60 protein-coding genes (1 of these 60 only partly in view) are annotated in these 50083 nt (G+C 66.8%); 14 read left to right on the top strand and 46 right to left on the bottom strand.

Annotation, left to right across the window (positions count from 1 at the left end):
* Positions 1–206 (top strand): hypothetical protein (locus FOS14_RS24740; protein WP_185981742.1); only part of this gene is annotated, 206 nt, incomplete at its 5' end.
* Positions 207–527: 321 nt separating this feature from the next.
* Here the strand turns inward: FOS14_RS24740 and FOS14_RS12445 are convergent.
* Complete coding sequence (locus FOS14_RS12445) at positions 528–866, bottom strand: hypothetical protein (RefSeq protein WP_143770946.1); 339 nt, start codon at positions 864–866, stop codon at positions 528–530.
* Positions 867–1107: 241 nt separating this feature from the next.
* Here FOS14_RS12445 and FOS14_RS12440 point away from each other — a divergent pair, with 241 nt between their 5' ends.
* The gene (locus tag FOS14_RS12440; protein ID WP_143770945.1) at positions 1108–1560 is read left to right on the top strand and encodes a helix-turn-helix domain-containing protein; all 453 of its coding nucleotides are present in this window, start codon (positions 1108–1110) and stop codon (positions 1558–1560) included.
* Positions 1561–1663: 103 nt separating this feature from the next.
* Here the strand turns inward: FOS14_RS12440 and ccsB are convergent, their stop codons facing one another.
* The 6 genes from ccsB to hemL are packed head-to-tail and all read right to left on the bottom strand — an operon-like array spanning position 1664 to position 7668.
* On the bottom strand, positions 1664–2617 hold the full coding sequence (ccsB, locus tag FOS14_RS12435) for a c-type cytochrome biogenesis protein CcsB (protein ID WP_143770943.1): 954 nt from the start codon (positions 2615–2617) through the stop codon (positions 1664–1666).
* The gene (locus FOS14_RS12430) at positions 2617–4266 is read right to left on the bottom strand and encodes a cytochrome c biogenesis protein ResB (RefSeq protein ID WP_143770941.1); all 1650 of its coding nucleotides are present in this window, start codon (positions 4264–4266) and stop codon (positions 2617–2619) included. Before FOS14_RS12430 ends, ccsB begins: the two co-directional genes overlap by 1 nt.
* Positions 4263–5066: a cytochrome c biogenesis CcdA family protein gene (locus tag FOS14_RS12425; protein WP_143770939.1), complete on the bottom strand. Its 804-nt coding sequence runs from the start codon at positions 5064–5066 to the stop codon at positions 4263–4265. The genes FOS14_RS12430 and FOS14_RS12425 overlap by 4 nt, the downstream gene beginning before the upstream one ends.
* Entirely contained in the window at positions 5063–5665 is a 603-nt protein-coding gene (locus tag FOS14_RS12420; protein WP_143771013.1) for a TlpA disulfide reductase family protein, read from the bottom strand. The genes FOS14_RS12425 and FOS14_RS12420 overlap by 4 nt, the downstream gene beginning before the upstream one ends.
* A gap of 8 nt (positions 5666–5673) precedes the next feature.
* Positions 5674–6327 (bottom strand): histidine phosphatase family protein, encoded by a 654-nt coding sequence (locus tag FOS14_RS12415; RefSeq protein WP_143770937.1) that lies wholly within the window; start codon positions 6325–6327, stop codon positions 5674–5676.
* 15 nt (positions 6328–6342) lie between these two features.
* Positions 6343–7668 carry a glutamate-1-semialdehyde 2,1-aminomutase gene (gene hemL, locus FOS14_RS12410; RefSeq protein ID WP_255450282.1) on the bottom strand — a complete coding sequence of 442 codons (1326 nt, stop codon included), beginning with the start codon at positions 7666–7668 and terminating at the stop codon, positions 6343–6345.
* A gap of 76 nt (positions 7669–7744) precedes the next feature.
* Here hemL and FOS14_RS12405 point away from each other — a divergent pair, with 76 nt between their 5' ends.
* A complete protein-coding gene (locus tag FOS14_RS12405; RefSeq protein WP_143770934.1) occupies positions 7745–9676 on the top strand; it encodes an acyl-CoA dehydrogenase in 1932 nt (643 codons plus the stop codon).
* On the opposite strand, the gene FOS14_RS12400 is transcribed toward FOS14_RS12405, so the two are convergent.
* The 11 genes from FOS14_RS12400 to FOS14_RS12355 all read right to left on the bottom strand — a co-directional run bounded on the left by FOS14_RS12400 (position 9626) and on the right by FOS14_RS12355 (position 17870).
* A complete protein-coding gene (locus tag FOS14_RS12400; RefSeq protein WP_185981740.1) occupies positions 9626–9916 on the bottom strand; it encodes a hypothetical protein in 291 nt (96 codons plus the stop codon). The two genes, FOS14_RS12405 and FOS14_RS12400, sit on opposite strands and share 51 nt — an antisense overlap.
* Positions 9913–10407 carry a hypothetical protein gene (locus tag FOS14_RS12395; RefSeq protein WP_143770932.1) on the bottom strand — a complete coding sequence of 165 codons (495 nt, stop codon included), beginning with the start codon at positions 10405–10407 and terminating at the stop codon, positions 9913–9915. The genes FOS14_RS12400 and FOS14_RS12395 overlap by 4 nt, the downstream gene beginning before the upstream one ends.
* Entirely contained in the window at positions 10404–10802 is a 399-nt protein-coding gene (locus FOS14_RS12390) for a hypothetical protein (protein WP_143770930.1), read from the bottom strand. The genes FOS14_RS12395 and FOS14_RS12390 overlap by 4 nt, the downstream gene beginning before the upstream one ends.
* A 66-nt stretch (positions 10803–10868) precedes the next feature.
* Complete coding sequence (locus tag FOS14_RS25220; RefSeq protein ID WP_255450281.1) at positions 10869–10991, bottom strand: hypothetical protein; 123 nt, start codon at positions 10989–10991, stop codon at positions 10869–10871.
* 66 nt (positions 10992–11057) lie between these two features.
* Positions 11058–11648: a hypothetical protein gene (locus FOS14_RS12385; RefSeq protein WP_255450280.1), complete on the bottom strand. Its 591-nt coding sequence runs from the start codon at positions 11646–11648 to the stop codon at positions 11058–11060.
* Positions 11636–12586, bottom strand: a complete 951-nt coding sequence (gene hemB / locus FOS14_RS12380; RefSeq protein WP_255450289.1) for a porphobilinogen synthase — start codon at positions 12584–12586, stop codon at positions 11636–11638. Before hemB ends, FOS14_RS12385 begins: the two co-directional genes overlap by 13 nt.
* 74 nt (positions 12587–12660) lie before the next feature.
* The gene (locus tag FOS14_RS12375) at positions 12661–14208 is read right to left on the bottom strand and encodes a bifunctional uroporphyrinogen-III C-methyltransferase/uroporphyrinogen-III synthase (protein WP_143770925.1); all 1548 of its coding nucleotides are present in this window, start codon (positions 14206–14208) and stop codon (positions 12661–12663) included.
* A gap of 96 nt (positions 14209–14304) precedes the next feature.
* Entirely contained in the window at positions 14305–15261 is a 957-nt protein-coding gene (hemC, locus tag FOS14_RS12370) for a hydroxymethylbilane synthase (RefSeq protein WP_143770924.1), read from the bottom strand.
* Positions 15254–16648 (bottom strand): glutamyl-tRNA reductase, encoded by a 1395-nt coding sequence (locus FOS14_RS12365; protein WP_143770922.1) that lies wholly within the window; start codon positions 16646–16648, stop codon positions 15254–15256. Before FOS14_RS12365 ends, hemC begins: the two co-directional genes overlap by 8 nt.
* On the bottom strand, positions 16645–17496 hold the full coding sequence (locus FOS14_RS12360; protein ID WP_143770920.1) for a redox-sensing transcriptional repressor Rex: 852 nt from the start codon (positions 17494–17496) through the stop codon (positions 16645–16647). The genes FOS14_RS12365 and FOS14_RS12360 overlap by 4 nt, the downstream gene beginning before the upstream one ends.
* A 122-nt stretch (positions 17497–17618) precedes the next feature.
* Positions 17619–17870, bottom strand: a complete 252-nt coding sequence (locus FOS14_RS12355) for a glutaredoxin family protein (protein ID WP_143770918.1) — start codon at positions 17868–17870, stop codon at positions 17619–17621.
* A 116-nt stretch (positions 17871–17986) separates the two neighbouring features.
* Between FOS14_RS12355 and FOS14_RS12350 the strand changes: the two genes are divergently transcribed.
* Positions 17987–18979 carry an HAD family hydrolase gene (locus FOS14_RS12350; RefSeq protein WP_370512220.1) on the top strand — a complete coding sequence of 331 codons (993 nt, stop codon included), beginning with the start codon at positions 17987–17989 and terminating at the stop codon, positions 18977–18979.
* A gap of 87 nt (positions 18980–19066) precedes the next feature.
* On the opposite strand, the gene FOS14_RS12345 is transcribed toward FOS14_RS12350, so the two are convergent.
* The 10 genes from FOS14_RS12345 to FOS14_RS12300 form a co-directional block, all read right to left on the bottom strand.
* Positions 19067–19606, bottom strand: a complete 540-nt coding sequence (locus tag FOS14_RS12345) for a hypothetical protein (RefSeq protein WP_143770915.1) — start codon at positions 19604–19606, stop codon at positions 19067–19069.
* Positions 19607–19698: 92 nt separating this feature from the next.
* Positions 19699–20718: a lysophospholipid acyltransferase family protein gene (locus FOS14_RS12340; RefSeq protein WP_143770913.1), complete on the bottom strand. Its 1020-nt coding sequence runs from the start codon at positions 20716–20718 to the stop codon at positions 19699–19701.
* Positions 20715–21761 (bottom strand): NAD-dependent epimerase/dehydratase family protein, encoded by a 1047-nt coding sequence (locus tag FOS14_RS12335; protein ID WP_143771006.1) that lies wholly within the window; start codon positions 21759–21761, stop codon positions 20715–20717. The genes FOS14_RS12340 and FOS14_RS12335 overlap by 4 nt, the downstream gene beginning before the upstream one ends.
* 270 nt (positions 21762–22031) lie before the next feature.
* Complete coding sequence (locus FOS14_RS12330; protein ID WP_003402602.1) at positions 22032–22133, bottom strand: 30S ribosomal protein bS22; 102 nt, start codon at positions 22131–22133, stop codon at positions 22032–22034.
* 164 nt (positions 22134–22297) lie between these two features.
* Positions 22298–22540, bottom strand: coding sequence for a helix-turn-helix domain-containing protein (locus FOS14_RS12325; protein WP_143770911.1), 243 nt, complete (start codon positions 22538–22540; stop codon positions 22298–22300).
* A 123-nt stretch (positions 22541–22663) separates the two neighbouring features.
* A complete protein-coding gene (proC, locus tag FOS14_RS12320) occupies positions 22664–23482 on the bottom strand; it encodes a pyrroline-5-carboxylate reductase (protein ID WP_143770909.1) in 819 nt (272 codons plus the stop codon).
* A gap of 26 nt (positions 23483–23508) precedes the next feature.
* Entirely contained in the window at positions 23509–24357 is an 849-nt protein-coding gene (locus tag FOS14_RS12315) for a thioesterase family protein (RefSeq protein WP_370512223.1), read from the bottom strand.
* A gap of 7 nt (positions 24358–24364) precedes the next feature.
* Positions 24365–25285 (bottom strand): sugar phosphate isomerase/epimerase, encoded by a 921-nt coding sequence (locus FOS14_RS12310; protein WP_143770905.1) that lies wholly within the window; start codon positions 25283–25285, stop codon positions 24365–24367.
* Between the two features lie 8 nt (positions 25286–25293).
* Positions 25294–26001, bottom strand: a complete 708-nt coding sequence (locus FOS14_RS12305) for a hypothetical protein (protein WP_143770903.1) — start codon at positions 25999–26001, stop codon at positions 25294–25296.
* On the bottom strand, positions 25998–26951 hold the full coding sequence (locus tag FOS14_RS12300; protein ID WP_143770901.1) for a Ppx/GppA phosphatase family protein: 954 nt from the start codon (positions 26949–26951) through the stop codon (positions 25998–26000). The genes FOS14_RS12305 and FOS14_RS12300 overlap by 4 nt, the downstream gene beginning before the upstream one ends.
* Before the next feature lie 77 nt (positions 26952–27028).
* Here FOS14_RS12300 and FOS14_RS12295 point away from each other — a divergent pair, with 77 nt between their 5' ends.
* Both FOS14_RS12295 and FOS14_RS12290 read left to right on the top strand, forming a co-directional pair.
* Entirely contained in the window at positions 27029–27808 is a 780-nt protein-coding gene (locus tag FOS14_RS12295) for a hypothetical protein (protein WP_143771004.1), read from the top strand.
* A gap of 60 nt (positions 27809–27868) precedes the next feature.
* On the top strand, positions 27869–28213 hold the full coding sequence (locus tag FOS14_RS12290) for a hypothetical protein (RefSeq protein ID WP_255450277.1): 345 nt from the start codon (positions 27869–27871) through the stop codon (positions 28211–28213).
* A 1-nt stretch (position 28214) separates the two neighbouring features.
* Here the strand turns inward: FOS14_RS12290 and FOS14_RS12285 are convergent, their stop codons facing one another.
* From FOS14_RS12285 to FOS14_RS12255, 7 genes are all read right to left on the bottom strand, one after another.
* Complete coding sequence (locus tag FOS14_RS12285) at positions 28215–28901, bottom strand: response regulator transcription factor (RefSeq protein ID WP_143770899.1); 687 nt, start codon at positions 28899–28901, stop codon at positions 28215–28217.
* Positions 28879–30105: a cell wall metabolism sensor histidine kinase WalK gene (locus tag FOS14_RS12280; protein ID WP_143770897.1), complete on the bottom strand. Its 1227-nt coding sequence runs from the start codon at positions 30103–30105 to the stop codon at positions 28879–28881. The genes FOS14_RS12285 and FOS14_RS12280 overlap by 23 nt, the downstream gene beginning before the upstream one ends.
* Positions 30106–30228: 123 nt before the next feature.
* Entirely contained in the window at positions 30229–30972 is a 744-nt protein-coding gene (locus tag FOS14_RS12275) for a phosphoglyceromutase (protein WP_143770895.1), read from the bottom strand.
* 29 nt (positions 30973–31001) lie between these two features.
* Positions 31002–31562 carry a YbjN domain-containing protein gene (locus tag FOS14_RS12270; RefSeq protein WP_143770893.1) on the bottom strand — a complete coding sequence of 187 codons (561 nt, stop codon included), beginning with the start codon at positions 31560–31562 and terminating at the stop codon, positions 31002–31004.
* Entirely contained in the window at positions 31508–32869 is a 1362-nt protein-coding gene (gene mshA, locus FOS14_RS12265; protein ID WP_143770891.1) for a D-inositol-3-phosphate glycosyltransferase, read from the bottom strand. The genes FOS14_RS12270 and mshA overlap by 55 nt, the downstream gene beginning before the upstream one ends.
* Positions 32870–32899: 30 nt before the next feature.
* The gene (locus FOS14_RS12260; protein WP_143770889.1) at positions 32900–33721 is read right to left on the bottom strand and encodes an alpha/beta fold hydrolase; all 822 of its coding nucleotides are present in this window, start codon (positions 33719–33721) and stop codon (positions 32900–32902) included.
* On the bottom strand, positions 33721–34575 hold the full coding sequence (locus FOS14_RS12255; protein WP_143770887.1) for an SDR family oxidoreductase: 855 nt from the start codon (positions 34573–34575) through the stop codon (positions 33721–33723). Before FOS14_RS12255 ends, FOS14_RS12260 begins: the two co-directional genes overlap by 1 nt.
* Positions 34576–34605: 30 nt before the next feature.
* Between FOS14_RS12255 and FOS14_RS12250 the strand changes: the two genes are divergently transcribed.
* Together FOS14_RS12250 and FOS14_RS12245 are read left to right on the top strand one after the other, a co-directional pair.
* Positions 34606–35637 (top strand): tocopherol cyclase family protein, encoded by a 1032-nt coding sequence (locus FOS14_RS12250; RefSeq protein WP_143770886.1) that lies wholly within the window; start codon positions 34606–34608, stop codon positions 35635–35637.
* A gap of 24 nt (positions 35638–35661) precedes the next feature.
* Positions 35662–36399, top strand: a complete 738-nt coding sequence (locus FOS14_RS12245) for an SDR family NAD(P)-dependent oxidoreductase (RefSeq protein ID WP_143770884.1) — start codon at positions 35662–35664, stop codon at positions 36397–36399.
* Positions 36400–36658: 259 nt separating this feature from the next.
* On the opposite strand, the gene FOS14_RS12240 is transcribed toward FOS14_RS12245, so the two are convergent.
* The 3 genes from FOS14_RS12240 to FOS14_RS12230 form a co-directional block, all read right to left on the bottom strand.
* Complete coding sequence (locus FOS14_RS12240) at positions 36659–37348, bottom strand: PhzF family phenazine biosynthesis protein (protein ID WP_143770882.1); 690 nt, start codon at positions 37346–37348, stop codon at positions 36659–36661.
* A gap of 2 nt (positions 37349–37350) precedes the next feature.
* Entirely contained in the window at positions 37351–38517 is a 1167-nt protein-coding gene (locus tag FOS14_RS12235) for an Ig-like domain-containing protein (protein WP_143770880.1), read from the bottom strand.
* A gap of 76 nt (positions 38518–38593) precedes the next feature.
* Positions 38594–39622 carry a UDP-N-acetylmuramate dehydrogenase gene (locus tag FOS14_RS12230; RefSeq protein WP_143771001.1) on the bottom strand — a complete coding sequence of 343 codons (1029 nt, stop codon included), beginning with the start codon at positions 39620–39622 and terminating at the stop codon, positions 38594–38596.
* Between the two features lie 73 nt (positions 39623–39695).
* Here FOS14_RS12230 and FOS14_RS12225 point away from each other — a divergent pair, with 73 nt between their 5' ends.
* From FOS14_RS12225 to FOS14_RS12215, 3 genes are read left to right on the top strand one after another with little or no spacing between them, the layout of a single operon-like run.
* Entirely contained in the window at positions 39696–40196 is a 501-nt protein-coding gene (locus tag FOS14_RS12225) for a DUF2505 domain-containing protein (protein WP_143770868.1), read from the top strand.
* A gap of 15 nt (positions 40197–40211) precedes the next feature.
* Positions 40212–40724 carry a DUF2505 domain-containing protein gene (locus FOS14_RS12220; RefSeq protein ID WP_143770866.1) on the top strand — a complete coding sequence of 171 codons (513 nt, stop codon included), beginning with the start codon at positions 40212–40214 and terminating at the stop codon, positions 40722–40724.
* A gap of 9 nt (positions 40725–40733) precedes the next feature.
* Positions 40734–41498 (top strand): class I SAM-dependent methyltransferase, encoded by a 765-nt coding sequence (locus FOS14_RS12215; protein WP_143770864.1) that lies wholly within the window; start codon positions 40734–40736, stop codon positions 41496–41498.
* Between the two features lie 93 nt (positions 41499–41591).
* On the opposite strand, the gene FOS14_RS12210 is transcribed toward FOS14_RS12215, so the two are convergent.
* Together FOS14_RS12210 and FOS14_RS12205 are read right to left on the bottom strand one after the other, a co-directional pair.
* On the bottom strand, positions 41592–43064 hold the full coding sequence (locus FOS14_RS12210; RefSeq protein ID WP_143770862.1) for a hypothetical protein: 1473 nt from the start codon (positions 43062–43064) through the stop codon (positions 41592–41594).
* A 44-nt stretch (positions 43065–43108) separates the two neighbouring features.
* Positions 43109–43711, bottom strand: a complete 603-nt coding sequence (locus tag FOS14_RS12205) for a type IV toxin-antitoxin system AbiEi family antitoxin domain-containing protein (RefSeq protein WP_143770860.1) — start codon at positions 43709–43711, stop codon at positions 43109–43111.
* Between the two features lie 117 nt (positions 43712–43828).
* Between FOS14_RS12205 and FOS14_RS12200 the strand changes: the two genes are divergently transcribed.
* Together FOS14_RS12200 and FOS14_RS12195 are read left to right on the top strand one after the other, a co-directional pair.
* Entirely contained in the window at positions 43829–44605 is a 777-nt protein-coding gene (locus FOS14_RS12200; protein WP_143770858.1) for a DUF2993 domain-containing protein, read from the top strand.
* Positions 44602–44958: a nitroreductase/quinone reductase family protein gene (locus FOS14_RS12195; RefSeq protein ID WP_143770856.1), complete on the top strand. Its 357-nt coding sequence runs from the start codon at positions 44602–44604 to the stop codon at positions 44956–44958. The genes FOS14_RS12200 and FOS14_RS12195 overlap by 4 nt, the downstream gene beginning before the upstream one ends.
* A 4-nt stretch (positions 44959–44962) precedes the next feature.
* On the opposite strand, the gene deoC is transcribed toward FOS14_RS12195, so the two are convergent.
* Positions 44963–45625, bottom strand: a complete 663-nt coding sequence (deoC, locus tag FOS14_RS12190; protein WP_255450274.1) for a deoxyribose-phosphate aldolase — start codon at positions 45623–45625, stop codon at positions 44963–44965.
* A gap of 29 nt (positions 45626–45654) precedes the next feature.
* Here deoC and purU point away from each other — a divergent pair, with 29 nt between their 5' ends.
* The gene (purU, locus tag FOS14_RS12185; RefSeq protein ID WP_143770852.1) at positions 45655–46539 is read left to right on the top strand and encodes a formyltetrahydrofolate deformylase; all 885 of its coding nucleotides are present in this window, start codon (positions 45655–45657) and stop codon (positions 46537–46539) included.
* On the opposite strand, the gene FOS14_RS12180 is transcribed toward purU, so the two are convergent.
* The 5 genes from FOS14_RS12180 to FOS14_RS12160 all read right to left on the bottom strand — a co-directional run.
* Complete coding sequence (locus tag FOS14_RS12180) at positions 46536–47600, bottom strand: alpha/beta fold hydrolase (RefSeq protein WP_255450273.1); 1065 nt, start codon at positions 47598–47600, stop codon at positions 46536–46538. The two genes, purU and FOS14_RS12180, sit on opposite strands and share 4 nt — an antisense overlap.
* A gap of 58 nt (positions 47601–47658) precedes the next feature.
* Positions 47659–48633: a MerR family transcriptional regulator gene (locus FOS14_RS12175; RefSeq protein ID WP_255450272.1), complete on the bottom strand. Its 975-nt coding sequence runs from the start codon at positions 48631–48633 to the stop codon at positions 47659–47661.
* Positions 48634–48724: 91 nt separating this feature from the next.
* Positions 48725–49021 carry a DUF2516 family protein gene (locus FOS14_RS12170; RefSeq protein ID WP_143770850.1) on the bottom strand — a complete coding sequence of 99 codons (297 nt, stop codon included), beginning with the start codon at positions 49019–49021 and terminating at the stop codon, positions 48725–48727.
* Positions 49022–49097: 76 nt separating this feature from the next.
* Positions 49098–49799 (bottom strand): heparin-binding hemagglutinin, encoded by a 702-nt coding sequence (locus tag FOS14_RS12165; protein WP_143770848.1) that lies wholly within the window; start codon positions 49797–49799, stop codon positions 49098–49100.
* Positions 49792–50083, bottom strand: partial view of a helix-turn-helix domain-containing protein gene (locus FOS14_RS12160; protein WP_143770846.1) — the 3' portion only. It continues 227 nt past the right edge of the window; only the last 292 of its 519 coding nucleotides appear in the window; the start codon falls outside the window, past its right edge; the stop codon is at positions 49792–49794. Before FOS14_RS12160 ends, FOS14_RS12165 begins: the two co-directional genes overlap by 8 nt.

Here is a 50083-nt window from a genome sequence, read left to right as displayed (position 1 = left end):
CGGTGGCAACAGTTGACGCCGACGTTCTACAGGCGCAGTACTTCCTCGCCGAACTCCAACGGGCCTCAGACACGCTCACACGGCAGATCGAACACATTCAAGGCGGTCACGGCGATGCCCGCAAGGAACGGCGCTGCCGCGCCGAACTGCACGAAGTACGCCGACAACTGGCAGCCATCCGGCACCGGTTCGCCGACCAAATCTAGAGCCCGGGCTACGGCCCAAGTTCCCAACACACACCCTCCAGAGGGTCACTTTTCAGAAACCCACCAGGGGTCAGTTTTCGCGAACCGTTGACACTGGTCGTCGGTCAACTCCGCATCACCCACAAACCCAGTATCGTCCCTGTGGCCGATCACGCGAGGCGTTTGGTGCCGAGCAGCGACGGCTCAGTTCAGCCCGGCGTAGGAGTGCAGTCCGCTCACCGGCGTTGAGCCCCGGGACACGCACGACGAACGGCACCAACCGACCACTTTCACCCCGACGGTCCGCTGGTGATGCCCGGCTATTACAAGAGGCCCAATGGTTCACACGGGTAGCGAATCTCCGGGGAAGCCGAGGCAGGAGTAGGTCTGATAGGTCATCATTCCTGCTTGGACGCAAGGGTCGTCGGCCATGATTTGGCGGGCATGGTTCTCGGTCGCGGGCATGACGGCCATGCCGGCGAGGGTGTCGGACAGTATCGGACACAGGATGGCGATGACGCCGTCGGCGCGCAGCGAGACCATTCGTCGCTGGTGTTCCAGTTCGATGGCCTCGGCGCCGTCTTGATGTCGCTGCGGAGTCCACGACAGCAACACCAGGCTGTAGGGCTGGGCGGTGGACGCCAGCTCACGGATCTGCTCGTCTGTCACGGTCGAGTTCATGTCCTGGTCCCTAAGGGTCGCTTCGGTGCAATCAGCCCGGGCCGACGCATTGGTCGTCGTGGTCGACCTCGCCCGACGACGCGGTCTTGGTCACGGCCGTAGCGCTGGCCGGTGTACTTCGTGGAGACCTCGTCGACCGCTGCCCATTCCGGCTGGCCGTCGAACCAGCCGACAAAGACTCACGGTCACGACGGTAACACCCTAAGTTCCTTAAGGGAACCCAGATCCGTATGCTGATTCAATGCAGCGCACGAAATTCGGTGAAATGGCGTGCTCGATCGCGCGCACACTGGAGGTGATCGGCGAGCCGTGGTCGCCGCTCGTGCTGCGCGACGTGTTCGCCGGCGTGCACCGTTTCGACCAGATCCACGCCGACCTCGGCATCTCGCGCAAGGTGCTCACCGAGCGGCTCAATCACCTCGTCGATCAGGGGATTCTCGAGCGCCGGCCATACGACGGGCGTCCACGCTTCGAGTACCACCTCACAGACAAGGGCGCCGAACTCGTGGACCTGCTGATGGTGATGGTCGGATGGGGCGACCGATGGCTCGCCGGCGATGCCGGCCCACCCGTCCTCTACCGCCACCGCACCTGCGGACAGATCAGCCGGGTCGAGCTGCGCTGCGTGCACTGCGGCAAGCCGATGCACTCCGGCGACGTGGACCTACTGCCCGGGCCTGGCTCGCTGCACTGACCACGGGCAGAGGCTGCTCCGTTCGGCGCGCACTGACACCATGTGGTGGGCGCGGGGCAACAGCCAGTCCCGCGCGACCGCGGGATCACAGGTGAGAACCAGCTCAGTTCAGCCCGGCGTAGGAGTGCAGGCCGCTCACCACAATGTTGATGACGAACAGGTTGAACAGCATCGCCACGAACCCGGCGAGGTTGATCCACGCGGCCTTCGTTTCCCGCCACCCCGACGTCGCCCGCGCATGCAGGTACGCCGCATAGATGATCCAGGCGATGAACGACACCGTCTCCTTGGGATCCCAGCCCCAGAACCGACCCCACGCGGCTTCGGCCCAGATGGCGCCGAGAATCACGCCGCAGCCGAAGATCGGGAAGCCGATGATGGTGGTTCGGTAGGCCAGCCGGTCCAGAGCCCGGGCATCCGGCAGGCGCCGGGCGATCGCGCCCAGGATGCCGTGCTCGGCGCCCTCGGGTTGATGCATGCGGATGAGGAACAGCAGGCTAGCCACCCCGGCGACCAGGAAGATCCCGCTGCCGACACTCACCACCGTGACGTGGATGGGCAGCCAGTAGGAGCGCAGCGCCGGAACCACGGGCGCCGCGTCGGCGTAGAGCACAGTGCCGGCCAGAAACATCAGGATCAGCACCGGCACGAGCACGAACACCCACATCGAGCGGTACTTCTGCCCACGCAGGAACACCGACGCAGCCAGCATCGCCGCGGTGGTGGCCATGGTGACGAACTCGTACATGTTGCCGAGCGGGAAGCGTTCGGTGGCAAAGCCGCGCAACACGATTGCGGTGACTTGCAACGCGATACCGACAACGATCACGGCCGCGCCCATGTTGCCCAACCGCTCCGCCAACGGCTTTCGCGGCTCCTCGGCTATCCGGCCCGGCTGCATCGGTGCACCGGCGCCGACGAGTTCGCGCTCCTCGACGCGACTGGTGCGCGCGGTCGCATACTGAGCGATCAGCAGCACGGCCGCCAGCAGGTACACCGCGAAGGCCGACTGAAACGCCAAATCGCTGTAGCTGGCAATGCTTTCGTGGACAGGCATCATCTCTCCCGCGTGTCACCTAGCAGCCGCTTGCGCAGCCGATCGAACTCGTCACCCCAACCGGCCTGGTCGGTACGCGCCAGCCCGCCCATCTCCACAACGGTAGTGCGTTCGCCGGTGGAATCTGCCGAAACCGAACTCGGATAGATCCGCACCCAGACCCGGCGCCGCTTGATCACGAGCGACACCAGCAGTCCGGCCATCATCGCCAGCGCCGCGATCAGCACCCAGCGCTCGGCCGGGTCGTGCGACACCTGCAGGTTCACGAATTCCTTGGCGCCGTCGAAGGAAACCTTGGTGCCGTCGCTCAGCGTCGTGCTCTGCCCCGGCCGGAGATTGACCCGGGCCTGTTTGACCAGCCGGTGCTGGGTGATCATGTCCTGGTCCAGCGAGAACAGCGACTGCGGCAGGCCGGAATCCAAGCCGGTGTCGCCGCGGTAGATGTCGATAGCGACGGCGGGATCAGTCATGGCCGGGAAGCTCGATGAGAGCAGGGTGCCGTCGAACGCGGCGGTCGGCGCGAACAGTCCCTCAATCGCGATCTGGTGCTTGCGGCGCTCGTCGGGGTCGGCGTACATGTGCGCGGGCGCGTCGACTCGGATAGCGCCGCTGCTGAGGAAGGTGTGCGCGTCGTCGGGCCGCCACTGCACTGTCTTGGTGCGCGTCTCGCCGTTGGGGAACGTGATGGTGAAGGTCGGCGCGTAACCGTGGCCCTGCAAGTACACCCTGTCCCCGACCACGCGCAGCGGATGGTTCACCTGCAGGCGGTCGTCGTGCCAGGGACCGTTGGGCACGTCGGACCCGGCTTGATAGGAGATGTCGGCCGTGAACATTTCGGCTTGGCCGTTGGGCAGGTAGTCCGCCTTGAAGTTCTTGACCCGCACACAGATCGGCGTCAGGCCGGTGCCGTTGACGATGTTGCCGGCACGGAAGGAGTCGAACGCGGCCGGCGAGGTGGAACAGATGCCGGCGTCATTGTCGGCGATGACGACCACGTTGCCCTCGTAGCCGAACAGCTTGCCGACGGCGATCGCGACGAGCAACCCCACCAGCGCCAGGTGGAACACGAGGTTGCCGAACTCGCGCAGATAGCCCTTCTCCGCCGAGATGGTGATCTCGCCCGGGTGATGCGACTTGTTCTCGTCGCCGGTGCGCACGGCGACCCGCCACCCGCGCAGTTCGGTCCGTACCCGATCGGCGAAGCTGGCCGGATCGGCGTCGACCTCCCCCGTGAAGTGGTGCGGCAGCCGGGACAGGTTGCGCGGTGTCGGCACCGGCGCCGTCCGCAGTGCCCGCGCATGATCGAGGCAGCGCGGCAGGATGCAACCGACCAACGACACGAACAGCAGCACGTAGATCGCGGTGAACCAGAAGCTGCCGAACACGTCGAAAAGCTGCAGCCGATCCATCCACGGCCCGATGGTGGGCCGGTCGGCGATGTACTGGTCGACCTTCTGCGCGTTGAGGCTGCGCTGCGGAATCAGCGCACCGGGAACGGCGGCCAATGCCAGCAGGAACAGCAGCACGAGCGCCGTGCGCATGCTGGTGAGGCCACGCCAGGTATTGCGCACCAACGCCAGCCCACGCCGGGGCATGGATTGCCGCGGCGGCAGCGCGGGAGCCTGGGGCGGCGCTTGGGTAGCTGTCATATCGGCAGATTCACCCCGCTGACGAAGACGTCGCGCACCCAGCTGATGAAGTGGTCCCACATCCCGGTGACGAGTGCGGCACCGACGGCGATGAGTAGCAAGCCGCCGAAGATCTGGATCGCGCGGGCGTGCCGGCGCAGCCACCCGACGCCGCGCAACGCCCCGGCCGAACCGAAGGCGAGCACCACGAACGGCAGGCCCAGCCCGATGCAGTAGGCGACGATCAGCGCCACTCCCCGTGCGGCCGTGGCGCCTTCGGTGCCCGCCGCCACCGACATGACGCCGGCCAGCGTCGGTCCGAGGCACGGCGTCCAGCCGAGCGCGAACACCGCGCCGAGCAGGGGGGCGCCCACCAGGCTCGACACCCGTCGTGGCTCGAAGCGGACGTCGCGCTGCAGGGCCGGAACCAGGCCGACGAACACCAGTCCCATGAGGATGGTCACCACACCGCCAACGCGCTGCAGCACGTCCCGATTGATCGACAGTGCCTGCACCGCACCGAAAACCGTGGCGGTGGCCAGCACGAAGACCACGGTAAAGCCAGTTACGAACAGCGCCGCCGCCCCGGCAACGCGCATCCGGCCGCCGCGGGATCGGGTGACCGCTTCCTTCGCCGTCACGGGCGGGGCCTCGGCTCCGACCACCCCCGCGAGGTAGGACAGGTAGCCGGGCACCAGGGGCACCACGCACGGCGAGGCGAACGACACCAGCCCGGCCAGGGCGCAGGCGCCGAGCGCCAGCAGCAGCGGGCCTGACGCCGCTGTCGACTGGAAGCTCGCGCCGATGCCGGCCAGGTTCATTGGCTTGCCTGCGGTTCTTTGGCGACGCGTTCCACCACGGGCTGCAGATCGCTCGCCAGCAGCGCCTTCAGGAACACTGCGGCCACCCGATGCTGCCGGTCGAGCACGAGCGTGGTCGGAATGACGCTGGTCGGGAAGTTTCGGCCGAGGTTCACCAGCGTGCTCATCGACGGGTCGTAGATCGACGGGAAGGTGATCTTCTCGTTGACCACGAAGTCGCGCGCCTCGTCCTTCTGGTAGTCACGCACGTTGATGCCGAGGAACGCGACCCCGAGATGCTTGGTGGCTTGGTAGACCTGTTCGAGGTCATCGGCCTCGCCGTGGCAGGGCCCACACCAGTTGCCCCACAGGTTGATCACCACGACCTGGTTCGGAAAGTCTTTCAAGCCAATGGTTTTGCCGTCGTTCATGAGGTCCGGGCCGGACAGATTGCCCACGGTGCCCCGGGACTCGGGCGGGTCGTAGTAGATGTCGGTCTTACCGCCGGGGGAAACGAAATCGAACGTACCGCCTTGCGCCACCGCGTCTTTGCCCGAGCATCCCGTTGCCGCCAGCACAGTGGCGACGGCAATCAGTAGCGCGGCCAGGCCGCGAAGCACGTTGGTGTTCACGCTCCAGTCACCCTCGGATCTGATCCGCCCGCAGGCTCCGAGTACACGATGTCGACGAGGGTGTCGCCGTCGTAGACCAACGAGGTGATCGAGGCCAACGAGCACTGCCGCCGTCGCGGGTCGTGCCACAGGCGCTCGCCTTGCAAGAACCGGCGCAGCGTCCACACCGGCAACTGGTGCGAGACGCACACCACCTCATGACCGGCAGCTTCGGCGCGGGCCTTGTTGACCGCGGCCAGCATCCGGTGCGCTATCTGCAGGTAGGGCTCGCCCCACGACGGGGTGAACGGATCACGCAGCTTCCACCAGTGCCGCGGCTTGCCGAGCGCGCCATCGCCCACGGATACGCGCAGGCCCTCGAAGGCGTTGGCCGCCTCGATGAGGTTGTCATCGGTGGCCACCTCGAGCCCGTGGGCGGCGGCGATCGGTTCGGCGGTCTCCTGGGCGCGCTGCAGCGGCGAGGCGATGACATGGGTGACGTCGTGATCGGCGAGGGCGGATGCCACCGCCCGCGCCTGTGACTGGCCGGTGACCGACAGGCGGTAGCCGGGGAGACGGCCGTAGAGGACCCCGTTGGGGTTGTGCACCTCGCCATGGCGCACGACGTGCACGATGGTGCGAAGCTTGTTGGCCGGGGTGTTCTCGTCCATCAAAATGCGGGTTCCTCAGTGCTGTCGCGGGTTTTGTTGCGGTGGGGCTGCCGCCGCCGCTGCACGCGCCGCTGCGGGAAGGGCGTCGGCGATTCGACTGAAAGCATTGTCGTCAAGCGCCGCAGACACAAACCACGCTTCGAAGGCACTGGGCGGCGCGTACACGCCACGGTCGAGCAAGGCATGGAAGAACGGCGCAAAACGCCAGGTCTGCGCGGTCTTGGCGCGCGCATAGTCGGTGACCGGCGTCTCACTGAAGAACACGCTCACCATATTGCCTGCGAACTGAACCTGATGCGCAACACCAGCCTGCGTCAGGGCCTCGCCGAGCAGGTCACCCAATTGCTTCGCATTGCGGTCCAGTGCCGCGTAGACGTCGTCGCCGGCCGCCCGCAACGTGGCCAGTCCGGCGGCCACCGCGACCGGATTTCCGGACAGCGTGCCGGCCTGGTAGACGGGGCCGGCGGGGGCGAGCCGGCCCATCACCTCGCGACGGCCGCCGAACGCGGCCGCGGGCAATCCGCCGCTCATCACCTTGCCGAAGGTGTACAGGTCGCCGGCCACACCGTCGAGGCCGAACCAGCCTGCGGAACTCACCCGGAAACCGGTCATGACTTCGTCCATGATCAACAGCGCGCCGTGTGCGGTGCACAACCGCCGCAGTCCGGCGTTGAACCCGTCGATCGGCGCCACCGCGCCCATGTTCCCGGCCGCGGCTTCGGTGATCACGCAGGCGATTTCGCCGTCGTGCGCACTGAAAGCTGCCGCGACGGCGTCAAGATCGTTGTAGGGCAAGACGATCGTGTCGGCGGCTTGCGCGCCGGTGACACCAGGCGAGGTCGGTAGACCGAGCGTGGCCACGCCCGAGCCGGCGTCGGCAAGCAGCGCATCGACGTGGCCGTGGTAACAGCCGGCGAACTTGATCACTTTCGGCCGACCGGTGAACCCGCGGGCCAGCCGCACGGCGCTCATGGTGGCCTCGGTTCCCGAGTTCACCAACCGGATCTGCTCCACCGGTTCCACCCGACGCATGATCTCTTCGGCCAGCTCGATCTCGGCCGCGGTGGGCGCTCCGAACGACAACCCCGACTGTGCCGCGCGGGTCACGGCGTCGACGACCGCCGGATGTGCGTGGCCGAGAATCATCGGGCCCCAGGAACACACCAGATCGACGTAGCGGTTGCCGTCGGCGTCAACGAGTTCGTAACCGTTGGCGCTGGCCATGAACCGGGGCGTGCCACCGACCGCCTGGAAGGCGCGGACGGGAGAGTTGACACCGCCGGGGATCACGCCGCTCGCCCGGTCGAACAGCGCCGCGGAGGTAGCGGATCCAAAACTCACGGCATCCAGTGTCGCAGCCGCGCCGATTTCTCCCAACGACAGGGTGTAGTGGACACCGTTTGCGTAACGTCGAGGTATGGCCGACACCCGCATCTCCGATCAGCTTCGTAAGACCCTCGATGGCCGCTGGCACGACGTGCGCGAGAAAGTTCGCTCGGACCTCACGCGCGACGAATTCCGGCCGCACTTCACCCCGGATCTGGAAAAGGCGCGGGCCAAGGCGCTCGAGCAGATGAAGCTCGTCGCCAAGGAGGGCTACGTCTCCGACGGTTTCCGAAAGGAGCACGGCGGCACGGGAAATCCCGGTGCGGCGGTGGTGAGCATCGAGATGCTGGCGATGTCGGATCTGTCGCTGATGGTGAAGGCGGGCGTGCAGTGGGGGTTGTTCGGCGGCGCCATCGAAAACCTCGGCACCAAACGCCACCACGACGCCTACGTCAAACCGCTGATCGACCTCGACCTGCTCGGCTGCTTCGCCATGACCGAGATGGGGCACGGCAGTGACGTGCAGGAACTCGAAACCACGGCCACCTACGACCCGGCCACCGAAGAGTTCGTCATTCACTCCCCTACACCGTCGTCGACCAAGGCCTACATCGGTGGCGCTGCCGAGCATGCCCGGATGGCGGCGGTGTTCGCTCAGCTCATCAGCAATGGGGAGGGACACGGCGTGCACTGTTTCGTCGTCCCGATCCGCGACGAGCACGGCAATGACCTACTCGGCGTGACCACCTCCGACCACGGCTACAAGGGCGGTCTTCCGGGCGTGGACAACGGCCGCATCAGCTTCAACCAGGTGCGCATACCGCGGGACAATCTGCTCAACCGCTATGCCGACGTCGCTGCGGACGGGACATACTCCTCGCCCATCGAGAACCCGAACCGGCGGTTTTTCACCATGGTCGGCACCCTCGTGCGCGGCCGGGTGACGGTCGGCGGTTCGGCGGCCGCCGCCGCCCGGGTGGCGCTGGCCATCGCCACCCGCTACGCGCTGCAACGCAGGCAGTTCGGCGCCCCCGGCAGCGACCAAGAAGTCCTGATCATGGATTACCTGGTGCACCAGCGCCGGCTGCTGCCGCTGATCGCCCGCGCGTATGCGCTGCAGTTCGCGCAGAACGAACTCGTGTCGAAGATGCACGAGTTGCAGAGCACCGACGATCCCGACGAACAAGAGCAGCGCGAACTGGAAACCCGGGCGGCGGGCCTGAAGGTCGCCAACACGACCCACGCCACCCGGGCCATCCAGGAGTGTCGCGAGGCGTGCGGCGGCGCGGGGTACATGATGGAGAACCGTCTGGTCGCGCTCAAGGCCGACACCGACGTCTTCACCACCTTCGAGGGTGACAACCACGTCCTGACCCAGCTCGTCGGCAAGGAACTGCTCACCAGCTACGCCGACGAAGTGCGCAACATGGGCACGCTGGACTGGATGTCGTTCGCGGCCGACACGGTCACCGACGTGGTCCGCAAGCGCAGCGTCACCGCGCACATCGTGCAGGCGATCTTCGATGCGCGCGAGGACAACAACGCTGACGGCAGCCTGTACAACCGCGGCACCCAGCTGCAGATGTTCGAGGATCGCGAGGAGCACATGCGCTCCACCGCGGCGCGACGAATGCAGGCCGCGCGCAATCGCGAGGACAGCCCGTTCGACGCCTTCAACTTCGTGCAGGACCACATGCTGCGGGCGGCTCGCGCGCACATCGACCGGGTGGTGCTCGAAGCGTTCATCGCGGGCATCGACGAGTGCCCGGAGGGCCCGGCCCGCGATGTGCTCAACGAGCTGTGCGACCTCTACGCGCTGACGGTGATCAACGAGGACAAGGCCTGGTATATCGAGCACCGCCACCTCTCGGTGGAGCGGGCCAAGGCCGTGACTCGGGCGATCAATGAGCGATGCCGCTCACTGCGGCCACACGCCCTGGACCTGGTCGAGGGATTCGGTATTCCCGACCAGCTACTCGACGCCGCCATGCTCGGCGGCCCCGGCACCGACGGCGGCCGGTGAGCGCCCGGCGACTACCCGGCGGGCTGCGTCCAGCACGACCAGGCCGGCCACCGTCAGCGCCACGAACGTGCCGGTGATCCACGCGCCCGAGTAGTGGGTGTCCCAGTAGCCGGGCGTCCCGGCTACTGGGGAATCGAAGTAGGTGGTCACGAGCCCGAGATTCCAGCACCACACCCCGAGCGCAACCAGCGCGAGCGCGGCGATGAATTCGATGCCGGCGACGAGTAGCTGCCTGGTCACAGGGCGTCGTCCCGGCCGTGTGCGAGCGCCGCCGTCAGTTCGGCGCGGAGCCGTCCGTGATCCTTCGCCCATGCCTGCACGACCTTCCCGTTCTCCAGCTCGAGCCCGATGCCGGTTCGTCGACGTGGCACCGCGACGAGGTCACCCAGCGCCGGCGCCGACTCCCACGGTTGCGGTTCCCAGGACTCCTCGTCGGCCGGCGGAAAAACCTGGGCGATGTCGCTCAGCGGCACCTTCTCGGTGCCCTGGCGCAGCGTCTGCGGCGTCAGCTCGACACTTAGGTAGCGCTGCGCGGCCGTCACCTGCGCGTACACAATCCCGGCGATCAGCACCGCGAAGACGATCAGCATGAGCACATGCACCCGGGACCCGGTGGCCAGTTCCACGATCGCCACCAGCAGGCACAGCGCCGGGCCATAAGCCACCGCCCGCATATGCGCGCCCGGCTCCGCGAACAGCACGGCGCCCGACGGTGGGTCAGCGTCGCTCATCGGCCGAACCATGTCGATGCGGAGTCGCGATAGGCCAGCACCACGGCGACCAACAACAGGATCGGCACCACCAGCAGCACGCCCGGGCTCAGCTCGGTCACCACTGCCGCTACCTCGAGCAGCGCGAACACCACCGACAACGCGGCGAGCGCACGGCGGATCCGGCCGTCACCACCGCGCACCGGACCGGCGAGCAATCCGACGGCAATGCCGACCAACAGGCAGATCAAACCGTTGCCGCGCAACAGATTGATCAGCGCGCCGATCTTGTCCACCCCCACACCGGACTGCGAGAGGTTGTTGCGGATCGCCTCACCCGAGGCCGTCAGCGCCAGCAAACCAAACAACACGAGAAGCACGGCAGCGACGATCCAGACCCAATAGGCCGCGGTCACGGTGGATGGACGGCGCGAGCCACTCAGGCCGCCCTCACCTTCCACGAAAATCTTGCCGACTCAGCGCTATTGGCCGAAGAGCCCGGGTACCAGCAGCAGGACGACCGTCACCGCACCGAACAGCATGATGAGACCGACGATGACCATCTCTCGTCGCATGCTGTGACGTTGCTCGATGACGACGCGCATACCAGACCTCTCCGCTTGTGATACCACTCACAATACAACCGAGCAGGTTTAGGGCAAATTCAGCTCTCACCGCACGTCCGGCGGCGGGAAGCGTAAGAAATAGCGGTTCGATTCCCGGCGGTGCATCAAAAAGATAGAACCGCCCGCCAAAACGGCTTGCAGGATGCTCGCCGCGCCGACAATCAGTGCCGCGACACCCGGAGTGGAAACGGTCAGGCCGAAGACCGCCGGGATGGCGATCACCACCAGAAACGAACCGACCAGAGTCAACAGCATTCGCGCCCAATTGCGGCCCTTGCGCATCGCGAAATCGATGAGCACGCCGAGCGCCACCACCACGACACCGACTACCGCGATCACTACGAGACCGCTGACAAGAATGTGCTCGGCGGAATCCTGCGACATCGTGGCCGACGGATCCTGCGCGAGCAGGTCGTGCCGAAACTGTTGCGCATAGTCGACGCGGTTGCGGTACATGAGCGCGAGGTTGGCGAACAGGTTGACCAACCCCAAACCGAGGACACCCCACCACAATTGGAAGGCTGTCTGCACGTCGGTCGGCACCGGGCGCGGCGGCTGCGGTGGCGGATAGGGCTGGGAGGGGTAGGGCTGCTGCGGGTACTGGTGTGCGGGATACTGCACGGCTAGCCCAGCCAATCGGCTGCCTCGGCGGCCCAGTACGTGAGCACCACGTCGGCTCCGGCCCGCCGGATACTGGTGAGCGACTCCAACACAGCGGCCCGGCGGTCGATCCAGCCGTTTGCGGCCGCCGCCTCGATCATCGAGTACTCGCCCGAAACCTGGTAGGCAGCAACCGGAATCGGGGACCGGTCGGCGGTTTCGCGGAGCACGTCGAGGTAGGACATGGCGGGTTTGACCATGACCAGATCGGCGCCCTCGGCGATGTCGAGGTCGACCTCGCGCATCGACTCGCGACGGTTCGCGCAATCCTGTTGGTACGTGCGGCGATCCCCCTCGAGCGAGGAGGCGACGGCGTCACGGAATGGCCCATAGAAGGCGGAGGCGTATTTGGCCGCGTACGCCAAAATGGCGGTGTCTATGTGCCCCGCGGCGTCCAGGCCCTGTCGAATGGCGCCCACCTGGCCGTCCATCATCCCGCTGGGACCGAGCACATGTGCCCCGGCATCGGCCTGGGCGATGGCCATCTCCACGTAGCGCGCGAGCGTGGCGTCGTTGTCCACCGAGCCGTCGGGTCTGAGCACACCGCAATGGCCGTGGTCGGTGAACTCGTCGAGGCAGGTGTCGGCCATGAGCACCGTGGCGTCGCCCACTTCATCGCGCAGCGCCCGCAGGCCTCGGTTGAGGATGCCCTCGGGATCGGTGGCGCCGCTGCCGTCGGCATCTTTGTCGCGCGGGTCCGGGACGCCGAAGAGCATCAGCCCACCGACCCCTGCGGCGACCGCATCGACCGCCGCCTTGCGCAGCGAGTCCATGGTGTGCTGATACACCCCGGGCATCGACGCTATGGGCCGCGGCTGCTCGATGCCGTCGGCGACGAACATCGGCAGCACCAATTGCCGTGGCGCCACCGTCGTTTCGGCGACGAGGCGACGCAGGGCGGGGGTAGTGCGCAGCCTTCGCGGGCGGTGGGCGGGAAAGGCTGGCTGCCGGTGGGCGGGAAAGGCTGGCTGCCGGTGGGCGGGAAACACTACCGGCGGCGGCTCTTCTTGCGCGGCGGCGGCAACGCACCCTCGGCGCGCAACCGGGCGGCGTGCGAAGCCAGCGCCTCTACCAGCGGTCCCACCTGCGCCACCTCGGGCTGCACGTCCACGCGCAGGCCGAATTCCGTTGCCGTCTCAGCGGTCTTGGGGCCGATACAGGCAACGATGGTGCGCGCGTGCGGCTTTCCGGCGATACCGACCAGATTGCGCACGGTCGAGGACGAGGTGAACAGCACGGCGTCGAAACCGCCGGTCTTGATCATCTCGCGGGTCTCGGCCGGTGGCGGCGCCGCCCGGACGGTGCGGTACGCGGTGACGTCGTCGATCTCCCAGCCCCGGTCACGCAGGCCCTCGGCGAGGGTCTCGGTGGCGATGTCCGCGCGCGGCAACAGGATCCGGTTGACCGGGTCGAAGACCTCGTCGAAGGGCGCGAACTCCTCGAGCAGTCCGAGGCTGGACTGTTCGCCGGAGGGCACCAGCTCGGGGTTGATGCCGAACGAGCGCACCTTCGCGGCCGTGGCTTCGCCCACGCAGGCGATCTTGACGCCGGAGAACGCGCGCGCGTCGAGTCCGAACTCGGCGAACTTCTCCCACACCGCACGCACCGCGTTGGTGGAGGTGAACACCACCCACTGGTAGCGACCGTCGACCAGGCCCTTGACCGCGCGCTCCATCTGCGCGGGGCTACGCGGCGGCTCGACGGCGATGGTGGGCACCTCGATCGGGATGGCGCCGTGGGTGACCAGCCGCTCACTCATCTCGCCGGCCTGGTCCTTGGTGCGCGGCACCAGCACGGTCCAGCCGTACAGGGCGCGCGATTCCCACCAGGACATCTTGGCGCGCTGGCTGACCACTTTGCCGACGGTCACGACCAGCGGCCCGAGCAGTTCCGATCCGGCGTCGTTGAGGGTGGCCAGGGTCGCCTCGACCGTGCGCTGCTGGCGGGTGGTGCCCTTGACGGTGATCGCGACCGGGGTCTGCGGCGCAAGGCCGTGCTCGACCAGCGCGCTCGCCGTCTCGGCGAGGTGACCGTTGGTCGCGTGCAGCACGAGCGGGCCCGGCGCGGCGGCCAGCGCAGCCCAGTCGACCGTGCCGCGCACGTCGGCCTCGGTGTGGCCGGAGCCCAGCGCCATGCCGGCGTAGCTCGGCACGGCCGAACCCGCAGGCAAGCCTGGCAGCACCTCGAAGTGCACATGGGTGCGCGCCACGGCGGTGACCTCGGCGATGACGGAGTCGGTGGTCAGCGGATCCCCGGAGACCACGCGCACCACGTCGTGGCCGTTGCGGGCCTCGTTGACGAGAGTCTTGGCGACCTCGCCGGGCTCGCCGAGGGCGGGCCTTGTCTCCGGGGTCACGTCCTCGGGCAGCGCGGTGCCGACCAGCGCCACTACGCCCTGGTCCACGTCTGGGTCGACGAACGCGAGCTCCGCGGTGACGAGCACCTCGCGCGCGCGGAGCGTGAGCAGCGCGGGGTCACCTGGACCGGATCCGACGAACAGGATCCGTCCGGGATTGGTCTTGCGGGCTCGGCTCATCGGTGGTTCTCCAGTGCATTCGTCAAACAGCAGGTTCGGGCGGGGATCGGCGGTCGGATCGGCACGGGTTTACCGACCCTGCCGAGACGCGGTGTCTCACGCATCGCTACCATCTCCCATCAGTTCTCGAGCGCCCAGCTCGAGCAGTTCGCGTGCCAGGTCTCGCCCGAGGTTCCCGGCACGTTCGACGGACCCGACCATCGAGGCGCGGATCACGTCGGAGCCGTCGACGGCTGCCGCGCAGCCGCGCACGGACAGTTCGTCGAAGACACGACCGTGGTCGTCGAGTGATTCCACGACCTCGGCCAAAGCCCCGACCGGCGCGGTGCACCCCGCTTCCAGCTCGGCGAGCAGGGTCCGCTCGGCTACCACGGCCGCTCGCGTGCGCGGATCGTCGAGCCGCGCGAGCGCGGCCACGAGGTCCGCGTCTTCAGCGCGGCACTCGACCGCCAACGCTCCTTGGCCCGGCGCCGGCAACATTTGCACCGGCTCCAATGCCTCGGTGACAGCGTCGAGGCGACCGATCCGCGCCAACCCTGCTCTGGCCACCACAACAGCGTCGAGCTCTCCGGTGGTTACCTTCGCCAGTCTGCTATCGAGGTTCCCACGCAACGGCACGATCTCCAAACCGAGACCGAGCGCGCGCAGCTGCGCAACGCGTCTCGGCGCGGAGGTACCGACGACCGAGCCCGGCGGAAGTTCGCCCAGTACAAGGCCATCCCGGGCGACCAGGGCATCACGGGGATCTTCGCGCGCCGGAATCGCCGCGATGGTGAACCGCGGGTCGTCGGCAGTCGGCAGGTCTTTGTAGGAATGCACGGCCACGTCGACGGCGCCGCGCGCCAACTCGTCGCGCAGCGCGGAGGTGAACACGCCGACACCGATCTGCTGCACCGGCTCCGCCGACTCGTCGCCGGCCGTACGCACGAACACCAGCTCTGCGGGGTGACCGGACGCGATCAGGGCATCGCGTACGGTGCCGGCCTGGGTGCGGGCCAGCAGGCTCGCGCGGGTGCCGATTTTGAGGACGCGCTGCTTGGTGGGGCTACTCATGTTCGCCCATCTCCCGCAGCCGCTCGTGCCCGGCGGTGAAGTCGTCGGCAAGCTCGACCGCGCGGATTTCCATCGGCGCGGCCACAGCCTGAGCGGCGCCCGGCTTGAGTTCGAACAGCTCACGCAGCGCCTCGGCGTAGGTGTCTCCACCCGGTGTCGAGGCAAGCTGCTTGACCCGCACGGTCGGCGCGTGCAGCAGCTTGTCCACCACCCGGCGCACGGTGTTGGCCACCTCGTCGCGCTGCGGCTCGGCGAGGCCGGGCAGCCGCGAATCCAGCCGCAGCAGTTCGGCTTCCACCACCTCGGCGGCCCGCTGCCGCAACGCGGTGACGGTCGGGGTGACCTCGGCCAGCCGCTGGCTGGACAGGTATGCGGCAAGTTCGCTGGCAACGATTGCGCGGGCGGCGTCGGCATCGGTCGCGGCCGGGTTGGCGGCCGGATCGGCCTGCAGGGTCTCCATGTCGATGACGCTGATCCCCGGCAGTCCCGCCACCGCGTGGTCGACATCGCGGGGCAGTCCGAGGTCGCAGATCACCAGCGGCCGGGACGGACCGTCCGCTCGCCGGGACAGTGCCCGATGCGCGTCAGCGAGAGTGACCACGGCCCCGACCGCGCCGGTACACGTAATCACCACGTCGGCTGCTGAGATCGCGTCGGTCAGGTCGCCCAAATCCAGCGCTTCCGAGGGGACGCCGTTGGCCGCGGCCGTGGCAGCGAGTCGTTCCGCCCGTTCCGGGGTGCGGTTGACCACCCGGATGCGGCCGACGCCTGCCCGGGTGAGGTGCGCGACGGCGAGCCCGCCCATCGCGCCGGCACCGACCACCACGGCCTCCCGGCCGACGAGGCCGCCGGCACCGACCAGTGCGGACGCTCGATCGAGCGCCACCGACACCACCGAGGCACCGGCCGAGTCGATAGCGGTTTCGGCGTGCACTCGCTTGCCCACGCGCAGCGCTTGCTGCGCAAGTTCGTGCAAGACCCGGCCGGCGGCCTGCTGGGCATCCGACGAGGCGTAGGCGGACCGGATCTGGCCGAGCACCTGCTGTTCGCCGATCACCATCGAGTCCAGTCCGCTCGCGACGGCGAAAAGGTGCTCGGCGGCGGCCTCGCTGTAGCGGACGTAGGCGTACTTGGTCAGGTCGGCCAGCGGCATCCCCGAATGGTTTGCCAGGATTTCGCCGACTTCCGCGAGCGCGCCGTGGAAGGCATCCACGACCGCGTACACCTCGACGCGGTTGCAGGTGGAAACGATCATCGTCTCGGAAATGTGCGCCGACGTGAGCAACCGGTCGATCATCTTCGGTCTGTCGGACTCGCCGACCGCAACACGTTCGAGCACCGACACCGGCGCGCTGCGGTGTGAGACTCCGACGAGGAGAACACTCATGACCGAACCACCTTGCGGTTGGAGTCAGCATCCGACCGCCGCGTTGCGGACGAATGTGCCGGACCCGCGGTGCCATGTGGTTGCGGTTCGGCGGTAGCCCGCGAACCGGCGGCATCGTGGCCGTCGGAGTTTCGCGAGCTACTAAATGAAAGCATTTGCATCTCTACCGCGAGGTCAACGCGACGAATCTCGACATTCGGCGGAGCGGCGAGTACGACCGGAGCGAAGCTGAGGATGCATCGCAACCCCGCAGCAACCAGCTCGTCGCAGATGCTCTGCGCCGATTCGTCGGGTACGGCGATCACCGCGATGGTGGGCTGCAGTTCCGTGCATTCGGCGGCGAGGTCGCGCACGTCGCGCACCCGCAATCCGGCCACCGTCGTGCCGATGCGGTCCTCGGACCGATCGAACAGTCCGACCATGGCGAACCCGCGACGGGTAAAGCCGCCGTATCCGACCAGTGCACGGCCGAGGTTTCCGACGCCGACAACGACCACCCGATGGCCGCGGTCGAGGCCGAGCGCCGATTCGATGCGGGTGCGTAGCTTGGCGACGTCGTAGCCGACTCCCCGCACCCCGTTCGGACCGAGGTAGGACAGGTCCTTGCGCAGCTTCGCCGAACCGACACCGGCGGCGGTGGCGAGTTCTTCACTCGAGACGATCTGGGTGGCTTGCTCGGAGAGCCCAGTGAGCACCCGCAGATAGGTCGCCAGCCGCGAGACGGTGGCTTGCGGGATGTCCTTCACCGGCGCCTTGTCCGGAACGCGCGCACGGTCACTCGACGCATTCTGGGGCGCGTGGCTCCCCGCGACACCGAATCCATTCGGCGTCTGCTGCGCGTCGGTCACGTTATCGACTCCTCAACCGGCTGCTGGCTGCACCGGCACACGGAAGATCTGCCTGTCGTCGCAACTACGGTACCGCTTGTGAAGCGATGCACAAAGTCGGCGAAAGCGCAGGACAAACGTCCTCAGCGGGCGAGGTCGGTGCGCAACCGCGACGCATCCACCTCCCAGTAGCTGTGTTCACGGCCGTCGAGCAAGACAACAGGCAGGCGGTCGCCGAACTCCGCGCGCAGTTCGGGGCGGCTCGGCGCCACCTCGTCGACGTCGGTGACCTCGAGCGCGGCACCGAACTCCGCGCAGATGGGCGCCAGCTCGCGGTGCGCCTGGGTGCACATGCCACACCCCGCGCGGGTGAGCAAAGTCACGGTGTGAGCCATAGCTTCCACTGTCGCACTCCGCCCGTGCGAGTCGGGCACGCGGGCACGCCATCGCGGCCGCGTGCGGGCTAGTGTTGTCGAAGGTTTTCTTACACGCCACTGCTGGGGAGGTGGGAGTGCCGAGACACATTGGCATGTTCGGCACCGCGCGGTTTTCGGGTCCGGTCGACAGCCTGCGGGGCAACGGCTGGCGCCGGCGCAATCCACTGGGACCGAGCGACGCCGAGGTGCGCGCGAACCTCGCCGGCGAGGCGAGTGCCGACGTCGCGTTTGCGCTGCACGAGGCGGAAGGTACGACTGCTGACACCGAAGAACCGGCCGTCCCGCGCGACCTGACCGCGGCAGCATTCTTCGACGTCGACAACACCCTCGTCCAGGGCGCGTCCATCGTGCACTTCGCCCGCGGGCTGGCGGCACGGAAGTACTTCAAGTCGTCCGATCTGGCGGGCTTCGTCTGGGCCCAGATGAAGTTCCGGGTCACCGGCAAGGAGAACAGCGAAGACGTGGCCAGTGGGCGCGAGAAGGCGTTGTCGTTCATCGCCGGGCGCTCGACCGCGGAACTCGCCGCGCTCGGCGAGGAGATTTACGACGAGATCATCGCCGACAAGATCTGGCCGGGCACCCGCGCGCTCGCGCAGATGCACCTCGACGCCGGCCAGCAGGTGTGGCTCGTGACGGCCACCCCGGTGGAGCTGGCCCGCGTTATCGCGAAGCGACTGGGGTTGACCGGGGCGCTGGGCACCGTCGCCGAAAGCGAGAACGGCGTCTTCACCGGCCGCCTGGTCGGCGACATCCTGCATGGACTGGGCAAGGCGCACGCCGTGCGCACGCTGGCTATTCGCGAGGGGCTGAACCTCAAACGCTGCACCGCGTATTCCGACAGCCACAACGACGTGCCGATGCTGTCGCTGGTGGGCACGCCGGTGGCGATCAATCCGGATTCGGATCTGCGCGAGCTGGCCAAGAACCGCGGCTGGGAAATCCGCGACTTCCGCACCGGTCGCAAGGCCGCGAAGATCGGCGTGCCGACGGCCCTGGCGCTGGGGGCCGCTGGCGGTGCGCTGGCCGCCGTGCTCACCAGGCGGCGCGAGCAACCGTTGGCGAGCTGATCGGACGCTGCCGCGCGCGCTTTTGCGGTCGTGCACGCTAATTGTGTTGCGCGGCACCGCAAGAACGCGCGCGGCGGCGAGGTTATTTCAGGACGAACCCGAGGATCCGTTACTGGCTGGCTTTGTGGTCGTCGGCGCGGGCGGGTTGGGGCACCCGGTGACCGTGACCGTCTTCTCCGCGACGAAGTCCTGGCTTTCCGGTCCGAGAATGATCCGGTAGTGCACGGTGTGGGTGGCGGCGTCGGGGTTCGGGAGATTGGCCACCGTCTTGAGGTCCACCTTTTGGGTGGTCTGGAACGCGGGAGAAATGTTGCGCGCGTAGGGGTATTGCGGCCAGGGCGGTGTGGCCTGCGCGATGCCCGACGTCAGCGGTGGGCGGCGGCCCGTCGGACCGGTGCCGTAGTTCTTGCCGGTCAGCGGTTCGTCGTCGATCCAGTAGTCCATCGTGAACGTGGTGGCGTTGGTGCGATTGTCGATCGCGAACGTCACCGTGCAGTCGCCGTTGTTCTGTGCACCGGTATCCAGGCCCGGCGACGCGGCCGAGCCGATGTCGGGCATGCTGACCAGCACCCCGCCGACCGCGATTGTCAGAACCGATCCCACCACGGCCAACCGAGCCTTGGACATCGAGCACCTGCCTTCGTGAGGTTTCTTCGCAACGATAACCTCACAAAAGCAACATCTGTCACTTCAGTAACAGAGATGTGACCCAGGCTTTGCTACCCCAGGAAGACGCCGCGGCGTTTCGCCAGCAACCGGTAGAGCGTCTGCTGAATGGTTTCCCGCACGTGGTCGGTGACCTCGAACATGATCATCGGGTCGTCTGCCGCGCCGGATTCGTAGCCGTCGGTGGGAATCGGCTCACCGAATTCGATGTACCACTTCGACGGCAGCGGAATGGCGCCGAGCGGGCCGAAGTGCGGGAACAACGGAGTGACCGGGAAGTAGGGCAGGTTCAGCAACCGGGCGAGCGGCGTGATGTCCCCGATCTTGGGATAGATCTCCTCCGAGCCGACGATCGAGCACGGAATGATTGGCGTCCCCGTGCGTACGGCCGCGGAAACGAAGCCGCCGCGGCCGAAGCGCTGCAGCTTGTAGCGTTCGCTGAACGGCTTGCCCACACCCTTGTAGCCCTCGGGGAAGACACCGGTGAGCTCCCCGCGGCGCAGTAAGCGCTCGGCATCGGGGTTGCACGCGAGCGTATGGCCCGCCTTACGGGCCATCGAGGCCACGCCGGGCGTCTCGAACACCAGGTCCGCCGCGAGCAACCGCAGCGAGCGCCGCGCCGGGTGGTGATCATGCACCGCCACCTGGGCCATGAGCCCGTCGAGCGGCAGCACACCGGCGTGATTGGCCACCACGAGCGCACCGCCCGTCGACGGCAGATTCTCGAGCCCGCTCACCTCGACGCGGAACCACCTGTCGAACAGCGGTCGCAAGGCGGGCATCAGCAGCGAGTCGGTGAAGTGCTGGTCATAGCCGAACTCGTCGACCTCATAGTCACCGGAAATGCGGCGGCGCAGGAATTCCGCAGTCCCGGTGATCTGCTTGCCGATCGAGCGGCGGACACCATCGAGGAACGACGCCGGCGGATTGGCCTCCTCGATCCGTTCGGTGAGCGAGGTGACCTGGCCGGAAATTTCTCCGGACGCCTCCCACGCGCTGCGGCGACGGGACAGCTTGCCCTGAGATGCGGAATCATCGCGTTGCAGCGGAATGACCTTCGCTACTTCAGTCATCGGTGTGCTCCTGCTCCGGCCCCGACGAGCCCGAGAAGTGTGGTTTCGGCTTTATCAATCCATTGCGGTGCAATCACCGGACGCAACGCTGCGCCCTGGACAAAATCGTCAAACGCCTGCATGGTGGTCCACCGCGGCTCGAACCCGAGTTCGGTACGCATGCGAGTGGTGTCCAGGACGCAGCCGAACCGCAGGAAGTTCAGCTGCTCCGGGCCGAGGTCGCGGAGGATCGGCCCCATCAGAGTCCGCCCGATCGTGCGGTAAATCGGGAACGGCATCGGCAGCTCGACCCGTCCGGCCCGGCGGATCGACTGCGACATCATCACGATTCCGTCGCCGGCCACATTGAACGTGCCCGCCGGACCATCGAGCGTGGCGCGCTCGAGGGCAGCTATCGCGTCCTCTTCGTGCAGCAACTGCAAGCGCGCGTCACGGCCGAGGATCGTGGGAACCACCGGCGAGGAGAAGTACCGGGACATGTAGCCGTTGAGCCGCGGACCGACCATCGGGGCGAGTCGCAGGATGGACGTCGCGATGTCCGGCCGGCGCCGCGCCAGCCCCCGCAGGAAGCCCTCGACTTCGATCATGTCGCGCGAATAGCCATCCCGGCGCGGGGTCCGGGCGCTCATCTCTTCGGTGAATTCCGCGGGATCCTTCGGGCCGCATCCGTACACCGCGGACGATGACCGCAGGACTACCTTGCGCACGCTTTCAGCGCGCTGGCACACCGCGAACAACTGCATCGCCCCGAGGACGTTGATGTCCTTCATCGCGGCGCGACTGCCCGACTTCGGCGCCCGCGAAACGGTGGCCGCATGCACCACGGTGTCCACGTCGTTGCTGGCGAGCACCTTGCCGATGAGCGGATTGCGAATATCGGCACGAACGAATTCCGCCCGCCCCATGCGGCGAATCATGTCCTTGCTCGGCGATTTCACGTCGACGGCGATTACCCGCTCGACGCGTGGATCACGGGCTAGTCTCGCGACCAAAAATCCGCCGACGTATCGGCTGGCGCCGGTGACGAGCGCGACCCGTGGAATGTGTTGCGCACGTTCGCCATTCACGCGTGCCCCCTCGACTGACACCGCACAGCACCGAGAAGTTGCCCGATCCCGCTATACACCTTACTTATCCCCCACAGATCACGACACCCGTTAATCGCGTTCTTACTGATACTTCATTCGACCGACAAATTCCGTCCACCGAGCGGCTGACGGAATTGCAAAACTGGTCGAGCGTCTCGTTGACATTTGAACCACCGATGCCCGCCACCTTGTGGAGGTGACGGGCATCGGTGCGGGCCACTGGCCTTACTTACCGAGTTTGCGGCGCTGCACCCGCGTGCGGCGAAGCAACTTCCGGTGCTTCTTCTTCGACATGCGCTTGCGGCGCTTCTTGATCACAGAACCCATAGCCGGTGTCCCTCACGTCCCTTTTCTTGCGTACCTGCGCACGACAACGAGTAATGACAAGCCAACAACACACAGTCACGTCAGCGCACGACGAACCGACAGACTTGTCCAACCACCTGCCATCGTAGCCGGACGTCGCAACGGTGTGAAAACCGCCAGCACCGCTACCCTGCGTCGAAGTACGACGTCTCGAGGTAGTCGTGGACCGCTTTAGCGTGCACGCGGAAGGAGCGACCAACCCGTACCGCGGGCAGCTCGCCGCCGTGTACCAACCGGTACACGGTCATCTTGGAAACCCGCATCAGGTTCGCTACCTCGGCGACGGTTAGGAACTGTGTTCCACCGATGCCCGACTGGCCCTCCGAGGACCCGCCTGAACCCTGCGACGGCTTATTTGCAGACGCCATAGACCCACATACCTCCGGCACGTGTCGCGCCGCCGGCTTCCCCTCCGGCGGAACAGACACGCACGTGCTGTATGGAGCTTAGCGGGACTAGTGGGATTACTGCGACGGGTGTGGGAAAACTAATTACTTTTCGGTCGATTCGCCCTGCTGGGCCGAGCGGTCACGAGCCGCCGTCAACGCCTCGATGAACGCCGAACGCACTGATGAGCGTTCCAGCACACGCACCGCCGCCGCCGTCGTTCCCGCAGGTGAGGTGACTGCAGCGCGCAAAACCGCGGCCTCCTCGCCCGAGCGGTCCAGCATGGTCGCCGACCCCAGCATCGTCTGCACCACCAATTCCGTGGCGACCGGCCGCGACAGGCCAAGTCCCACCCCAGCCTCGACCATAGCCTCGACAACCAGGAAAAAGTACGCCGGACCAGACCCAGAAACAGCGGTCACCGCGTCCATCTGCGACTCCACGACAGTCACCACCTTGCCCACCGAGGACAGCACCTCGCGAACCAAGTGCAGGTGCTGCTCGCGGGCGAAGCGTCCGGGTGCCAGCACACTCATGCCTTCACCGATCAGCATGGGCGTGTTCGACATGACCCGAATCACCGGGAACCCGGCGGGCAACCTCGCCTCGTAGCGCGATGTCGGAATCCCGGCCGCCAGCGACACGATCAACTGCTCACGGTCCCCGTCCAGATCGACCTTGCCCAGTTGCGTCAAGACTTCCTCGACGTCCGCCGGCTTCACCGCGACGACGATGACGTCCGCACCCTCCGCCGCGTCGGCGATGGTGGTCACCCGGATCCCGAACCGCTCGGCAAGTTCGGCGGCTCTGGCCGGGTAGTGCTCCGCCACCACCAGGTCCTTGGCGGCGCGGCCGGCCTCGAGCAGACCCGCGACAAGCGCCTCACCTATCTTGCCGCCGCCGAGCACCGCGATTCTGGTCATTGTTGTTGCCCTTTCAGCTAGCGCTTCTAGCTCTTCTGAGGCAGCATGGCCAACTGCCGACTCTGCACCACCACCGCGCCCGTGCTGTCGAGCACCACATGATCCTCGTCGAAAAAGCGCTGCCCGACCGCCGACGAGCTAGCGACAACTCGCAGCCAGCCCGGCGCCGGCATTCTGCGCAGGTGGGTGGTCAGCTGAATTGTCGGCGCCCAGCCGAAATGGCCGCGGTTGAACACGACCGGCGGGCTGATGTCACCGGCCATCATCGCAAACAGCGCCGCCGTCTCGGGGTCGGCCTCGTCGCCGGCCAGCGGACGGACCCATAGCCGCAACCGCGGATCTCCCTGCGCACCGGTGAGAAACGGCGCCGCCGAGGTATCGAGGCGCAGCTGGCAACCCTGGGCGACGTGCACGATCTTGCCCATCTCGCTGTCGGGTTCATAGCTCATCGCGGCCGCGGGCGGCTCCACCGGCATGTCGGCCAGATCGGACGCCTGCCAGGCGGGCGGCTCGGTGTCCACGATGCCCAGGTGCACCACCGCGCGCACCATGGTCCGGTCATTCTGCTGCAGCTCCACATCGGCCAGACACACCTGGCGTCCGAGCTTGCGCACCGACACCGCCAGAACCACGTCGCCGGGATCGGGGGCACCGAGATAATCCGCGGACACCGAGATCGGCTGCATGTGCTCGGCGGCGGGATGTACCTCGCGCACGGTGCGGCGGGCCGCGGCCGCACACAACGCGAGCATGACGCCGCCGTGCACCTTGGGCCCGATGGTCCAGATCGGATCGATGTAGGCGTCGAAGCGGGCGCCACCGTCGTCCGCACGTTGCGCGACCGTGCACAGCTGTAGGAAGGGGGCAGCCGTCAGCAGCTGTTCACTCATTGCCGTTCCCGGTGAGCTGTCCTTCGACGGCCGATGTCGACGGCTCGGGCGGTGGATGGCCGTTGAGGTGCACCCGGGCGAACAACAGCGCCTGAGCGAGCATCACGGCTCTTTCGGCCATGGTCCGAGCATTCTGGGTGTTGATCTCGACCACCGCCTGTCCTTGGAAACCGGTGCGCACCAGCATCTCGCACAGCTCCACACACGGCTGGGTGCCCTGGCCAGGAATGAGGTGCTCGTCGTAGGCGGCGCCGCGGCCGTCCGCCAAGTGAAGATGCGTCAGCCGCGGACCCATTCGGCCGGCGAGCGCGAGCGCGTCCATGCCGGCGGTGGCCGTGTGGGACAGGTCGAGCGTGTAGTGCTGATGATCGGAATCCGTCGGATCGTAGGACGGGCTGAAGGCCGAGATGGCCACGCCCGGTCCGCCGCGCCGCTTGAGCCGCTCCGCAGCGTTTTCCCGGCGACCGAAGAAGCTGTCCGCCCGCATCGGAAACATGTTTTCCACCGCGACTGCGACATCGCTGGTCTCTTCGAGTTCGCGAACCTGATCGGCGAAGCCCTCGGCGTAGCGGCGTTGCCAGCGAAACGGCGGATGCACCACCACGGTCTGGGCGCCGAGGATCTCTGCGGTGCGCACCGACCGCTCCAGCTTGGCGATCGGATCGGCGCCCCACACCCGCTGCGAAATCAGCAGGCAGGGCGCGTGGACAGCCTGCACCGGCACCGCATATTTGCGGACCAATCGCTTGACGGCATGGGCGTCCTGACTGACGGATTCGGCCCACACCATCAGTTCGACGCCGTCGTAGCCCAGCTCGGCCGCGTAGCGGAACGCTGCCTCGGTGTTTTGCGGGTAGACCGATGCCGTGGACAGGCCCACCAGGATGTCGCGTCGACTCCCGTGCACAACCATGGCGGGCGTCAGCTCGTGCTCAGCAAGAAGGCCAGTGGACCCATCGTGACGAACACGCCGACCACAATCGCGATGACGATGCTGAAGATGTCATCGGTCTTGCGCAGAATGCGAACCAGCGCCACGAGCGCGAGGATCACCACCAGCGCCAAGATGAGCGCATAGATCGGCATGCTGTCCCACAGCATTTCGAAGCCCTTGAACAGCAGTGCACCCGCGACGACCGCGATGACCACCTGGCCGGCCAGCACGGCCCATTGGCGCAGCGCGGATCGGCGGTCGTCGGCGGTGTCCGCGCCAGTCTCGGCGGCTGCGGCGGGAGCGGGCGGCTGGTCCTGTTGGCGCTGCGCCTCGGCACGCCGGTTGCGCAGCAGTTCACCGGCCACCGAATTTCCGGACAGCAATGCCGGTTCGGGATTGGTCTGCGACCAGGCCGCGGCAGTGGTCACCGGCTGGTATTGCGGCGGACTGGGCGGGGTCTGGGTGACGGGTATCGGCGGCTTTTGTACCGGCGCGTCCGGTCGGGCGAGCAGCCGCGAATGCGATGCCCCGTCGCGAATCACCGGGATGTCGCCCGTCAATTCGGCGACCGAGATACCGCCCTTGCCGCCCCGGCGCCGACGTCCCCCGGAGCCGACGTTCTGGCCGTTGCGCGCCAACAACTCGGCCACGGAGATTTGGCCAGTGTCCTCAGGCCTACCGGTTGGTCCCGTCATCGCTCTTCCACCACCTGGTCACCGCCCATCTCGGTATCAAGCTTGCGCAAGATCAGGCCTTCACGTAGCGCCCACGGACATATTTCGATCGTGTCGATCGACAACGCCCGCATGCTGGCCTCAGCAATCAGCGCGCCCGCCACCAGTTGCTGGGAGCGATCTGCGCTGACACCTTCCAATTCTGCACGGTCGGCTGACGTCATCCGAGAGATGAAGGCGATAAGTTGACGTAAACCACTGCTCGTCAAGGTTCGTTTCACCCGCATCCCGGCGCTCGACGGCGCCGCACCGGTCAGTCGAGCCAGCGATCGGAAGGTTTTCGACGTGCCGACCGTCCGATCGGGTTTCCCGGCGGCCTTCAGCTCCTTGGCTGGCTCCACCAGTTCGGCGTCGAGCCAGTCGCGCAGCACTGCGACGCGACGCTTGCCCGGAGGGTCCTCTTGCAGCCAGTCACGAGTCAGCCGGCCCGCACCCAACTGCAGCGAGAAGGCGACATCGGGGTCTTCGTCGCCCCCGGCGGTCAATTCGAGCGACCCGCCGCCGATGTCGATGTTCAGGATGCGCCCGGCGCTCCAGCCGTACCAGCGCCGGACCGCCAAGAAGGTCAGCCGCGCCTCGTCCACGCCGGACAGCACCTGCAACTCGACGCCGGTCTTTTCCAGGACTGCGGCCAGCACGTCGTCCGAGTTCACCGCATCGCGCACCGCCGAGGTCGCAAAAGCCATCAGTTCGCCGCAGCCCGACGTGTTGGCGATGCTGGCGAACTCGTCGACCGTGGCGATCAGCCGATCAGCGCCCTCCGTCGTGATGCAGCCCGAGTCGTCCATATTTTCCGACAGCCGCAGCGTTGCCTTGGTCGAACTCATCGGCATGGGGTGACCGCCGCGATGCGCGTCCACCACCAACAGGTGAACGGTGTTGCTTCCGACGTCGAGAACCCCAAGGCGCACAGGAATACGGTACTGGTCTAGCGTCTGCGGTTGTGACAGCAGGCGAGCCAGTGCCACACCCTGAGCCGCAGCGCAAGATGGATCCGACTGCCGAGGTCGACCTCGACTTCCCCCGCGAATGGATCGAGTTCGTCGACCCAGCAAATGACGAACATCTCATCGCGGCCGATCTGACCTGGCTCTTATCGCGCTGGACCTGCGTTTTTGGCACGCCCGCCTGCCAGGGGATCATCGAGGGCCGCCCCGACGACGGCTGCTGTTCGCACGGCGCGTTTCTGTCCGACGATGACGACCTCAAGAAGCTGAAGAAAGCGGTGCGCAAACTCACACCGCAGGACTGGCAGTTCATGGACAAGGGCCTGGGCAAGAAGGGCTATGTCGAAAAGGACGAACTCGACGGCGAGGAGTCGTTGCGGACCCGCCGCTACCAGGGCGCCTGCATCTTCCTGAACCGCCCCGGCTTCGCAGGGGGCATCGGGTGCGCGTTGCACACGATGGCCCTGCGCCGCGGGATCGAACCGTTGGAGGTCAAGCCCGACGTCTGCTGGCAGCTGCCCATCCGCCGGACCCAGGAGTGGGTGACCCGACCGGACGGCGTCGAAATTCTGCGCACGGTGATCACCGAATACGACCGCCGCGGTTGGGGTGAGGGCGGCGTGGACCTGCATTGGTATTGCAGTGGCTCCCCCGATGCGCACGTGGGCACCCGGCCGGTCTGGGAGTCCTATGCGGCCGAGTTGACCGAGCTGATCGGCAAACCGGCCTACGAAGAACTCGCCCGGCACTGCAAACGGCGGGCCGGTCTCGGTCTCATCGCCGTGCACCCGGCGACCGTGCACGGGCAACGCCAGGGCTAATACAGACATGCCGGGCGGCGATGCAGAGGGTGTAACCCTTCCGCCCGAGAGGATCGCGCCGTGTTCAAACGAGTCCTGACCGCAGTCCTGACAGCGCTGGCCATCACCGCGATTCTGCCGGCAATCGCGAGCGCCGACACCGATCCGAACGACCCGTACGGGTTCAACGCGGTCCGGGACCGCACCGACTACTTCGTTGCACCGCTAGCGCCGGGCGCGCTCTTCGGCGACAAGGCCACCAGTCCGATCATCATCAGCCCGTTCGGCACCAGCCAGAAGATCGAATGCCGCGGCGACGGGCACTACGTGCAGATTCACGACTGCGTCCAGTACGACCTTGCCGGCAACCCGCACAACCTCGCGCCCGTGGGCATGTTCTTCCGGACGGTGTACTTCTACTCCTGATTCAGGCCTCGAACTTGTAGCCGAGACCGCGCACGGTCACCAGATGCTCCGGCTTGCCCGGGTCGGCCTCGATCTTGGAGCGCAACCGCTTGACGTGCACGTCCAGGGTCTTGGTGTCGCCCACGTAGTCCGCGCCCCATACCCGGTCGATCAGCTGACCGCGGGTCAGCACCCGGCCCGCGTTGCGCAGCAGATACTCGAGCAGGTCGAACTCCTTGAGCGGCAAGGTCACCGGTTCACCGTTGACCAGCACTATGTGTCGTTCGACGTCCATGCGCACCGGGCCGGCTTCCAGCACACCGGCGTCGGCGGATTCCAGTTCGCTGTCGGCGCCGCGGCGCAATACCGCGCGGATGCGGGCAATCAGCTCGCGGGCGCTGTAGGGCTTGGTGACGTAATCGTCGGCACCGAGTTCCAGGCCGACGACCTTGTCGATCTCGCTGTCGCGGGCGGTCACCATGATGACCGGCACGCCCGATCGGGTGCGCAACTGCTTGCACACGTCCGTGCCGCTCATGCCGGGCAGCATCAGGTCGAGCAGGACGATGTCGGCGCCTGAGCGATCGAATTCCGCGAGCGCCGATGGCCCGTCGGTCACGATCGTCGTGTCGAAGCCCTCCTTGCGGAGCAGAAAGGCCAGCGGGTCAGCCAGCGACTCCTCGTCCTCAACGATCAAAACTGAAGTCATTACTCGGCTCCTTCGCCCGCGTCATCGATGAGTCTTTCAATTCCACACCGTTCTCCTCGACTGATTCGGCATCGGTCTCCTCGTACACAGGAATACGCAGCGTGAACGTCGAGCCCGTGCCGAGCTTGCTCCACAGCGTGATTTCGCCGTTGTGGTTCGCGGCCACGTGCTTGGCGATGGCCAGCCCGAGCCCAGTGCCGCCGGTCGCCCGAGAGCGCGCCTTGTCCACGCGGAAGAACCGCTCGAACACCCGCTCCTGATCTTCTTTGGCGATCCCGATTCCCCGGTCGGTCACCGCGATCGCGACCTTGCCGCCGCGCAGCGCGCGACTGACCGATACATGTGAACCCTTGGGCGAGTAGGCAATTGCGTTCTCGACAAGGTTGGACAGCGCGGTGACCAGCAGCGTCTGATCGCCCAGTACCTCGAGCCCGCTGGGCCGGTCGGTGCTGACGGTAATTTCCGCGGCCTCCGCGGCGGTGCGCGACCGATCAACCGCTTCGGCGACCACTTCATCCACATCGACGACGTCGAGATCGGGCAGTTTCTCCGCACCCTGAAGGCGCGACAGCGCAATGAGTTCATTGACCATGTTTCCCAGCCGATTCGACTCGGCCAGCACCCGGGCACCGAAATGCCGAACCGAGTCGGGGTCGTCGGCCGATTCGAGCAGCGCCTCGGCCAGCAGCCCCATGGCACCGACCGGCGTCTTCAGCTCGTGGCTCACATTGGCGACGAAGTCGCGCCGCGTCGCCTCCATCCGTGCCTGTTCGGAGTCGTCGTCGGCAAAGAGGACAACAAAATTGGTCTCTTCTTTGCTCAACGGTCGCATCACACAGCGCACGGCAAGGCGCTCACGGCCCAACTGACCTCGGGTGGTGAGCACGCATTCGGCCGGATTCCCGGTGCGCAAGACCTGCTGAATGGCTCCCCACGCGCGCTCATCGATCAGCTGATTGCGCACCAGTCCGAGCTCTTCGGCGCGCGGATTGAACAGGACCACGTCGCGATGCGAATCGACCACGGCGATTCCGCTCTCCGACGCAAGCACGATCAGGTCGAGCACCTGGGAGGTGGTCAAGCCCTGCTGCGGCGGGCGCTGCTCGATCCGGCGACGCCGACCGACCGACATCATCGCCGCGCCGACGAGCAAACCGAGGCATGCCGCAACCACTGCCAGGGTCACGGTCGCAGGAATGCTCACGCCCAAATCGTACGGTTTTCGCACTCCACATAAACGCTGGGTGCGGCCATTTTGGCGGGCGTCACATCGCTGCGCGGCGATGTTCGCCCGCCGTTAACGCAGCGTTTGCCCGGTGCGTAAATTTCAGCGCGCGCCCTGGCTGGCCACCGCCGCCGCACCCGCGGCCGCAGCTTCCGGATCCAGGTAGTCGCCACCCGGGTTGGTCGGCTCGAGGTTCTCATCGAGGTCGTAGCGCAGCGGAATGCCGGTGGGAATGTTGAGCCCGGCGATGTCCTCGTCGGAAATCCCGTCGAGGTGCTTGACCAGGGCCCGCAACGAGTTGCCGTGCGCGGCGATCAGGACGGTCTTGCCTGCCCGCAGCTCTTCCGAGATGGTGGATTCCCAGTACGGCACCATCCGCGCGACAACGTCCTTGAGGCACTCGGTGTGCGGAACGTCGACGCCGTCGTAGCGCGGGTCGCCGTCCTGGCTGTACTTGCTGCCGGCCTCGATGGGCGGCGGCGGGGTGTCGTAACTGCGCCGCCAGGTCATGAACTGCTCGTCGCCGTATTCGTCGCGGATCTGCGCCTTGTTCTTGCCCTGCAGCGCGCCGTAGTGCCGCTCGTTGAGACGCCAGTCCCGAACCACCGGAATCCAGTGCCGGTCGGCGGCGTCGAGGGCGATATTCGCGGTGCTGATCGCACGGCGCAGCACCGAGGTATAGACGATGTCGGGACGGAGGCCGTGGTCGGCGAGCAGTTGCCCGGCACGCTTTGCTTCACCGACGCCCTTGTCGGTCAGGTGCACGTCCACCCAACCGGTGAACAGGTTCATCGCGTTCCATTCGCTCTCGCCGTGGCGGAGCAAAACAAGGGTTCCGATAGTCACCGCCCTATCCTGACACGAGCGGCAAGCCCTTAGGACCGATCGTCAGTTCCATCGTGATCGACGAGGTGCTCGAAGGCCTTGAGGTTCGCCAGCGACTCGCCCCGCGAAACCCGCCACTTCCATTCCCGCCGAATCGATTCCGCGAAGCCGATCTCCAGAATTTGGTTGAAGTCGCCGTCGGCCGCTTCGAGCACCTGCCCGAGTACCCGGTCGATTTCGTCGGGGGTGACAGCGTGCGCCGAGATACGTCCGACCAGGTAGATATCACCGATCTTGTCGATCGTGTAGTGCACGCCGTACAGCCGCCGGTTGCGGCGCAGCAGATATTTGTGCACTTCGGCGATGTTCTCGTCCGGGTGCCGGCACACGAACGCTTCGACCCGCACGCCATGCTGACCGATGGTGAGCAGGCAGGTGGTTTTCAGCTTGCGCTCCCCCGGCAACTGCACGATGAAGTTCTCCTCGCCCTTGCGAGAAAACTCCAAGTCCCGCTCGCGCAGGGCGCCTTCGATGATGCCTTCCAGCTCGGTGGTGCTCACGCTCGTTCTCCGCTCGTGTTGGCCCTGGTCAGTCGTCGTCGCGCCTGCCATAGCCGACGGGATCGTGCCCGTTGCGTCGCCGCCGACTCGGAGATTCCCGCGGGTGCGAAATCGACGATCGCGCTGGCGTAGCTGGCCAGCAGCCCGTCCGCGGTGTGCGACCAGGAGAATTCCTCCGCATGCCGACGTGCCTGCACGGACATGTCCCGCAAGCGAGCGGGGTCACGCAGTAAGGATCCCAGTGCCCGCGCCCACACTTGGCTGTCGTGACCCTGCACGAGCAGGCCCGTTTCCAGGTTCCGCACGGCGGTCCCGAGACCGCCGACATCGGCCGCGATAACCGGCGTCCCACACGCCTGGGCTTCGATCGCGACGAGGCCGAAGGACTCGGAATAGCTGGGTACAGCCACCACATCGGCTGCCCGGTACACCTCGGCGAGCCGCTCCGGCGGCTGCGGCGCCAAGAACGTCACCCGATCGGCAAGGCCGAGTCCGTGGGCCAGGTCGATGAGCGCGTCGGGCCGCTCCAGTCCGGTACCGGACGGGCCTCCCACGATCAGCACCCGCAACGGCAAGCCCGGTTGCTGGGCGTGCAGCGCCGCGGCCGCGCGAAGCAAAACGTCGGGCGCCTTCAACGGCTGAATGCGACCGACAAAGGCCACCACCGCCTCATGTGCGGCGATGCCCAACGCGGCACGGGCGCCCGACCGATCGCCGGGGCGGTACCTGGTCAGATCCGCACCGGGGGCCACCACGTCGATCTTGTCGCTCGCCGCGTCATAGGTTTCGACGAGTTGCTTGGCCTCTTCGGCCGTGTTGGCGATGAGCCGGTCGGCTTCCATCACCACTTGACGTTCGCCGATTTCCCGGGCCGGCGGCTCGGGCCGGTCACCGTCGGCCAGCGCCGCGTTCTTGACCGCTGCCAGCGTGTGCGCGGTGTGCACGAGCGGCACGCCCCACCGATCGCGCGCCAGCCAGCCGACCTGACCGGACAGCCAGTAGTGCGAGTGCACCAGGTCGTAGTAGCCGACCGGATGCCGGGCCTCCTCGCGCAACACCCCGGCCGCGAACGCGCACAGCTGAGTGGGCAGGTCCTGCTTGTCGAGTCCCTCGAACGGCCCGGCGACGATGTTGCGCACCAGCACGCCCGGCGCGGCCTCGACGACAGCGGCATCCGTCGACGACGTGGCGCGGGTGAAGATCTCCACCGCTACCCCGCGCTGGGCCATCTCGATGGCGGTCTGCAGCACGTAGACGTTCATCCCGCCCGCATCGCCGACCCCCGGCTGGGCCAGCGGCGAGGTATGCACGGAGAGCACCGCCACGCGGCGCAGTGGTTGCCGAGGTCCCAGGCTCACCACTCCATACTGCCTTGCGGGCCGCAGCCCTCAGCCCAGGCCAGCAATGAAGGCCTGCACTTCGGCGGCAAAACGGTCCGGGTCTTCGATGAACAAGCCATGCTGCGCGCCTTCCCACCAGGAGGTTTGCGCCGCAGGCAGCAACGCGGCGGCGTGTTCGCTCGCCGCGATATCGACGACCGGGTCGGCGGTGCCGTGCATCAGCAGAACCGGGATGTCGAGGGTGCGCAGCAGGTCGTCGTGGTCGGCCTTGCGCCGGAACATGCCCTCCCGGACCTGCGGCGGCGTGCTCAGGCTGATGCCGAAGAGCAACTGCGCGATGGCGCCGTCGTTACGGCCGCCGGTGTTGGCGTTGCCGAACGACGCCAGACCACGGATGGCGGTGCGCGGATCGGTGGCAAAGACGTTCGGGATCGCCGCCTGCATGGCCGAGCCGATGCGTCCACCCTCGACCTCGCGGCCAATGGCGTTGATGGCCCCGGTGAGTACCACCCCGGCGACCGCATCGGTCCCGTGGTGCGCGAGGTAATCGCAGATGACCAACCCGCCGTAGGACCAGCCGAGCAGCACGGCGTCACGGGTGGTCGACTCGGCCGCCAGTACCGCAGCGACGTCGGCCGCCCAGTCGGCTGGGTCGTCGTAGCGCTGCGCGACGCCCGAGTAACCGTGGCCGCGCAGGTCCATCGCGACCACTCGGTTGTCCTGCGCCAGCTTGCCGACCAGATCCTCGCCCCAGCAGCGCAACGAGGCGGCCCAGCCGTGGATGAGCACCAGTGGCCGACCGTCGTCGGGTCCGGCGACCCGGTAAGCGATGGCGGTGCCGTCGGCGCTGATCGCCTCGCGCAGGGCCATCAGCGCTCGTGCGTCGGGTCTGAGTGGGCGGCGCGGTCCTCGTAGGTCTTCCGCGCGTCCCAGTCGCCGTCGAGAATCACTGTGTCGGCCTTGAGCAGTCGCGCCAGACCCTCCCGACCGGCCCGCGGCAGCACCCCGACGACCTTGTTGAGCGGCCCGAGCAGCGGCGGAACATAAACGTCGAAGTGCGGCTTGGCAATCGCCTTGACGATCTCGTCGGCCACCTCTGCCGGCTCGGTCTTCTGAATGAAGCGGGCATGGCCGATGCCCGAACCCAGTTCGGTGTTGACGATGTTGGGCATCACGCAAGACACCTCGACGCCGGTGCCGCGCAGCTCGAGCCGCGCCGCTTCGCTAACCCCGACAACGAAGTGCTTGGTGCCGGAATACGTTGCCACACCGGGGAATCCGGCCTTGCCCGCGGCGGAGGCGATGTTGATCAAATGACCGCTGCCGCGTTCGACAAAGCGGGGCAGCGCGATCTTCATGCCGTAGAGCACGCCGTGCACGTTCACGTCGATCTGGCGGCGCGCCGTTGCGTCGTCCTCCTCGATGAACCGGCCCACCGGCATGATCCCGGCGTTGTTGATCAGCACGTCCACACCGCCGAGCGCCGATTCCGCGGCGGCAAAGAACCGCTCGAACGACTCCCGATCCGTGACGTCGAGTGGCAATCCGACCGCGCCGTCGCCGAGTTCACCCGCGGCTGCAGCAACCAGGTCGGCGTCGAGATCACCGATCGCGACCTTCGCCCCCGCGGCAAGCAGTGCCTGTGCCGTAGCGCGGCCAATTCCCCTGGCCCCGCCGGTAATTGCGACCCGTCGTCCGGCCAATTGTGGCGTCTTCGTTGACATGTCGCGACGCTATCAGAAAGCGTGATTCCCATGACATCGCTCGACCGCTTCCGGGCCACCGGCGCCGATCTTCCGTTCGGCGACCCGCTGCGCGCACACGGGGTCGCGATGGAGGGCTATTTCTGGCGCTTCACTCAGCCGGATTCCGGCCGAGTGGTCATCGCCTTGATCGGCGTGAACCGGTCTGAACAGGGCAGTTGGTCGACGTTGGGACTGGCGTCGTATCCGAACGGATTTCTGCGTACCGCCGTGCATCCGGAGGGCTTCGCGGACCCGGAGCGGTTCGGTGCCACCGCCGGTACGGCGTTTCGGGCGACCGAGGACCGGGTGACGGTCGATCTGGGACCGGACGCGAAGCTCGATGTCGCGATCAGCGAGCACAGGCAGTGGCCGCGCCGGTCGTTCGGCGGATCGAGCGTCTTCCACACCGTTCCCGCGCTCAACCAGTACTGGCATCCCTGGTTGCTCAACGGCACCGCGCACGGCACGGCTACGCTCGGCGGCGAGGCGTGGAGTCTCGATGGCGCGCAGGTGTACTCCGAAAAGAACTGGGGCAAGGGCGGTTTCCCCGAGGCGTGGTGGTGGGGTCAGGCCCACGGTTTCGCGGAGCCGGGCGCGTGCGTCGCGTTCGCGGGTGGTGTCGTCAGCACCGGCAAGCTGCACACCGAGGTGACGGCCGTCGTCGTTCGGCTGCCCAATGGGCAGGTGATGCGGCTCGGCAACCCGGTGGTGTCGCCGGTGCGGGCGCGGGTCTCTGACGAACGTTGGTCGTTGCACGGCCGGAGCGCGCAGATAGGCATCGAAATCGAAGGCAACGCGGCGCTCGGTGACGCGCACGTGCTGCCGGTGCCGCTCCCGGCGGAGCAGCGACACGTCCCTGGCGCCATCGAGCATCTCGGCGGCCGGTTGCACGTGGTGGTGCGTCGACGCGAGAACATCATCTTCAGCGGCGAGTCCGCGCTGGCCGGCCTCGAACACGGCGGTATCGATCGGGCCCGTGCGGAAGTGCTGCGTCGCGGCGGTACCGGCGACGACTCCGACGCCCCTCCCCTCCTCGGTTAGCTCGGCAAACCTAGGATCGGCTGCATGAGTTCACGCACCGCAGTCGTCACCGGAGCCAGCTCGGGAATCGGCGAGGCCACCGCGCGCACACTCGCCGCGCAGGGGCTCCAGGTGGTGATCGGGGCGCGACGGGTCGACCGGCTCCAGCGACTTACCGACGAAATCGGCGCCACGGCAATGCCGCTCGACGTCACCGACGAAGCATCGGTCGCCGAGTTCACCGACGCCGTCGAGCGCTGCGACGTGCTGGTCAACAACGCCGGCGGGGCGAAGGGACTCGCCCCCGTTTCGGCCGCCGACCTCGACGACTGGCGCTGGATGTGGGAGACCAACGTGCTGGGCACGCTGCGAATGACCAAGGCGCTGCTGCCCAAACTGATCGACAGCGGCGACGGCTTGATCGTCACCATCACGTCGGTGGCCGCGCTGACGCACTACGACAACGGCGCCGGATACACCTCCGCCAAGCACGCCCAGGCAGTGCTGCACCGGACGCTGCGCGGGGAGCTGATGGGCCAGCCGGTGCGGCTGACCGAGATTGCGCCGGGCGCGGTCGAGACCGAGTTTTCCCTGGTGCGGTTCAACGGCGACGAGGAACGGGCGGCGAAGGTCTACGAGGGGATCGAGCCGCTGGTAGCGGCCGATATCGCCGAGATCGTGGGGTTTGTGGCGAGTAGGCCGTCGCATGTGAACATCGACCAGATTGTGGTGAAGCCGCGGGATCAAGTGGCCGCCGGTCGTTTCGCCCGGCGCTTGGGTTAGTGCCGGGCGAAGCGACCAATCAGGCACAGGAGGTTTGCTCGGCGCTTGGGTTAGTACTGAGCAAAACCTCCCGGCGGCCACCAGGAAGTCTGCTCGCCACTCGACGAGTTAGGTGTTTTACACGCTTCAGGGCCTTGGGTCGTGTAAAACACCTAACTCAAGCTTGACGGCGTCGGCTTTGCTGTCGCCGCCCAAACCCCCGGTGATCACGACCGTACGGCCCGCCTCCCTCGGCGTGTCGCCGACCCTTTGGTCGTGATCAGTGCGGAGGAGGGTGAGCCACCAACCCATCGCTCACGACCCGCCCACCGATCTCCGCGGTCCCGGCCGGCCCAGGCTGGGCGTATACCACCGAGCCCCGGCCATGGTGGATAGTCAGCCTTCGCCCGAGAGCCGCGGCGAGTCGCATCGAGGCCGACCCGCACGCCTCGTCCTCGGCCACCCCATAGCGCGCAGCAAAAACCCGGGCTCGGACCACCCCGGTGGCTTCGTCCTCCCACGCCCACAGCTGGGTAGCGTCCTGTTCGGGCACCAGCGGGCCGGTCAGCGCAACGACATCAGCGCTGCTGGGGAGCCGCTCGTGCCACCAGGGCGGCGTCGACGCCAACGGCCCGCGGACCCACACGCTGTCGCCGTCGGCCCAGGTGGTCACCGATCCGCCAAGAGTGACCAACCGCGTCGGTGGACGCCCGAGTTCACGCGCGAGGATCCAGGCGGCGCCGACAGTCGGATGTCCGGCGAACGGCAACTCCGACGCTGGCGTGAAGATGCGTAACCGACCCTCGGCCAAGTCGTCGAAGAAGATGGTTTCGCTGTAGCCGAGCGCCGTCGCAAGTGCCTGACGGTCGCGCTGATCCTGCACTGCCGCGCCGTCGAGCACCACGCCCAGCGGGTTGCCGTAGCGCCCCTCGGCGTCGGTGAACACGCGCAGCACCTCGATGGCGACCATGGCTATTCGCCCGATCCGTCACCATGCAGCGCCGACATCGACTGCCAGGTTTTCCAGTCGATCGCCCAGTCGTAGATGTCGCCGTCCGCGGCCGACAGCTCGATGCGCGTGCCGGTCACCTCGACGGGATCGCCGTAGAGGGCAGTCGGGAAGTATGCCTGCGCGTCCTCGGGTGAGAGGTTGATGCAGCCGTTGGTGACGTTCTCGGACCCCTGCACGCCGGTGGTTTCCGGGTTGGCGTGAATGAACTCGCCATTGTTGGAAATCCGGACCGCCCAGCGCTCGTGCACGTTCGAGTAGAACGGCGGGTTGGACATCAACACATCTTCGTGCTTTTCCGACACAACGTGAATACCGCTGCGCGTCACGTTTCGCGACTCGTTGCCCTCGCCATAGCTGACCGCGAAGTCGAAGATCACCTTGCCGTCCCGAATGACCTGCATGCGGTGGCTCGGCGCGCTCGCCTTGACGATCTGTGCACGGCCGATGGTGAAGTCCGAGGTCAGATCCGATGCTCCGTAGGCGCCACCGCCAAAGTTCACACCGTAGAGCTTGGCGTCGAGATGCACCTTGGTGCCCGGCTTCCAGTAGTCCTTCGGCCGCCAATGCGCGCGTGATCCGTTGTCGTCGCTCAGCCAGGCCCAGGAGCCTTCGGTGGGCGGGTCTGTGGTCACCTTCAGCGCGCGCTCGACGGCGGCCTTGTCGGTGACGTGGTCGCTGAACTGCACGATGATCGGCGCAGCAATGCCCACGACGTCGCCGTCGGCGATTTGGACCTGACCCGAAACCGTCGAATCAGGCTGCACGGTGGTGAAACTGCCCTGCACCGGAACCGAATGCTGCGCCGTGTCCACCGCCTCACCGGACCACGTGTAGGTCTTGCCGTAGCCGAGTGGCTCGGCGACGGTGAAGGTTGCCCCGCTATTGCTGAGCTGGCCTTTCACTACGGTGCCGCTCTCGCTGGTGAGCTTCACGTCCCGCAAGGCGCCGTGGTTTGCAGTCACCGAGATCGGCGCGACCGGGCTGACGTCCTCCGTGCCGGCACCGGGTTGGTAGGAAACGTGCAGCTGCTCAACGGTCTGATGCAGGCCGTAGATGGAGCCGCCGCTGCTGCAGCCGGTCAGGACCACCGCTAGCAGCGCCACCAATACGAAGAGGAACTTGCGCATGCCGCAACGCTAGCTGCAGCAAGCACTTGCCGCAGTGGCGTGCGCTACAGCTACCGTGTAGCGATCACAACACTTCTCAGAGCGTAACGCCCACCAGCACCGGTTCGGGCTCGAGTCGCACACCGAACCTGTCCTCGACCCCGGCACGCACGATCCGCGCGAGTTCCACCAGGTCAGCCGTGGACGCCGAACCGCGGTTGGTCAGGGCCAAGGTGTGTTTGGTCGACAGCCGCGCCGGCGCGTCCGGACCGGGATAGCCCTTGGCGAATCCGGCCCGCTCGATAAGCCAGCCCGCCGAGAGCTTCACTCCCTGCTCCGCCGGGTACTGCGGCATCGGCGTCGCCACCGATGCAGCGACGCGTTCGGCAACATCTGCAGCAACTACCGGGTTGGTGAAGAACGAGCCGGCACTCCAGGTGTCGTTGTCGGCCGGATCGAGCACCATGCCCTTACCGCGACGTAACCCGAGCACCGCGTCGCGGACCTTCGCCGGATCGCGGCGCTCCCCCGGTTCCGCGGACAATGCGTCGGCCAGTTCCCGATAGCGCAACGGCGCGCTAAGTCCGTCGTCGAAGAGTTCGAACTCTACCGACAGGACCAGCGCGGCATCGGAGTGTTTGAGCACGCTGGTGCGATACCCCAGACCCAACTCGGCAGGCGCGGCGTCCACCACCATTCCGCTGCGGCGGTCGAGCAGTTGGACACCGCGCAGCACCGAAGACACCTCGACGCCGTAGGCGCCGACATTCTGCACCGGCGTGGCACCCGTCGAACCGGGAATCCCCGACAGGCACTCCAGGCCACCGAGACCACGCTCGATCGTCCGCTCGACCAAGCCGTCCCACACCGCACCGGCGTCGGCGCGGACCCGGGTTCCGTCAATGTCGACATCGGTGGTGGCGACCCGGACGACTACTCCCTCGAACCCCGCATCGCCGATCAACAGATTGGAGCCACCGGCGACGACCAACGTCGGGATCTGCGCATCGTCGAGCAAGCGGACGGTCGCCACGAGCGCGGAAGTGGTTCCGCAATCGGCGACCACGCGGGCCGGCCCGCCCACGCGCAACGTCGTGAGGCTTGCCAGCGGCACCTGCTCTCTCAGCTGCGCGCCCGCATCTTCGAGCAGGCTCCGCAAACGTGGCTTCGACACAGCAGCAAACGGTAGCGTGCCCTTCATGGCAGCAATCGTGCACTCCATCGGCTTGCCCGCATCTGTCGAGGTCACCCACGCCGCATTTTGTGGCGAACAATATTGGCGCGACAGGCTTGCGGCTGTCGGTGGTCCGCAGGCCGATCTCGTGTCGCTGCGCGCCGACGGTGACACGGTCATCATCGAGATGACTCAAGGAATCGCGGCCGAGAAGCTGCCGAGCTTCGTTGCCGCGGTCCGTCGCGGCGACCTGCTGATCAGCCGCACGGAGACCTGGGGGCCGCTGCAGGACGGCCGCGCGCACGGCAGTTTCTCCGCAAAGGTCGAGGGTGCGCCGGCCACGCTGGGGGGCGATCTGTATCTCGAACCCGATGGCGAGCACTGCACTTTCCGCGTCGACGGTGCTGTCGATGTGCGAGTGCCACTGATCGGCAACAAGATTGCCAGCGCGGCGGCCGGGCAGTTGCAGCGGCTGCTGGAAAAAGAGGACGAGTTCACCCGGGAATGGCTTGCCGCCCATCGATAGGTAGCCTTTGCAAGCATGGCCCGCCGCATCGACTATTCCGCGCGCTACAACTGTCACACCACCAAGCAGGTGTACTCCGCGCTGTGCGACCGCGACTATTGGGAAGCGCGCGTAGAGGAAATGCGGCAGTACTCCCCCAATCACGTCGAGAGTTTCTCGGTCGACGACTCCGGTATCGAACTGGTGCTGCACCACATCTTGCCTCGCTCCGAGCTGCCGGAAATCGCGCAAGCGGTCATGCGCAAGGACATGGTGATCACCCGCAAGGAAAGCTATTCGGCCTTCGGCGAGGAGGTCACCGGCAAGTACGAGGCGTCGATTCCCGCTGGTCCCGGTAGCCTCACCGGCACCATGCGGCTGTTTCCGACCGAGCTCGGCTGCACGCTGCGCACATCATCGGAGGCGAAGGTCTACATCCCGATGGTCGGGCCCAAGCTCGAGCAGCTGATGCTGGTCAACCTGATCGACCTGTTCCGCGCCGAGGCGGAAATCACCCAAACCTGGCTCGACCAGCATTACCCGGTCTAACGTGCCGGAATGCGGCCCTACGGGACGATCACCCGCGGCACCACGGGCGTCAACCGGTTGCGCCGCAGCGATCGCTGGCTGATTCACCACCCGCGGGTGCGCAAGACTTTGGAGTTCGCGGCCGATCCGCTGGTGGTCGATCTCGGCTACGGCGCGCATCCGGTGACCACCTTCGAGTTGGCCCATCGGCTACGTCGCGTCCGTCGGGACGTGCGTGTGGTGGGGCTCGAGATCGATCCGGAGCGGTTGGCGCCGCCGCGTAACGGAGTCACGTTCGGGCTGGGCGGATTCGAATTGGCAGGCCTGCGACCGACGCTGGTCCGAGCGTTCAACGTGCTGCGTCAGTATCCGGAATCGGAGGTGGCTGCAGCGTGGGCAGCGATGCAGTCCGCCCTGCATCCCGATGGGTTGATCATCGAAGGGACCTGCGGCGAACTCGGCAGGCACTGCTCGTGGATCCTGCTCGACAAGTCGGGACCGGTGTCGCTGACGCTGGCGTGGGATCCGTTTTCCGTCGAGTTGCCCTCCGACGTCGCGCAGCGGCTACCGAAGGCGCTGATCCACCGCAATGTCGCCGGCGAAGCCATTCACGCGCTGCTGGCCGCCGTCGACCGGGCGTGGCTCGCCAGCGCCGGACACACTGCCTTCGGCCCGCGCGCCCGCTGGCGGGAAACGTTGACCGCCCTGCATGCGCAGGGCATTCCGGTCGATCTGCCGCGCCGGCGAATACGCGACTGCGTGCTGACCGTGCCGTGGGAGCTCGTCGCACCCTGACCCTGACGGGACCCCCTGTGCGTGTTTTTTCACCGCGGGCGGTGAAAAAACACGCACAGGGGGGTTGGGGGGTGATGGGTACCGACCAGCCGACTAACCGAACACCGCACGCGGATACCCCGCAGCGGCGGCCAGCCCCAGTACCGACTTCGGCTCGAACGGCTGCCGCCACAGCCCGCCGTGCGCGGCGCCGCGATAAAACGTCGTCTCTGGATTGGCGCTAGGGCCCTCAGGCGCAAAGACGTCGCTGACTAACTTCGCTGCCATCAGCACCCGCGCCGTCTCCGCCTCGAACACCTCGACACCGAACGCGCCCGCACCGTGCAAGGCGCCGGCGAGAACCCGGTGATCGCGGACCGATTGCGTCCACGACAGCGGGGCAATGTTGTAGGACACGGAGCGTCCTTCGGCCGCGGCCGTCTGAGCACGCCACCGCTGCAGCCGCCGGGCCAACGCGTGGTTTGCGCCCTGCAGCGGCAGCAGCGCGTCGGCCAACCCCCAATGGTTTCCGTTGGCATCGACGACTTCGAAAGCGTAGTTCGGCCGGAACAGCGCCGACCGCGACGCAATCCGCAGCATGTCCTGGATGACGGCGCGACGACCGCGCTCCCGCCACCGCTCGCGTGCCGCAGCCACGACCTCCGCCCCCACGGCATAGCAGTCGAGCGGCGATGCAAGGTAGGCGAGCGTGACGTTTTCCAGGCTGAGCAGATCCTCGGCAACCAGATCCACCGCCGCCGCCAACTCGACCTGCGCGACCCCGCTGGCCCGGGCATACGTCCCGAACACCACCTTGGACCGCTCGCTGGTGTTGGTCAGAATCCACCGCCGCAATTGCGGGAAGTGCTGTGACACATCGAGCCCAGAACCCCACGGCCCGAGTGGATACCGCACGCTTCCTGCTCCGGTCCGCGCGGTCTGGAGCAACTGACCCCAACGATCCGCACCCGGCAAATCGACGGCCAAAACCGTTGCGCCCCAACGAGTAAAAGGCTCATACGGGCCAAGTTCCGCGCCCGCACCGATGACGACGACCTGGCACCCAGGCATCGACAGCCAGTCCGGATTGTCGATCACCCGCTCGATCGCCGCCGCGAATCCGGGCTCGACAATGCCGTCGTCACGCCAGCGGTGCAACTGATCGCGCAGCGCCTGGCCCGACAACACGCTGCCGGAGAACGGCACCTCCAGCACGCACTGTGCGCTGCTGGACCCGTGCACCGATTCGGTCGCGAGATCCGCCCCAAGATCCCGCCATGCGGCGCCAGCGACACTCGCCTCCGACTTGCCGTACGCCACGCGCAACAGCGCCCGAGTCGAGGCGAGCCCGTCCGCTGCGATGCCGAAGCCGGTCTCGGCTGCGGTTGCGCTCAGCGCCGTCATCGAGCGAAACGCCGCCGGATAGGACGCGTGCCATGTCGGCGAGCTCTCGATCACCTGAGCCAGGTCGGAGTCATGGCTGCGCACCGCATCAGCGAGAACCGCGCGGCCGAATTCCGAGCTGCTGCGAGCACCCCCACACTCGGGCAACGCGATGCCGACGAGCTGGTCCTTTGCGACGGGCATGTCAGAACCCTAATCCGCTGGCACCGCGCCCCGCGAAGGAGGCACTAACACGCCGACAGTGCCCGCTCCACCCGCTCGATCACGGTCCGCGGGCTGGTTCGAACCGCCGCCAAAACCTCTGCAACGGCGAGCCTGCCGATGGCCATCCCGTCGGCGACCACCTCGTTGAGCGCGAGTTGACCCACGCCCACAGCGGCCAGGTCGACGACGGTGCGCGCCGGCGTGGTCACCCGAAACCCGTCCGCGACCCCCACCTCCCCGGGCTGAACGAACCGCCGGTGCACCGCGACGCGCGGGACCGGCGGACGAGTCATCGCGCCGACGCAGATGTGCGTGTACGCCGGATGCAACCGGCCCATGCCGTGCAATTCCGCAGCGGTGTGGTGCGAGACCGTGGCTGCGCCCTCGAACCAGGCGCAACACTGGGCGAGGTCGTCGAACCTGCTGATCCGTCCGCTCGGCACGCGCAGCAAGTCGCGGCGAATCCGGATCAACCGTCCGGCGGCGATCGCGTCGGCGAACTCACGGGCCCCGACACCGCAGCGCAGAATTTGCCCGGCCGTGACGTATCCGCCCTGATCGGCGGCGGTCTGCATGACCGCCGACCACGATGGGGCTGCCGATGAGGCATCGATGATGCCCGTCATGGTCGAACGCTACCGCCGGTGCAGGGCCGGGCGCACGAAATTCGCGTACGTACCTTCACCATCCGCGCAGGAGAAATCACAGAGACCGTTAATAAATATCGGGAAGAATCGTCGAGCATGGCCCCATCAACGACTGCCACCAGCACCGCGCCCCCGTCAAAGCCGCCGCTGCGCCGCCGGCACTGGGTCCTCATCACCGCCGGAGTGATCGTCGCGGCACTCGTCGTCGCGCTTGTGGGCGGCGAGTTTTACGCCCGGCACACCGTAAAGAGCTGCATGAGCCAGCAATTCCGCAATGAGCTCGGCACCAACGTCGACATCGGACTGAGCCCCAAGCCGATGTTGGTGCAAATGCTGGACAAGGACGTCCCGTACATCACCGTCGACAGCGATGACAGCGCCTTCGGCCCAGCCAAGGACATGCATGTGCACGCGCGGATCAACGACATTCAGCTGCAAAACTCGGCCGACAGTTCCGGGACCATCGGCAGCTCGAGCGCGGACGTGAAGTGGTCAACCGACGGCATCCAGTCGACACTGCAGGACCAGTCGTTCGGCGCGCTGGTGTCCGCGGTGCACTCCAATGCCTCCGACGGCACGCTGGAGTTCGACATCGGGCCGGCCGGGTTGGCCAAGCTCACCGTGCACCCGCACATCAGCGACGGCACCATCGCCGTTGACACCGTGAACGCCGAGATCCTCGGTCTCGGCATCCCCACCGACCTGGTCGACGGCATCGTCAAGGTGATGAGCGAAAGCCTGCAGAGCTACCCGCTGGGCATGACGCCGAAGACGTTCCAGGTGACCGACAACGGGATCGAGATGACCTTGGCGGGCGGGCAGTACACCTTGCCGCGCGCCGACCAGAACTCGCAGTGCGGAGGACTTGTATGACCACCCAGGGCTCAGTCGATCGTGCGATCTTCGCCGTCGTCAACCGCACGGTGAACCCGCTGCTGAGCGGAATCCTTGCCTCACCGTTGCACTTCGTGGCCAGCGGGCAGATGGCGACGCTGACCGTGACCGGCCGAAAGACCGGCCGCGAGTACGCATTTCCCGTGGGCTATGTCCGGACCGGCAATGAGGTACAGATCGGGATCGAATGGCCCGAACGCAAGCAGTGGTGGCGGAATCTGCGCACCCCCGCGCCGGTTCGCATTCGCATCCGCGGCGTCGAATACACCGGTCAAGGCCAGGCCATCGAGGACGGAAAGGGCGGGGTGAAAGTCCGCGTCACGCTCGACTGAACCGTCAGTCTTCCAGCCCATCCAGCACCGCCCGGCTGCCACTGAGCCCGAGCCGCGTCGCACCGGCCTCGAGCAAAGCGATCGCCTGCTCGGCCGTCCGAATGCCGCCGCTTGCTTTCACCCCGAGGCGGCCACCCACCGTGTCGGCCATGAGTCGCACCGCCGCCACGGTGGCTCCGCCCGCGGGGTGAAAACCGGTGGACGTCTTCACAAAATCTGCGCCCGCGCGGGCGGCGGCGCGGCAACACCCCACGATCGCCTCGTCGCTCAGCGCCGCCGATTCGATGATGACCTTCAGCACCACATCGCGACCCACCGCCTCGCGCACGGTCAGAATGTCGGCAAGCACGGCGTTGTAGTCGCCGGCAACGGCCGCACCGATGTCGATCACCATGTCGACCTCCCGGGCGCCCTGCTCCACCGCGAGCCTGGCCTCGGCGCCTTTGACCAGCGAATGGTGCTTCCCCGACGGGAATCCGGCGACCGTCGCGATCACGAGTCCGTCGGCGTGAACCGGCAGCATGGCGGGCGACACGCAGACGGCATACACGCCGAGTTCGGTGGCCTCGTCCACGAGTGCCTGCACATCTTCGGCGGTGGCCTCCGGTTTGAGGAGCGTGTGATCGATGAGCTTGGCCACGGTGGCCCGGTCGTAAGTGAGCGGCACGGCGGGAACCTTACGCGTAGCCTTTTCGGGTGACCGCACCCACGCAGCCTGACCGGCGCTTCGTCCTGACCCTCGGCTGCCGCGACCAAACCGGTGTCGTGGCCCGGATCAGCTCGTTCATCGCCGACCTCGGCGGCTGGATCGTGGAAGCGGGCTACCACAGCGACGAAGGCACCGGCTGGTTCTTCACCCGGCAGGCGATCCGGGCGTCATCCCTGACCATCGGCGCCGATGAACTCCGTGCCCGCTTCGCCGCGGTGGCCGATGCCCTGGGGCCGGAAACGGATTGGTCGCTGCACGACACCGGCGAGCGCAAGCGAGTGGTGCTGCTGGTCAGCAAGGAGGGGCACTGCCTGCACGATCTGCTGGGCCGGTCCGCGGACGGCGAACTGCCGGCCAGTATCGAAGCGGTCATCGGTAATCACCCCGATCTCGGCTCGGTCGCCGAGGCGCATCACGTGCCGTTCCACCTGGTGCAGTTTCCTGCCGACCCGGCCGAGCGCGGACCGGCGTTCGAAGAGGTGCGGAAACTCGTCGACGTGCACCGTCCGCACGCCGTGGTGCTAGCCCGGTTCATGCAGATTCTGCCGCCGGAATTATGTGAGCACTGGTCCGGTCGGGTGCTCAATATTCACCACAGCTTCTTGCCGTCGTTCGTCGGCGCCAAGCCCTATCACCAGGCGCATGCGCGCGGCGTGAAGCTGATCGGCGCGACCTGTCACTACGTGACCGCCGAACTCGACGCCGGGCCGATCATCGAGCAGGACGTCATCCGGGTCGATCACAGCGACGACGTGCGCGACATGGTTCGCCGCGGACGCGACATCGAGAAGCTGGTGCTATCGAGGGGCTTACGCTGGCACCTCGAGGATCGAGTGCTCGTGCACGGTCGTAAGACCGTGATCTTCAACTAACTCGCGACGACGGCGAGGCCGGCGCGTGAACGACGACCGCGCTTGCCCAGCGAACGCAGCCGAATGACCTCGGCGTTGAACTGGTCGATGGCCTCGATGTTGGCCAGGTGTCCGACGCCCTCGATCATGAGGAAACGGTCGAGGTTGCCGTTGCGCTCCAACTCCGCGACGAGTCGCTCGGAGTGCTGCGGCGGGGTCAATTTGTCGATGCTGCCACCGATGACCGACACGGGAACGTTCAGGTTCGCCAGGCCGTCGAGCAGATCGAACTTGGCCAGGGCCAGCCCCCACTGTGCCCGCACGCGGCCCTTGCAGGCCAAGATGATCCGCTGCGCGAACTCGACCTGCCGTCGCGACGACGTCGGCGACATGACGCGGTTGCGGAAGATCCCACGGGTCATCGCGCCGCCCGGCAGCGGTACCGGAGCACCGAGCACGACTCCGGCGACGGCGTCTTTCGCGAACGCGGCGAATGCGGGCAGCGGTACCAGCTTCGTTTCCGAGACGAGGTGATCGGCACCCGTGTTGGCCAGCAATACTGCCGACGCCTTGCGCTCGGCCTGCTTCGGATGCCGGCTTGCCCACGCCATGATGGTCATTCCGCCCATGCTGTGGCCCACGATCAGGGCCTTGCGACGCGGCGCCACCGCGGCCGCAATCACGGCGGCCAGGTCGTCGCCGAGCACGTCCGCGCCCGGTTCCCGCTCGCCCATTTCGCTTTTGCCGTGTCCGCGCTGGTCATAAGCGATGACGCGGTACTTCTCGGACAACGCGTTGATCTGCGGGTACCAGTACTCGATCGAGCAGGTCCAGCCGTGGCTGAAGACGATCGGATCGCCGTCCACCGGCCCGTATGCGTGTACTCGAAGCTGGGCGCCGTCGGCGGTGGTCACCGGGATGACTTCAGGCTCGGTCGAGGGCGTGGCGAGCAAGAGGTCGCTACCGGAGCTGCTCCGCTCGGAGCGGTGGCTGCGCCGCCGCGCGGCAACGAAAGTTCCGACCGCGCCGGCGCCTAGACCCGCGCCCGAAAGCGTGCGCGCAAGGCTCTTGTGTGGGCTCAATTGAACACTCCTTTGTGTCGCTGCTCACAGTAGCGTGCTTGCACGACGCTTGCTCGCGTTAGCACGAAATCTCTTCAGTGTTGTTTGAATTACCCCGTTTGCCGGAAGCAAACACTTGGTCGTCGTCGCCAGCAAACATCCGGCTCGCGGCATCCTCGAGGCCCTGCGCGATCGCCTCTTCCATGGCATCGAGGAGCAGGGAGTTCACCACGTCATGCACAGTCGCGCGGGCCTTGGTCACCAGTTCCGCTATTTCGTTGACCGCGAACTCATCGAGGGCTACCGGTCGGCCGTCGGCGGGCAGGTAACGGTCGGTCACGAGCTTGACGAACCGGTTCGCGATATCGACGAGGTCGCGGCGGACCGCCCCGGCCTGGTCGATGATCTCGGCCATCGGCACGCCGGCGTCGAAGAGCAGCCGGGCGGCCTCGAGGAGGCGTTCGTTGGCGATGCGGTACCGGTTGCCGCTTTCCTCGCGAACCAGGCCGGCCTTCAGCGCGCGTTGCACGTTCTGCTCGAACTGTTCCGAGCCGAAAACCTCGCGCAATTCCTCGAGCGTGAGAGTCGCGTCCTGGGTGTAGCTGGGCCGGGATGTATCGAGACGATCGGTGTCGAGGACCTCCTCCACGCGCATGCCGTACTGGGCCGCAGTGAGTAGTTCGCTGATCGTTGCGAAGGTGTAGCCGCGGTCGAGCATGCGACCGATCAGGTCCAGTCGAGCCAGATGCGATTCGTTGTACCAGCCGGTGCGGCCTTCGCGCCGCGGCGGCGGCAACAAGCCGCGGTCCTGGTAGACGCGCACATTGCGCACGCTCATCCCGGCTTCGCGGGCAAGATCGTCGATGCGAAACTCGCGGACCTGGTGTTGGGCGGGGGCCGTGGGCTGGCGAGCCGGTTCGAGCAGTCCCGCCAGCCCACGCAGCACCCGGGCCGATTCGGAGGCGAGGAAGTTCATCGAGGGATTGACCACGTCGGCAATCGCCTCCTCGCATCGTCGTTGGTGCTCGCGGAAGCCCACTGTGGGACTTAACACCAGGCTAACATTGTGCCAATGCACATTGTCAAGATTGAAGATGCAACGGACGCGCTTCGGCGCTATTGACCGGGTTATTGCAGGTGCATGCTCACCAACGCGGTCCACGCTGCACGTCGTCCACCCGCGGCCGGACGTCGACCAGATAGACGCAGACCGCCACCACAGCGATGATCCCGATGAATCCGATGGCGCCCATGGCAACCAACACGAGCAGAGCCACGATGAGAATGCCCAGCCAAATGGGTTTGCTGAGCTTGTCCACGGCGGTGAAGGCGTCGGCGCGTTGACGCACCGCATGAAAGATTGCGAACACGGCAGCAGCGATGGCGATGAGCTGCAAGATGAGCAGTATCCAACCAGTGAGGCTACTTACCGTAAAGAACACGCCTCCATGATAGAGAGAACCGCCCCCACGCACAGTCGGTGGAGGCGGTTCGCTAGCAGTCAGCTAAGCCAGTGGCTTACTTCCCGGCCTTCTTGGCGGGAGCCTTCTTGGCCGGAGCCTTCTTAGCGGGCGCCTTCTTGGCGGGGGCCTTCTTGGCCGGAGCCTTGGCGGCCTTCTTCACTGCGGCGGGGGCTTCGTCACCCTGGTCCGCGGCGTCGTCGGCAGCGTCCTCGCCCCGACCGGTCACCCGACCGGCAATCTTGGCGGCCTGCTCGCCGACGGCGCGAGTGCGCTCGGAAACCTTGCCGAGGGCGTCCTCGGTGCGGGTGACCGCCTCGTTGTAGAGGTCCTCGGCACGCTCGATCCGGCCCTCGACCTCGGGACGCTGACGCAGCCGGCCAACGGTCTCCTCGCCGCGCTCGGCAAGGTCGGTGTACAGATCGAGAGCAACCTTGAGGTACTCCTCGGCAACCCGACGCAGCTCCTCGACCGTGAACTTCTCGCGCAGCTCGGCAAGCTCCTCCGGCAGCTCCGAGGGCAGCGCGGCCAGCCGCTCACGCAGCGCCTCGATCTGCTCCTGCACGTCGGCCGGCAGCGCGGCGATGCGCTCGCGCGCACCCTCGACCCGCTCCGAGACGTCGGTGCTGGTGCTCTCGGCGCGCTCGCGCACCTTGGCGACCACGTCGGCCACGGCGGCAACAGCGGCATCTCCGGCGCCGACGGTCGCGTACAACGGCTTCTTCACGTTTTCCAGTGCCTTGTCCTTGGACTCACTCATCTTGGCTCTCCTGTTCTAGGGGCGTTGGTGTCGAGGCAGGTTCCGCCTCTACGGAGGTCGCGAGTTGTTCGGCCGGCGACTCCTCGGGAGAGAAGTCGTTCTCCCGACAGAACGACTCGTAGATCTCGAGGAGCACCTGCTTCTGCCGCTCTGTTATCGCGACGTCGGCCAGTAGTGCATCCCGGACCGGGCTGTACGGACGTTGTTCGAGATAGCCCGCTCGTACATACAGCGCTTCCGACGAGACCCGCAGCCCTTTGGCGATCTGGCTGAGTACCTCGGCG

Source organism: Skermania sp. ID1734, assembly GCF_007489285.1.
GTDB lineage: Bacteria > Actinomycetota > Actinomycetes > Mycobacteriales > Mycobacteriaceae > ID1734.
The sequence above is the reverse complement of the archived record's forward strand: the minus strand, read 5'-3'. Positions and strand labels throughout refer to the sequence as shown.

Bases quoted from the DNA above. Each gene is read 5' to 3' on its own strand.
- FOS14_RS12200 (WP_143770858.1), top strand. From the start codon at position 43,829: ATGGCCCCATCAACGACTGCCACCAGCACCGCGCCCCCGTCAAAGCCG.
- FOS14_RS12255 (WP_143770887.1), bottom strand. From the start codon at position 34,575: ATGTCAACGAAGACGCCACAATTGGCCGGACGACGGGTCGCAATTACC.
- FOS14_RS12295 (WP_143771004.1), top strand. From the start codon at position 27,029: ATGGATCCGACTGCCGAGGTCGACCTCGACTTCCCCCGCGAATGGATC.
- FOS14_RS12440 (WP_143770945.1), top strand. From the start codon at position 1,108: ATGCAGCGCACGAAATTCGGTGAAATGGCGTGCTCGATCGCGCGCACA.
- FOS14_RS25220 (WP_255450281.1), bottom strand. From the start codon at position 10,991: ATGCGCGTCGTCATCGAGCAACGTCACAGCATGCGACGAGAGATGGTC.
- FOS14_RS12240 (WP_143770882.1), bottom strand. From the start codon at position 37,348: ATGGTCGCCATCGAGGTGCTGCGCGTGTTCACCGACGCCGAGGGGCGC.
- FOS14_RS12330 (WP_003402602.1), bottom strand. From the start codon at position 22,133: ATGGGTTCTGTGATCAAGAAGCGCCGCAAGCGCATGTCGAAGAAGAAG.
- FOS14_RS12325 (WP_143770911.1), bottom strand. From the start codon at position 22,540: ATGGCGTCTGCAAATAAGCCGTCGCAGGGTTCAGGCGGGTCCTCGGAG.
- FOS14_RS12375 (WP_143770925.1), bottom strand. From the start codon at position 14,208: ATGAGCCGAGCCCGCAAGACCAATCCCGGACGGATCCTGTTCGTCGGA.
- FOS14_RS12165 (WP_143770848.1), bottom strand. From the start codon at position 49,799: ATGAGTGAGTCCAAGGACAAGGCACTGGAAAACGTGAAGAAGCCGTTG.
- FOS14_RS12430 (WP_143770941.1), bottom strand. From the start codon at position 4,266: ATGACAGCTACCCAAGCGCCGCCCCAGGCTCCCGCGCTGCCGCCGCGG.
- FOS14_RS12270 (WP_143770893.1), bottom strand. From the start codon at position 31,562: ATGGCAGGCGCGACGACGACTGACCAGGGCCAACACGAGCGGAGAACG.
- FOS14_RS12210 (WP_143770862.1), bottom strand. From the start codon at position 43,064: ATGCCCGTCGCAAAGGACCAGCTCGTCGGCATCGCGTTGCCCGAGTGT.
- FOS14_RS12365 (WP_143770922.1), bottom strand. From the start codon at position 16,648: ATGAGTGTTCTCCTCGTCGGAGTCTCACACCGCAGCGCGCCGGTGTCG.
- FOS14_RS12250 (WP_143770886.1), top strand. From the start codon at position 34,606: ATGACATCGCTCGACCGCTTCCGGGCCACCGGCGCCGATCTTCCGTTC.
- FOS14_RS12405 (WP_143770934.1), top strand. From the start codon at position 7,745: ATGGCCGACACCCGCATCTCCGATCAGCTTCGTAAGACCCTCGATGGC.
- FOS14_RS12445 (WP_143770946.1), bottom strand. From the start codon at position 866: ATGAACTCGACCGTGACAGACGAGCAGATCCGTGAGCTGGCGTCCACC.
- FOS14_RS12195 (WP_143770856.1), top strand. From the start codon at position 44,602: ATGACCACCCAGGGCTCAGTCGATCGTGCGATCTTCGCCGTCGTCAAC.
- FOS14_RS12205 (WP_143770860.1), bottom strand. From the start codon at position 43,711: ATGACGGGCATCATCGATGCCTCATCGGCAGCCCCATCGTGGTCGGCG.
- FOS14_RS12345 (WP_143770915.1), bottom strand. From the start codon at position 19,606: ATGTCCAAGGCTCGGTTGGCCGTGGTGGGATCGGTTCTGACAATCGCG.
- FOS14_RS12225 (WP_143770868.1), top strand. From the start codon at position 39,696: ATGGCAGCAATCGTGCACTCCATCGGCTTGCCCGCATCTGTCGAGGTC.
- FOS14_RS12245 (WP_143770884.1), top strand. From the start codon at position 35,662: ATGAGTTCACGCACCGCAGTCGTCACCGGAGCCAGCTCGGGAATCGGC.
- FOS14_RS12285 (WP_143770899.1), bottom strand. From the start codon at position 28,901: ATGACTTCAGTTTTGATCGTTGAGGACGAGGAGTCGCTGGCTGACCCG.
- ccsB (WP_143770943.1), bottom strand. From the start codon at position 2,617: ATGCCTGTCCACGAAAGCATTGCCAGCTACAGCGATTTGGCGTTTCAG.
- hemC (WP_143770924.1), bottom strand. From the start codon at position 15,261: ATGAGTAGCCCCACCAAGCAGCGCGTCCTCAAAATCGGCACCCGCGCG.
- FOS14_RS12220 (WP_143770866.1), top strand. From the start codon at position 40,212: ATGGCCCGCCGCATCGACTATTCCGCGCGCTACAACTGTCACACCACC.
- FOS14_RS12215 (WP_143770864.1), top strand. From the start codon at position 40,734: ATGCGGCCCTACGGGACGATCACCCGCGGCACCACGGGCGTCAACCGG.
- FOS14_RS12310 (WP_143770905.1), bottom strand. From the start codon at position 25,285: ATGGTTGTGCACGGGAGTCGACGCGACATCCTGGTGGGCCTGTCCACG.
- FOS14_RS12355 (WP_143770918.1), bottom strand. From the start codon at position 17,870: ATGGCTCACACCGTGACTTTGCTCACCCGCGCGGGGTGTGGCATGTGC.
- proC (WP_143770909.1), bottom strand. From the start codon at position 23,482: ATGACCAGAATCGCGGTGCTCGGCGGCGGCAAGATAGGTGAGGCGCTT.
- FOS14_RS12415 (WP_143770937.1), bottom strand. From the start codon at position 6,327: ATGGACGAGAACACCCCGGCCAACAAGCTTCGCACCATCGTGCACGTC.
- FOS14_RS12305 (WP_143770903.1), bottom strand. From the start codon at position 26,001: ATGACGGGACCAACCGGTAGGCCTGAGGACACTGGCCAAATCTCCGTG.
- FOS14_RS12340 (WP_143770913.1), bottom strand. From the start codon at position 20,718: ATGACTGAAGTAGCGAAGGTCATTCCGCTGCAACGCGATGATTCCGCA.
- FOS14_RS12235 (WP_143770880.1), bottom strand. From the start codon at position 38,517: ATGCGCAAGTTCCTCTTCGTATTGGTGGCGCTGCTAGCGGTGGTCCTG.
- FOS14_RS12260 (WP_143770889.1), bottom strand. From the start codon at position 33,721: ATGGCCCTGCGCGAGGCGATCAGCGCCGACGGCACCGCCATCGCTTAC.
- FOS14_RS12425 (WP_143770939.1), bottom strand. From the start codon at position 5,066: ATGAACCTGGCCGGCATCGGCGCGAGCTTCCAGTCGACAGCGGCGTCA.
- FOS14_RS12395 (WP_143770932.1), bottom strand. From the start codon at position 10,407: ATGAGCGACGCTGACCCACCGTCGGGCGCCGTGCTGTTCGCGGAGCCG.